Here is a 57,671-nt window from a genome sequence, read left to right on the forward strand (position 1 = left end):
ATCCGCCCGGACCTGATCGCGGAGCGGGTCCGTGAGCTGCGCGCCGGTGGCGGCACGGTGGCGGTGCGGGTCTCCCCGCAGCACACCCTGGCGCTGGCGCCGGTGATCCTGGACGCCGGTGTGGACATCCTGGTCATCCAGGGCACCATCGTCTCGGCCGAGCACGTGTCGACCACTGACGAGCCGCTGAACCTCAAGGAGTTCATCGCCGACCTCGACCTGCCGGTGATCGTCGGTGGCTGCACCGACTACAAGACGGCGCTGCACCTGATGCGCACCGGCGCGGCCGGGGTGATCGTGGGCATCGGTGGTGACGAGTGGTCGACCACCGAGTCGGTGCTGGGCATCCGGGTGCCGATGGCCACCGCGATCGCCGACGCCGCGGCGGCCCGCCGTGACTACCTGGACGAGACCGGCGGCCGGTACGTGCACCTGATCGCCGACGGTGACATCCAGACCTCGGGTGACATCGCCAAGGCGCTCGGCTGCGGCGCTGACGCGGTGATGCTCGGTGAGCCGCTGTCGCTGTGCGAGGAGGCCCCCGCCGGTGGTGCCTGGTGGCACTCGGCGGCGAGCCACCCGTCGCTGCCCCGGGGTGCCTTCGAGGTTTCCGGTGAGCCGCTCGGGTCGATGGAGCAGTTGCTCTTCGGGCCGGCCGACGAGGCCGACGGTCAGCTGAACCTGTTCGGCGGGCTGCGTCGGGCGATGGCCAAGTGTGGTTACCGCGACCTGAAGGAGTTCCAGAAGGTCGGTCTGGTCCTCGACCGCTGACCGCTCCTGACGTCCGAAGGCCGGCCCGCACGGGCCGGCCTTCGTCGCGTTCAGCGGAGAGTCACTTCTCCAGGTAGATGGTCAGGTCGGACATGTTGCGGTAGCTGGTCGCCGCGAAGTCGAGCGACTGGCCCTTGTTGTCAGCGCCGCCGGGGGCGGTGTCCATCTCCCAGTTGGCGTGGTGGAAGTTGCGCTCGCCGATGGTCTGGAAGAACTGCTGGAAGTTGAGGTCGCCGTCGCCCAGCGGGGTCATCTGGTACCCGTTGGGGACGCTGGTGTCCCGGTCGCCGTCCTTGGCGTGGAAGAGCGGGAACCGGGTGGTCCGGTCGGCCACGGTGAGGATCGGGTCGAACAGGTCGGTCACCTCCTGGCCGGCCGGGTTGATGTACTTCTGGTGCTTGTAGCGGGCCACGTAGGCCCAGTAGATGTCCAGCTCGAAGAAGACGTACCGCGGGTCGGTGATCTCGAAGAAGTACTCCAGGCGGCGGATGCCGGAGGACCGGGTCTGCCGGCCCTGCGCGTCGCGCGGGCCCCGGTCGATCAGGAAGCTGTACGCGGCGTCGTGGTTGTGCGTGTAGAGCCGCATGCCCCGGGCCCTGGCCTGCCGGCCCAGCTCGTTCCAGATGTCCGCGGCGGCGTCCCACTCGGCCTTGTACGCGCTGTTGGTCGGGTCGCTGCCGGTGCCGATGTTCTTCATGCCGAGTTCCTCGGCGATGTCCAGTTGTTGCTGGAAGGTGGCCGGCTGGATCGTGGCGTGGGTGCCGTTGGCCACCAGGCCGTTGTCGTCGAGGATCTTGCGGATCTCGGCGGGGGTGATCTGCCGGCCCAGGATCTCGGTGCTCTGGGTGTAGCCGGCGAACTCGATCTCCTTGTAACCGATTTCGGCGAGTCGGGCGAGGACGCGCTCGAAGCCGTACGGGACTCCGCTGTCGTCGGGCGCGGCGGTGATCCGGTCGCGGACGCTGTAGAGGATGATGCCGCGGTTCTTCGCCGGGATCAGCGGTTCGACCCGCAGCTTGCTCTTGGGGTTGGCGAGCGCGGGGGTGCCGGTGGCCAGGACGGGCAGGCCGGCCGCGCCGATCGCGGCGGCGGCGCCGGCGGACGCGGCGAGCAGGGACCGACGGCTGAGTCGGCCGGTGGGGGTGGCGTCGGGGGCGGTGTGGTCGGGCATGGTTCCACCTTTCGCGACGGTGGTCGGGAACAGACACTAACGTCGGTCTAAGTCGAAAGAAAGGTTCGATCGACGGCGTCTTTTGTTTGATTCAACGAAAGTTACTGATGATCGTCGATACCGGCCGCGCGGCCCGCGATGCTGACTAGGCTCGGCCTGAGCGGAGTGCCGCAGGAGGAGTGCGCATGGTCCTGACCGGACGGAGACTGCGGGTCGCCGCCGCGCTGACCTGCGTCCTCGGGCTGGTCGCGGCCGGCTGTACGGGCAATGAGCGCGACGGCTTCCGGCCCGGCGCGGCCGACGTCGGCGACCCGTACGTGCCGGGGCGCGGCAACGGCGGCTACGACGTCGCGCACTACGGCCTCGACGTCCGCTACGACCCGTCGACCGACCGGCTGACCGGGAAGGCCGTCATCACCGCCACCGCCACCCAGGACCTGTCCCGGTTCAACCTGGACCTGGCCGGCCTGGAGGTCGGCGCGGTCAGCGTGGGCGACGCGGCGGCCGAGTACCGGCGCGGCGACGGCGAACTGGTGGTGACGCCCCGCGACGGCGTACCGCGGGGGCGGCAGTTCACCGTGACCGTCGACTACGCGGGCGTACCGACTGCCGTCAACGACGGGGCATTGGGCAGCGGCGGTTTCCTGCACACCAGCGACGGCGCGGTGGCGCTCGGCCAACCCCACTCGGCCGCCACCTGGTTCCCGGTCAACGACCACCCTTCGGACAAGGCCACCTACGAGCTGGCGGTGACCGTCCCGGACGGCCTGGCCGCGCTGAGCAACGGCGTGCCGCTGCCGAGGAGCAGCGCCGACGGGTGGACCACCTGGCGGTGGTCGGAGCGCACCCCGATGGCCAGCTACCTGAGCACCCTCGTGATCGGTGACTACCGGGTGGTGACCGGCACGCACGCCGGCCGGCCGATGGTGACGGCGGTGGCCGCGAGCCTGCCGGCGACCGGTGGGGCGGCCACCTCGCTGGCCCGCACCGGCGCGATCGCCGACTTCCTGGCCAGCCGCTTCGGCCCGTACCCGTTCGACTCGTACGGGGGGATCGTGATCGCCGACGACCGGGTCGGGTACGCCCTGGAGACCCAGTCCCGACCGGTCTACGGGCCGGCCTTCTTCGCCGACGACCGGCCGAACCCGAGCGTCGTCGCACACGAGCTGGCGCACCAGTGGTTCGGCGACAGCGTGTCACTGACCAGGTGGGGTGACATCTGGCTCAACGAGGGTTTCGCCAGCTACGCCGAGTGGCTGTGGGAGGAGCACGACGGCGGCCGGACCGCCCAGCGCAACTTCGAAATGCAGTACGCGGCGACCGACTGGAGGCAGCCGTCGGTCGAGCCGGGCCGGGAGCAGATGTTCGGCACTGCCGTCTACAAGCGGGGTGCGCTCGCCGTGCACGCGTTGCGCCGCACCGTCGGTGACGACCTCTTCTTCCGCATCCTGCGCACCTGGACCGCCGAGCGGGCGGGAGGCAACGCGACCACCGCGGACCTCGTCTCGCTGGCCGAGCGGGTCGCGCAGCGGCAACTGCGCCCGCTCTTCGACGCCTGGCTGGTGGGTGGGTCGGCCCCCACACTGCCGTGACCCGGCCCGGCCGCCCGGTCGATATGCTGCCGCCGGTGAACGGCGGGTAGGCGCCCGTTCGTGCGGAGCGGCGGAGGCCGTGACCGGCCACCGTGCGGAGAGGGTGTGGGATGCGGGGGACGCGGCACAGACTGCGGACGGGTGCCGCTCTGGTGGTGACCGGTGCGCTGGCACTGTCCGGATGCGACTCGACGGGCCCGGAGACGGCACCGTCACCGAGCACGTCCTCCACCACGGCGCGGACGTTCACGGCGGGTGCCGACGGGGTCGGCGACCCCTACTTCCCGACCTACGGCAACGGCGGCTACGACGTCGGCCGGTACACCGTGAAGGTGCGCTACGACCCGGCCAAGGACCAGTTGACGGGTACGACCACGGTGCGGGCCACCGCGACCACCGACCTGTCGACGTTCAACCTCGACCTGGCCGGCCTGACCGTCAGCGCGGTCACCGTGGACGGCGCACCGGCGACGCACAGCCGCAAGCGCAACGAGCTGGTGATCAAGCCGGCGTCCGGCCTGATCAACGGCAACGGGTTCGTCGTCGAGATCACCTACGCCGGCAAGCCGAAGCCGTTGAAGAACGAGACGCTCGGTGACGGCGGCTTCCTGCACACCGCCGACGGTGCCATCGCGCTGGGTCAGCCCGAATCGGCCAGCACCTGGTTCCCGGTCAACGACCACCCGTCGGACAAGGCGGCCTACGACTTCGAGGTCACCGTTCCGGACGGGCTGACCGCGATCAGCAACGGCGTTCCCGGCGGGAAGGTCAGCTCGGGCGGTTGGACCACCTGGAAGTGGTCGGAGAAGTCGCCGATGGCCAGCTATCTGAGCACGCTGGTGATCGGCAAGTTCCGGATCACCACCGGTGAGCACAAGGGCCGCCCGGTCTACAACGCTGTCACCACCAACCTGGCCAAGGGGAGCGCCGACGCGTCGATCGCCCGGACCGTGGAAGTGGCCGACTACCTGGAGAGCGTGTTCGGGCCGTACCCGTTCGACGCGTACGGCGGTGTGGTGATCTCCGACAGCCGGATCTCCTACGCCCTGGAGACGCAGAGCCGACCGGTGTACGCGGCGAGCTTCTTCCGGCAGGGCGAGAACACCGAGGTCGTCGCCCACGAGTTGGCCCACCAGTGGTTCGGCGACAGCGTCGCGTTGGCCAAGTGGGAGGACATCTGGCTCAACGAGGGCTTCGCGACGTACGCGGAGTGGCTCTGGGCGGAGCACACCGACGAGTACACCGCCAAGGAGGCGTTCGACACCCGCTACGTCGAGATGTCCGCGCAGGTGTGGCAGACACCGCCGGGCAAGCCGGGTGCGGAGAAGCTGTTCAGCGAGTCGGTCTACCAGCGCGGCGGGATGACGGTGCACGCCCTGCGGGTGGCCGTTGGCGACGAGGCTTTCTTCGACATCATCAAGACCTGGGCGGCGGAGAAGCGCGACGGCACCGCCACCACCGCCGAGTTCGTGGCCCTCGCCGAACGGGTCTCCGGCAAGAAGCTCGACGCGCTCTTCGACGCCTGGCTCTACGGCACCAAGAAGCCCGCCCTGCCCAAGCGGCTCTGAACGGCTGTCAGTTCTTGACGACCAGCTTGGGGTGGGCGGCCAGGTACGCGTCGGCGCGACCGGCGCGCAGTTCGGTGAGGAACGTGCGGCCCTCGGTGGTCAGCTGCTCGCCCCGGTAGGCGCTGCCCTTGCCGACGCCGGAACCGGGCAGCCCGACCAGCGTGAACCGGTTCTCCGGCAGGCCACTGAGGGCGTACGCGATGTCGACGATCCGGCGTCCGCCGACGTAGACCAACGTGTCGCCCAGCGCGGAGACCACCTTGTCGACGCGCTCCGGTTGCTTGGCCAGGCCCTCGTCCAGGATCTTGCGGGTCATCGCCCGGATCAGCTGCTGCTGGTGACGCTGCCGGGCGTAGTCGCCGCCGGTGATGTAGCGCTGCCGCGCGTAGTCCAGCGCCTGCCAGCCGTTGAGGTGCCGCTCGCCCTTCTCGTAGACCTGCTGCGGCCCCTTGTACCCGCCCGGCGCGGGCTCGCGGTACTTGCCGTCCGGTCGACGGTGCAGCGACTCGACCCGCTGGTCGACGTAGATGTCCACCCCGCCCAGTTCGTCGACCAGCCGGTCGAACCCGTTGAACGTGAGCACCGCGCCAGCGTCGATGCGCAGCCCGGTGTAACCGCTGACCGTGCTGCGCAGCAGCTCGTACCCCTGGGCGGTGCTGGGTTGTTTGGGTTTGCCCGGCACCCGGCTGCCGAAGCTCATCGCGTGGGTGAGCTTGGTCTTGCCGCCCTTGTAGCCGGCCTTCGGGAACGCCGGGATGTCCACGAGCAGGTCGCGGGGGAGTGAGAAGAGGTACGCCCGGTTCAGTCCCTTGGGTACGTGCAGCACCAGCACGGCGTCCGAGTGCGGCTCCCATCCGGGCACGCTGACCCGGGTGTCCACACCGACCAGCAGCAGGTTGAGTGGGCCGGTGATGTCCGCGCCCGGCGGTGGACCGCTGGGGCTCGGGGTGGGCGTGCCGACCGGCGACGGGGTCGGTGAGCCGGCCACCGGAGCGCCGCCCGGCGTGTTGTCACCGGTCAGCCGGGTGGCCACCACGGCGCCGGCCGCGATCAGCGCGACCACGGCGAGGGCCGTGAGCCCCAGCAGCAGCCACCGTCGGCGTGGTGCCATCGACCCGAGAACCATGTGGATTCCTCCCACCCGTCTGGTGAACAACGCTCCGACGGGTGCTCCGGGTTGCGGCCGGGAGGCGCCGGGTCGGTCGGCCGGAGCATGATCGCGCGAAAAGTGCCGCTGGCGCGAGCGCTACTCACGAGTAATGATGCCTTCATGCGGTACGACGTGGTCGTCATCGGGTCCGGCTTCGGTGGCAGCGTCACCGCGCTCCGACTCGCCGAGAAGGGTTACTCGGTGGCGGTGCTGGAGGCCGGCCGCCGCTTCACCGACGAGGAGTTCCCGCAGACGTCCTGGCGGGTCCGCCGGTTCCTCTGGGCACCGAAGCTGGGCTGCTACGGCATCCAACGACTCACCCTGCTCCGCCCGGCCGACCGACGATCCGGCGGTGGGGTGCTGGTGCTCTCCGGCGCCGGGGTGGGCGGCGGTTCGCTGGTCTACGCGAACACCCTCTACGAACCGCTGCCGGCCTTCTACGACGACCCGCAGTGGCGGGACATCACCGACTGGCGCGACGAGTTGGCCCACCACTACGACCAGGCGAAACGGATGCTCGGCGTCACCACGTACCCCGTGCACACCGGTGCGGACCGGGCCATGCGGGCGGTGGCCGAGCGGATGGGGGTGGGGCACACCTTCCACGCCACCCCGGTGGGCGTGCACATCGGCCGGCCCGGCCAGCGGGTCGCGGACCCGTACTTCGGCGGCGCCGGCCCGGAGCGCACCGGCTGCACGCACTGCGGCTCGTGCATGACCGGTTGCCGGCACGGGGCGAAGAACACGCTTGTCAAGAACTACCTCTGGCTCGCCGAGCGGCTCGGGGTCACGGTCCGCCCGTTGACCACCGTGACCGCCGTTCGGCCCGCCGACGGCGGCGGCTACCAGGTGCACACCGAACGCACCGGCGCCTGGCTGCGCCGGGGCCGGCAGGTCATCCACGCCGACCAGGTGGTCTTCGCCGCCGGGGCGCTCGGCACCCAGCGGCTGCTGCACGCGATGCGCGCCGACGCGGCGCTACCCGGGCTCTCGCCCCGCCTCGGCGAGCTGACCCGAACCAACTCGGAGGCGATCCTCGGCGCCTCGGTGCCACGACAGCGGGCCCGCTCCGAGCGGTTGGACTACACCGAGGGGGTGGCCATCACCAGCTCGTTCCACCCCGACCCGCAGACGCACATCGAGCCGGTCCGCTACGGGCGCGGCTCCAACGCGATGGGGCTGCTCCAGTCGCTGCTGGTCGACGGCGGCCCGCACCGGGTACGCCGCTGGCTGGGCAGCATCGTGCGGCAGCCCAGGTTGGCTGCCCGGATGGTGTCGGTCCGGGGCTGGTCGGAACGGACGGTGATCGCCCTGGTCATGCAGTCGGTGGACAACTCGCTGACCACCCGGTGGCGGCGTGGCCCACTGGGCCGCAGGCTGGTCACCGGCCCGGGTCACGGCACCCCGAGCCCGACCTGGATCCCGGCCGGCAACACAGCGGCCCGGCTGCTCGCCGACGAGATCGGCGGCACCGCCGGCGGCTCGCTCACCGAGCCGTTCGACATCCCGGTGACCGCGCACATCCTGGGCGGGGCGGTCATCGGCGCGACAGCGGCCGACGGAGTGATCGATCCCTGGCACCGGGTGTACGGGCACGCCGGGCTGCACGTGGTCGACGGCGCGGCGGTCTCGGCCAACCTGGGCGTGAACCCCTCCCTGACGATCACCGCCCAGGCGGAACGGGCCATGTCCTTCTGGCCGAACAAGGGCGAAGAAGATCCCCGACCGCCGCTCGGCGGCCCGTACCGCCGGCTGGCCCCCGTACCCCCGAGGAACCCGGCGGTCCCCCCGGGCGCCCCAGGCGCGCTGCGACAGTGACCCGCCGCCACTTCCGCGATCTTGCACTTTCGGTCGTCGTTACGCGGCATTCGTGGCTTTTGTCGGGACAGAAAGTGCAAGATCGCGGGGAGAGTGGATTGCTGGCGAGCCGGTGCCGGGAGCGGGGGTGACACTCGGTAGGCTTTGTGCACATGAGCCTGCCTCGCCCTGTCCTCGTGGTGGACTTCGGAGCCCAGTACGCCCAGCTCATCGCCCGTCGGGTCCGTGAGGCGAAGGTCTACTCCGAGATCGTGCCGCACTCGATGCCGATCGCCGAAATGCTGGCGAAGAACCCCGCCGCGATCATCCTGTCCGGCGGCCCGGCCAGCGTCTACGCCCCGGACGCGCCGCAGATCGACGCGGGGGTGTTCAACGCCGACGTGCCGGTCTTCGGCATCTGCTACGGCTTCCAGGCAATGGCCCAGGCGCTCGGCGGCACGGTCACCAGGACCGGCAACCGTGAGTACGGCGGCACCCCGCTGCGCCCCCGCCTGCTCGACCCCGGTGTGCTGCTGCGGGACCTGCCGGCCGACCTGCCGGTGTGGATGAGCCACGGCGACTGCGTCACCGAGGCGCCCGAGGGCTTCACGGTGACCGCCGAGTCGGCGGGCGCCCCCGTCGCGGCATTCGAGGACCTGGCCGGCCGGCGGGCCGGCGTGCAGTTCCACCCGGAGGTCGGGCACACCGCGCACGGCCAGGAGATGCTGACCCGTTTCCTCTACGACATCGCCGGCATCGAGCCGACCTGGACGCCCGAGAACATCATCGACGAGCAGGTCGCCCGGATCCGCGCCCAGATCGGCGACAAGGAGGTCATCTGCGGCCTCTCCGGCGGGGTGGACTCGGCGGTCGCCGCGGCGCTGGTGCACAAGGCGGTCGGTGACCAGCTCACCTGCGTCTTCGTCGACCACGGCCTGCTGCGCGCCGGCGAGGCCGAGCAGGTGGAGAAGGACTACGTCGCCGCCACCGGCATCAAGCTGAAGGTGGTCGACGCCGCCGACCGGTTCCTCGGCGCGCTCGCCGGGGTGACCGACCCGGAGCAGAAGCGCAAGATCATTGGCCGGGAGTTCATCCGGGTCTTCGAGGCGGCGGCCCGCGAGATCGCCGCGCACGGCGACGTGGAGTTCCTCGTCCAGGGCACCCTCTACCCCGACGTGGTGGAGTCCGGCGGCGGCACCGGCACCGCCAACATCAAGAGCCACCACAACGTCGGCGGCCTCCCGGAGGACCTGAAGTTCGCGCTGGTCGAGCCGCTGCGCACCCTGTTCAAGGACGAGGTCCGAGCGCTCGGCCTCCAGCTGGGTCTGCCCGAGGCAATGGTCTGGCGGCACCCGTTCCCCGGCCCCGGCCTCGCCATCCGGATCATCGGCGCCGTCGACCAGGAGCGCCTCGACCTGCTTCGCCAGGCCGACCTGATCGCCCGCGAGGAGTTGACCGCCTCCGGCCTCGACCGGGGCGTGTGGCAGTTCCCGGTGGTGCTGCTCGCCGACGTGCGCAGCGTCGGTGTGCAGGGAGACGGGCGCAGCTACGGGCACCCCGTGGTGCTGCGCCCGGTCTCCAGCGAGGACGCGATGACCGCCGACTGGTCCCGGCTGCCCTACGACGTGGTGGCCCGGATCTCCACCCGGATCACCAACGAGGTCGCCGAGGTCAACCGGGTGGTCCTGGACGTCACCAGCAAGCCGCCGGGCACCATCGAGTGGGAGTGAGCGCCGCTCAGGCGGCCGGCGGCGGGCTGGACGGGGTCGTCGGCGGGTAGGGCGGCGTCGGGGCGTACCCCTGCGGTGGGCCGCCGGGCGCGGGCCCGGCGGTGGGCGGCGGGCCGTTCTGCGGCGCGACGCCCGCGGCGTGCGGCCAGGCCGGCGCGCCGGCGGGCTCCTCCGGCATCAGGAACCACATGATCGGGTACGCGAACAGCGCGAGCCCGCCGGTGAGCAGGCCGGTGACCGCGAAGATCACCCGGACCAGTGTGGGGTCGATGTCGAAGTAGCGGCCGATGCCGCTGGCGACCCCCGCGACCATGCGGTCGGTGGTGGGTCGCCGAAGCTGCTTGTACGGGGCGTGGGGTGCGGTGGTCGATGTCATACCCCCACGGTCCGCGCTGGCGTCCGCCCCGCCCTCGGTGACCGCCCGGATCATTACCCTGACCAATCCCTGATCGGGGCCGGACAGTCAGGAATCCGACTCTTTTCCGTTCCGGTAACCCGGCCCGGGGAGAATTTGCTTCCGTGACCACCTTGCTCAAGCCGCTCCGCAGGATCGCGGCATACGCAGTTTGTGCTGATTCAAGCGGCCGCGTCCTGCTGGTCCGCGCATCGGAGCACTCCGGGACCCCCGGGGCGTGGTCGCTGCCCGGCGGGGCCGTCGACCACGGCGAGGACCCGAACCACACCGTCGTCCGTGAGACCGCCGCCGAAACCGGCCTCTCGGTCGCCGTCTCCGGGCTGGCCGACGTGCTCGCCGACATGCGGGCACTCCCGGATCGCGGCATCACCATCCACACCGACCGGCTGATCTACCGGGTGGCCGTGCGCGGCGGCACCCTCGCGGACCGGGCCGGCGAACGCCCCACCGACCTCGCCCGGTGGTACACCCTCGACGAGGCGCGCGAGCTGCCGCTGCGCTCGTTCACCGCACGCGCCCTCGGGCTGCCCGCCTCCTCGGCCGACGTGGTGCCCGACGAGGCACCCGAGTTCCCCTCCTTCTACGCCGTGCCCGGCCCCGACGGGCTGCACCGGGCCCAGCGCTTCGCCGCGTACGCGGTCTGCACCGACCCGGCCGGTCGCGTCCTGCTCACCCGGGTCTCCGACGGCTACCCCGGTGCCGGCTGCTGGCACCTGCCCGGCGGCGGCACCGACTACGGTGAGCAGCCCGGCGCGGCCCTCATCCGGGAGTTGGTCGAGGAGACCGGGCAGACCGGCCGCCTCGTCGAACTGCTCGGCGTGGCCAGCCACCGCGACGCCGCCTCGCTCGGCCCGGAGGGCTACCCGATCGACTGGCACGGCGTACGCGCCTTCTACCGGGTCGTCGTCGACCAGCCCAATCCGCTGACCGTGGCTGACGTGGGCGGCTCCACCTGCGAGGCCCGCTGGTTCGGCCGCGAGGAGTTGGGCGCGCTCCCCACCGACCGCCTCACCGAGGTGACCGCCGAGGCGGTGCAGGCGGCCCAGCTAACCTGACCCCGGCCGGTCTACGAGGAGACGGCCCAACGGTCGCGCCCCCGTCCGGCACGACCTGCCGGCTTGCCGCCGGCTGCCCGTGGTCGCGCCCCGCCGCTGCGCAGTGGCCTCGCCCTGTGATCGACTGGCCTCACCCCCTTGATCAACTCGGGTTCCTTGAAGGCGCGGTATCCCGGCGCGCGGGACACCGCGCCTTCCGTGAACCCGAGTGGATCACGCTTCGTCCTGAGTGACGCCGGTTCGCCAGCTCCGTGGGTTCCCATGCGCCACCTCGCGTTGATCATGAAGTTATTGTCAGAGTGCGAGATGGATGGCGATAACTTCATGATCAACGGCATGGGGTGCGAAGCGGGGGCGAGCAAAGGTGCAATTGATGCGGCGGGTCGGGGTCTACGGGCTCATCAGGGATTCGGGCCGTGTCCTGGTGGTTCGGGACGGGGTTGAAGGCGAATTCCCGGGTCTCTGGCGGTTGCCGGGCGGTGCCGTCGGGCATGCCGAGGACCCGGAGCGTGCAGTGGTCCGCGAGGTCGCCGAACAGGTCGGGTTGACGGTGACGGTGTCTCGACTGCTCGCGGTGGTCGCCGATGTGGCCACTTCTTCGGAGGGCAGGATCTCGCTGCACACCGACCGGCTGTTGTTTGAACTCAGCACGCCCCACGGCGCTCTGTCCGATGCCCCGCGACCCCAGGCGGCTCAGCCGCAGGATGCGCAGCCCCAAGGCGCGCAGCCCGAGGCCGGGGCTGGTCTGGTTGATCAGTCTCGCTGGCTCTCCCCGGCGGAGGTGGCGCAGGTGCCGCTGACCCCGTTCACCGCCGAGGCGCTCGGTGTGCCGGTCACCCCACTGCCGCCCGGGACGCACCGGCTGCGGCATCCGACTGCGCCGCCACACCCCGATCGTCGGCTGCGCTTCGGGGCGTACGGGCTGGTCACCGACCCTGCTGGGCGGATTCTGCTGACGCAGATCGCGCAGGGCTATCCGGGGGCCGGTCTCTGGCATCTGCCCGGCGGTGGCACCGATCACGGTGAGCAGCCAGCCACCGGGTTGCTCCGGGAGCTCGTCGAGGAGGGTGGGCAGGTGGGCCGGGTGGTGGAGCTCCTCGGCGTCAACAACCTGCACAATCCGGCCGCGTACGGCCCGGAGGGTCGTCCGCTGGACTGGCATGGCGTACGGGTGATCTATCGGGTGTTGGTGGACGTACCTACTGACGCGACGGTCACCGAAGCCGCCGGAGGGTCGACGGCCCGGGCGGGGTGGTTCACCCGGGCCGAGGCGGTTGACCTGCCGTTGAGCGACATCGCTGCCGTGGCAATCGGACAGAGTGGCCGATAGCACTCGGCTCACTGAGCCGAGTTGGTGACCCTCCGGTACAGTCAAAGGCGGGAATGATGGAGGAAACGGGCGATGAGGCCCGGGATGGGAACAAGCGAGCGGTTCGAGCGGTTTAAGCCAGTTATAAGTACCGCCGGCAGCTATCGCCAAGCCATGTTCCCCTATGCGATGGTGTACTCCGCAAAACGGCTGCCGGGCCATGCAAGGTCCGGCACGAGACAGCCGGACACCGCCCCACGGCGGCCAGCAGATCCGGTGATGGAGGAAACGTGCCGAGAGCCCCATGGCGCCGGCGTCGTACTACTGACAGTCCGCGCCCCGCAGGGCGTCGCTGGGCGGGCCGGTTGCGCCGCAGCAGCACGTTCGCCCGCCAGGTGCTGTTGGTCCGGGTCGGTCGCCGCGACGGCGACCTGCACCCGACCGACCTGACCCCGACCGAGCACCGGTACGCCGACCGGCAGCGCCGTCGTTACGGCCTGGACCGGCTCAGCCGACCGACGCTGGGTGTGGACCCGACACTGGGCCTGGACCGGGCGGACATCGACGCGGTCGTACCGGTCAGCCCGGCGATGCCGCCGATGGCGCAGGTCGACGAGGCCCGCTCGATCCCGCTGCTTCCCGGCGAGCGCACCATCGCGCGCCGGATGAAGTTCGGCCTGGTCAACGCCTGCACGCTGGCCAGCCTGATGCTCGGCATGCTGGCCATCTTCCTGGCCATGCAGGGTGAGGTGCGCATGGCCGCGCTCTGCCTGATCGCCTGCGTCGGCTTCGACGGTCTGGACGGCGCGCTGGCCCGACGCCTCGGCGTGGCCAGCCCGTTCGGCGCTCAGATGGACTCACTGGCCGACATGTGCTCGTTCGGCCTGGCCGCGCCGGTCGTGGTCTACGCGTCGCTCGCCGGCTCGGTCTCCACGGCCGCGGCGGCGGTGGCCTGCGCCCTGGTCGCCGCGTGTGCCGCGATCCGCCTGGCCCGGTTCAACGTCTCGCCGAAGGACGGCCGCTTCTTCTGCGGTGTGCCCACCACCATGGCCGCCGCGGTGCTCGCCGTGACGGTGGCGATCGGCCTGCCGGTGCCCGGTGCCGTGCTGGTCGCCGGGGTGGCGTTGCTGGCGTTCGCGATGGTGTCGAGCTTCCCGTACGCCAAGCTCGCCCGCCTGGTGAAGCTGCCGCCGTGGCTCTGGTTGGCTCCGGTGATCGGCGCACTGGTCGACATCCGGCTGACGTTCGCCCTGATCGTGGTGGGTTACCTGGTCAGCGGGCCGGTTCTCTGGCTGCGGCAGCGTCGTACCGCCTGATTGAGCAGACAGAACGGGGCGCCGCGGACCGCGGCGCCCCGTTCGTCGTCAGCGGGTCAGCGCCAGCGGGCGATGACCGTGGACCCACCGACCACCTTGTCGCCCGGCCCGACCAGCGGGTCCGCGGTCTCGGCGGGCAGGTAGACGTCGGTCCGGGAGCCGAACCGGATCAGCCCGAAGCGCTCGCCCTTGGCCAGCAGTGCGCCGATCGGCGCGCGCTGCACGATCCGGCGAGCGATCAGCCCGGTCCGCTGCGCGACCACCACAGTGCCGCGCGCGGTGTCCAGCACGGTGTACGCGGCGACGTTGTGCTCGGCGTCCGGCTTCATCGCGTTGACGAAGCCGCCGTCGGCGACGAAGTAGTCCACCACCTTGCCGGCGACCGGTGCGCGGTTGACGTGCACGTCCAGCACCGACAGGAACACCGCGATTCGCAGCCACTCGCCGTCGCCGAAGCGCTCGTCGTGCAGCCGCTGAACCGACAGGACCTTTCCGTCCGCGCTGGCGACCACGGCGCTCGGGTCCTCCGGCACGTCCCGCTCGGGGTCCCGGAAGAACGCGGCGACCGGCCCGGCGGCCAGGGCCGGCAGCAGCCACAGCTTGGACGACGGACGCGCCACCCGGGTGAGCGCGGCGAGGCCCAGCGCGATGCCCGCCGCCGCCACACCGTTGGAGTCGATGTGCATGCTCCGGGTCACCGGCACACTCGATGGCCGGTACGCGGGGGCCAGGCTGTCGGCGGTGGCCGGGCTGGCCGGGGTGAACCGCAGTCGGTAGACCCGTACCGGTGGCGTGTTGCGCAGCACCAGGTCGGCGCCGACGCCATAGAGGGCGTCCTGTCGGGCCAGCTCGGCGGCGGCGCCCTCGGTCCGGCCGGGCGTGGCGACTGTCGCCACGCTCAGCACCGCCCCGTCGATCAGGTACTTGGCCAGCCCTTCGACGCCGCCGCGGGTCGCCTCGGCGGTGCCGGTGAACACCTCACCGGCGATGACGACCGCGGCGGGCTCGGCTTCGGCCAGCGAGTCGACGACGTTCACCCGGTCGGCGACCCAGCGGCCCTGGGCGGCGACGTGCTCGCGCAGCGCGGCGGCGCCGAACGGCTCGGTGGGCACCACGGTGAGCCGGTCACCGGGGAGCAGCGCCTCGATCGCCGCGGCCAGCACCGCGGAGGCCGGGTGCACCCCGACCAGCAGGGCGGCCTTGGCGTCGTTGATCCGGGCCAGCTCGGCGACGAGGGTACGGGCGGCTCGCTCGCCGATGCGGACCGGACCGGACCGGCCGGTGGTACGCACGGCGGGGGACTGGGTCATGTCGGGCGGGCTCCTGACGGGGGTAGAGACGGGAATCGCGGCGGGACCGCCATGGGCGGGACGGGCCGGCCGGCGGAGGCGAGATCTCCACCGGCCAGCATATGCGCCCGTCCGCGCCGGTCCCACCGCCGTGCGGCTGTGGTGGACCGACGCGGGTCAGGCGCCCGGGGTCAGACTTCCCGGCGCGGACCCTCCCGCTCGTCGCGGGTCTGGTCGCCGCCGCTGGCTGCCGCATCGTCGGCGGCGGCCGTGCCCGGGTGGTCACCGCCGGCCGCGACCGGTTGGTCGGACCGGGTCGGCTCGTCCCCGTCGGACGTCCCCGGGCGGGCGAGGACCCCGAGAGTCGGCTCCTCGTCCGCGCCGCCGGACCGGCCGGGGATCGGCTCGGTCGGCGGCTCCGACGGCGGATGTGCCAGCCAGGCCGGGTGGATCACATCGGTGATCGGCGCATCCTCCGCCCGCACCTCGGCGGTCGGCGTCTCCAGCGACCGGTCCGAGGCGAACGTCGGGTCCGAGATGCGCGTCGGGTCCGGGGAGGGGGTGTCCCAGGTGGAGCGTTCGGCCTCCCAGACCGGCAGGGCCGCACCGGATGTCGACGTGGCGGCACCGGAGACCGGCGCGGGCGTACCGGAGCTGGGCGCACCGGAGACCGACGTGCCGGAAACGGGCACGACGGCCTCGGCGACCCCGGCGGTCGGCTCCGGCTGGCTCGGTCGACCCGAGCGCAGCGCGCCGACCAGCCCGAAGACCCCGATCAGGATGAGTGCGCCGGCCAGGAACCAGCCGACCGGCGGCAGCGCCAGCCCGAGCAGTTGGGCGAGCAGCCACCAGGCGGACAGCGCCAGGAACACGAGCCCGAAGGCGAACGACACCAGATCCGTGCGGTGAGCCTTCACCGGGTCACCTCCAGGTTGCCCGCGTTGACGTGGATGTAGAGGCGCAGGGTCCCGCCACCGGGCCCGTCCGCGCCGAGGTCGGTGGATTCCCGCAGACGGCCGTCCAGGCCACCGGAGCGGTTGCCGAAGACGGTGGCGTCACCCGCGTTGACGTCGGCCACCGTCGTGACGTCGACGTTCGGAGGCACGACCACTGTCGCCTGGCCGAAGTTGACGGCCACCGTCACCTGGCTCTCCCGTTTCGCGAAGTCGATCCCGCGCAGGTCGAGCACGGCGTCACCGAAGCTGTTCTCGTACCGGTCCGCCAGGTCGCGGTAGTCGGTGGGCGCCCAGGTCACCGCGCCGTCGACCCCTCGGATCCGGTCGTAGGACTCGGCGACGGTAGCCGTGCCCAGCGCCGCGGCGGTCACCAGGCCGAGCGCGATGAGCCAGCGGGCCCGCCCGAACCAGGTGCCGACCAGCAGACCCAGCGCGATGGTGGCCAACGCGGCGGCGAAGTACGCCGAGGCGCTGATGGCGAAGACGTCCAGCAGGTCGAGCAGGGCGACCAGACCGAGCACCAGGAAGATCAGCGAGAAGGTCACCGCGCCGAGTGGTGACCGCTCCTTCGGGCGCTTCGGCGGCTTCGGTGGCTTGGGCGGAGGCGGCGCGGCCGGGGTCGGCGAAGCGTACGGGCCGTGCGGCGCGAACGGCGGGCGGTAACCGGAGGGCGGCGGGGCGGTCGGATAGCCGGCCGGGGCAGCGGGTGCGCTGCTCACCGGTGGCGACGGCCAACCGGAGCTGGGCATGGCGGTGCTCGGCCAGCCGGGCTGGGCAGCCGTCGTGCCGGCCGGTTGCCCGGACACCGGACCCATCCCGGACACCTGCTGGGTCGCGGTGGCCGGCTGCGGGCCGCTGGTCGGCGGCGTGTCGTACCCCGGGATGGTGGCGGTGGGGGCTGCCCCCGTGGTCGCGGTGGCGTACCCCGGACCGGTGCCGAACATCGGCGGCGTCATCGCCGGGCTGGTCGACGGCGCCGCGCCGTACGACGGTGCGGGCCAGGCCACCGGTGGGACGATCGGGCCGGCCGGGTTGCCGGCCGGTGGCGGACCGCCCGGGTTGCCGGGCCGTGGGTTGCGGCCGTCCCGGTTGAGCAGGAGCGCGCCGGCGACCAGGATGGCGGCGCCGAGCAGCACCGCGCGGAAGGCGTCGGTGACGATGTACGCGAAGCTGGCCGCGACCAGGATGCCCAGGACGATCACGGTCACCGGCGACATGCTGGAGCGACCGCGGCCGAGCATGGATTCGACAGGGGAGGCGGTGTCGCCCTCGTTCGGGATGATCAGCCAGGCGGCGACGTACACCAGAATGCCGATGCCCCCGAAGAAGCCGAGCACCGCGAGCAGCACCCGCCAGAGCACCGGATCGGTGTTGGTGGCGCGCCCGATGGCCGCGCAGACCCCGGCCAGATACCGCCCGTCGCGCGGTCGGACCAGCCCGTACCGTGAGGTGAAGCTGGTGCCGCCCAGCGGCGGTGGCGGTGCGGACGGTCCGGGACCACCGGGTGGCGTGCCGCCCGGACCGTAGCCGGTGCCCGCCGCGAACCCCGGGCCTGGACCGTAGCCCGCAGCGGGCGGCGCGTAGCCGTCGGCCGGATCGCCGGGTGCGGTGTCGGCGGGCGCGTCGGTGCCAGCGTGCGGACCGAAGGTGCGGGGCTCGGTCCATTCGGTGGGCGTGGTGGCGGGCGGGGGCGGTGCTGAACCGCCCGACTGTGCCGACCCCGGTCGGGGCGGCGGGGCAGCTTCCTCGGTCATGCTTCGATCCTGCTGCCCGGCGCACCCGAACGACCTCAGGACCCGACCCTGACCCCACCCTGAGATCCGGCGGCCGGAATGTCGGGGGCGTCCCCGTGGTCACCGACGCCGCAGCGTGTGACGATCGAGTCACCGACCTCGACCTGTCCGCCACCGTGACCAGGGAGCCTCCGATCAGCAGCACCGTGACCCCACCCCCGCGGCTCTACCGCGCCCCCGAGCACCGGATGGCCGCCGGCGTCGCCGCCGGTATCGCCGACCACCTCGGCATCTCGGTGCTGCGGGTGCGCGTCGCGTTCATGGTCCTGCTCGGGCTGAGCGGGCTCGGTCTGCTGCTCTACGCGGCCTTCTGGGCGGTGGTGCCGCTGCGTCCCGGTGACACTGCGGTGCCGCCCCGGCGGGATGTCGCCCAACTCCTGCCGTTCGTGGGGATCGGGCTCGGTGTCCTGCTGATCCAGGTGATGGTCTTCGACTCGGTGGGCGCGGCGGGCACCGCCGGCTGGTTGGTGGCGATCATCGCGGTCGGCGCCGGGGTCATCTGGCACCAGTCCGCGCCCGAGCGGCGGCGGCAGTGGGGCGACGCGATGCCGGTGCCCTGGCTCGGCGCAGTCGTCGAGGAGAGCGACCGCCGGGCCTTCGTGCTCCGGTTCATCGGCGGTGGAGTGCTGGTCGCGGTCGGCATCATCGGTGTCGCGGCCGTCTACTCGCCGGCACAGAACTTCGACGCGGTGATCAACGGCGTGATCTTCGCGCTGGTCGGGCTGGCGGGCGTCGGCGTGGTCGCCGCGCCGGTGCTCTGGCGGACGTACAGCCAGCTCCGCTCGGAGCGCGAGGGGCGCATCCGCGAGCAGGAGCGGGCCGAGTTGGCCGCCATGGTGCACGACCAGGTGCTGCACACGTTGGCCCTGATCCAGCGCAACGCCGGTGACGTGAAGACCGTGCAGCGGCTGGCCCGAGGGCAGGAGCGTTCGCTGCGCAACTGGCTCTACAAGCCCACCGCCTCGCCGAGCGAGCGCTTCGCCGCCGCCCTGGAGCAGGCCGCGGCCGAGGTCGAGGACACCTTCGCGATCAGCGTGGAGACGGTGGTGGTCGGCGATCGGGAGACCGACGAGAAGGTCGGGGCACTGGTGGCGGCCGCCCGCGAGGCTCTGGTGAACGCGGCCCGGCACGCCGGCGTGCAGACCGTGTCGCTCTACGCCGAGGTGGAGCCGGATCAGGTCAGCGTCTTCGTTCGGGACCGGGGGAAGGGCTTCGATCCGGATACCGTGGAGGACCACCGGCACGGCGTACGCGGCTCGATCATCGGGCGGATGAAGCGGCACGGCGGACGGGCCGAAATCCGGTCCGGCCCGGGGGAGGGGACCGAGGTCCGGTTGATCCTGCCGATCTCCCGGGACTCGTCCGCAGCGGAAAGGAACAGATGACCATGGCCGAGCAGTCGACCGAGCACCTCGACCCGGCGGATGCCCGCCCCGAGCGGCTGCGGGTGTTCCTGGTGGACGACCACGCCATGTTCCGGGCCGGGGTGCGCGCGGAGTTGGGCGCCCACGTCGAGGTGGTGGGCGAGGCGAGCACGGTGGCCGAGGCGGTCACCCGGATCGCCGCCGTCGGCCCGGACGTGGTCCTGCTCGACGTGCACATGCCCGACGGTGGCGGTCGCGCGGTGCTGGAGGCGATGCGGCGTACCCATCCGCAGGTCAAGTTCCTGGCGTTGAGCGTCTCCGACGCGGCGGAGGACGTGATCGGGCTGATCCGTGCCGGTGCCCGGGGGTACGTCACCAAGACCATCTCCCCGGACGAGTTGGCTGCCGCGATCCGTCGGGTGGCCGACGGCGACGCGGTGTTCAGCCCACGGCTGGCCGGGTTCGTGCTGGACGCCTTCGCGGCCCGGCCGGACGCCCCGGTGGCCGACCCGGAGCTGGACCAGCTCACCAACCGTGAGCGGGAGGTGCTGCGGCTGCTGGCCCGGGGGTACGCGTACAAGGAGATCGCCAAGGAGCTGTTCATCTCCATCAAGACGGTGGAGACGCACGTGTCCAACGTGCTGCGCAAGCTCCAGATGTCCAACCGTTACGAGCTCTCCCGGTGGGCGGCGGATCGCCGGCTCGTCTGACGTGGGTCGCCAGCGGCGAGGATCAGAGAAACGTCCGGCGCACCCTCGTCCACCCAGCCGGTGATCGTGGCCGGGTAGTCCTGGGCACCCTCATCCGGATGGCTCGAAACGTGAGTGGTGACGGACGTCCCACCGGGCCCGGGTGACCTCGGGGACGCGCACGGGCTGAGGCCTCGTGTTCGGGCGGCGCAACGTATTTCCTGCTCAACGCTGCCTGCGGCGACCGTTTTATGATCATTTTTCAAGTATCGGCAACGTGGCGGGCAACTAACGGCTTGATAACGGCACCTTCACGGAAGCGGCCAGTGGGTGTCACAGTGGCAGCACCTCACCATCGGTGTGTGGCACTCCGTACGCCCCACGACCACGAATCTGCCGATCACGGCGGCCCGTGGCTGTGTCGGTTGCGTCGTGTCGCGCCTCGTTGGTGAGGGAGCCCGGCGGATCGGAACATCAGGGGTGTCCCCAACTTCCCTGTGGTCCCGGCGACCCGCGCCCCGGGGTGGTCGGGCGGTGTCACCCCCAAACGTGCGTGAAACCCACGACGGAACCTGGTTAGAAAGAGGAGGCCCCTCGGAATGAGAGTCTCGAAGCGGGCGACGAGCGCCATCGCGCTCAGCGCGGCTGCCGCGCTTGTCGCGAGCGGTTGCTCGAGCGGCGGCGACGGCGATACTGCCGCCAGCGCGGACGGCTCGATCGTTGTGCACGGCGTCCAGCCGGAGAACCCGCTGGTCCCGTCGAACACCACGGAGACCGGCGGCGGGAAGATCGTCGACTGGCTGTGGACCGGCCTGGTCGAGTACCCGAACGACGGTGGGGCCCCGCGTAACGCGCTGGCGGAGTCCATCAACACCACGGACTCCAAGGTCTTCACGATCAAGATCAAGGCCGGTACCAAGTTCCACGACGGTACCGAGGTCAAGGCGAAGAACTTCGTCGACGCCTGGAACTGGGCCGCCTACTCGCCGAACGGCGCGCAGAACGGCACCTTCTTCGCCGACATCGCGGGCTTCGACCAGACCTACACCACGGACCCGGACGGCCCGGACGGCCCGAAGAAGGCCCCGACGCCGACGACCGACAAGATGTCCGGCCTGAAGGTCATCGACGAGCAGACCTTCGAGGTCACGCTGTCGGCGCCGACCGCGGTCTTCCCGACCAAGCTCGGCTACAGCGCCTTCATGCCGCTGCCGGACGTGTTCTTCACCATGAAGCCCGAGGAGTTCGGCCGCAAGCCGATCGCCAACGGCCCGGTGAAGTTCGTGTCGTGGGAGGACAACTCCCTCATCAAGCTGACGCGCTTCGACGACTACAATCTTCGCGACAAGATGAAGATCAAGGACGTCGACGTCAAGCTGTACCAGGACGACAACGCCGCCTACGCCGACCTGCTGGCGAACAACCTCGACTTCATGGAGGTTGTCCCCACCTCGGCGCTCGCCGGTGACAAGTGGAAGACCGACCTCGGTGACCGGGGCCGCTCGACCGTCACGCCGTCGACCGCGTTCATCGCGTTCCCGATCTACGACAAGCGCTTCCAGAACCCGAAGCTGCGTCGTGCCGTGTCGCTGGCGGTCAACCGGCAGGAGATCTCGGACAAGATCTTCTTCGGCACCCGCAAGCCGGCCGACAGCTGGGCGAACCCGCTGACCCCGGGCGCCAAGCCGGGCAACTGCACCGCCTGCAAGTTCGACCCGGAGACGGCCAAGACGCTGCTCGCCGAGGCCGGTGGCTTCACCGGTGAGATGGTCTTCTACTACAACGCGGACTCCGCCCACAAGGACTGGATGGACGCCGTCGCGCAGCAGATCAAGACCAACCTCAACATCAACGCTCGGGCTGAGGGCGTGCCGACCTTCGCGGTCTTCCGCCAGAACATCAACGCCCACACCATGAAGGGCCCGTACCGCGCCGCCTGGCAGCAGGACTACCCGGACGTGGAGAACTGGGTGAACCCCCTGTTCGTCACCAACGGCTCCTCCAACGACGGTCTGTACAGCAACCCCGAGGTCGACGCGCTGGCCAAGCAGGCCAGCGGCGCGCCGAGCCTGGAGGCCTCGCACGAGGCGTTCGCCAAGGCCGTCGAGAAGGTCGACCAGGACGTCCCGAGCATCCCGGTCTACTTCTACGGCCAGCAGTCCGGCCACTCGGAGAAGATCAAGAAGCTCGAGCTGAACAACGTCGGCGAGATCGACATCACCTCGGTCGAGCTCTGATCCGAACGGTCTGACCCCGGGTCGGGCTCGCCACATCCGGTGAGCCCGACCCGGGGCCGTTCCGCGAGTGGGTGTTACAACGCTCCACTCGCACGTTGTCACCACCGTGTCGGCCGTCCGACGCGCCCCCTGTCTGGAGGACCACCCCATGGGCCGTTATCTGTTGAGACGGCTGCTCCAACTCGTGCCGGTCTTCATCGGTACGACGTTCCTGATCTACTGGCTCGTCTGGGCCGTCCCCGGCGACCCGTTCGCCGGCAAGTGCGGTGAGCGCCGCTGCCCGGACCAGTACATCGCCTTCATGACCGAGAAGTACCACCTCGACCAGAACGTCTTCGTGCAGTACGGCAGCTACATGAAGAACCTGCTCCAGGGCGATTTCGGTCAGACCTTCTCGCAGCGCGAGATCAGCGACATCATCATGACCTCGTACCCGAACACGCTGAAGCTGGCGCTCGTGGCGCTCGCCATCGAGGCGATCATCGGCCTCGGTGCCGGCGTGCTGAGCGGCCTGCGGCGTAACGGCTTCCTGGACAACCTGGTCCTGGTCTCCACCCTCTTCCTGATCGCGCTGCCGGTCTTCGTGGTCGGCTTCGTGCTGCAGTGGCTGCTGGGTGTGCAGTGGGGCATCATCAAGCCGACCGTCTCCTCGGAGATGCGGTGGTCCGAGCTGATCGTGCCGGGCTTCGTGCTCGGTAGCGCGTCGGTGGCGTACATCGCCCGGGTGGCACGAACGAGCATCGCGGAGAACCGTCGCGCGGACTACGTGCGTACCGCGATCGCCAAGGGCCTGCCGATGCGCCGGGTGGTGGGCGTGCACCTGCTGCGCAACTCGCTCATCCCAGTGGTGACCCTGCTCGGCACCGACCTCGGCGCCCTGATGGGTGGCGCGATCGTCACCGAGGGAATCTTCGGCATCAACGGAATCGGCCGCCAGGTCTTCCGGGCGATCATCACCAAGGAAAGCGCCACGGTGGTAGGAATCGTGGTCGTCCTGGTGCTGGTCTATCTCGTGATGAACCTGCTGGTTGACCTGCTCTACGCCGCCCTGGACCCGAGGATCCGTTATGAGTGACCCGAGTACCGCATCGATCGTCAGCACCCCTGGCGCACACCCGACCGACTCCGCCGCCCCCGCCACCGCGGGTCAGCCGCAGAGCAACGAGAAGCCGCGCGGCCTGCTCGCCGACGCCTGGCGTGACCTGCGGCGCAAGCCGCTGTTCTGGATCTCGGCCACGCTGATCCTGATCTTCCTGCTGATGGCGGCCTTCCCGGCGCTCTTCGCCCCGGGCGACGCGGTCAACGGTTCGCTGTCCCGCAGCCTCGACAAGCCGTCGGCCAATGGCTGGTTCGGCTACGACGTGCAGGGCCGTGACGTCTACGCCCGGGTCATCTACGGCGCACGGGCTTCCGTCGTGGTCGCCGTGCTCTCCGTGCTGGGCACCCTGCTCATCGGCGGAACGATGGGCATCATCTCCGGCTACCGCGGTGGTTGGGTGGACGCGCTGCTGAGCCGGATCGCCGACGTCTTCTTCGGTCTGCCCTTCGTGCTCGGCGCGATCGTCATCCTGACCACGTTCAACGGGTCGGGCTCCGGCAACAGCAAGGCCCAGATCATGGGCCTGGTGATCGCGTCGCTGATCGTGCTGAGCTGGCCGGTCGTGATGCGGCTGATGCGCTCCTCGGTGCTCGCCACCAAGGAGGCCGACTACATCGTCGCGGCCCGCGCACTGGGTGCCGGCACCGGCCGGATCATCCTCAAGCACCTGCTGCCGAACTGCCTGGCCCCACTGCTGGTCTACGGCACGATCATGGTCGGCTCGTTCATCGGCGCCGAGGCCACGCTGTCGTTCCTGGGCGTCGGTCTGAAGTCGCCGGTGGTGTCCTGGGGCATCATGATCAGTGATGGGCAGCAGTTCGTCCGGGTCGCGCCGGGGCTGGTGTTCTTCCCCGCCGCGTTCCTCGTCACCGCAGTGCTGAGCTTCGTGATGCTCGGTGAGTCGGTCCGCGAGGCCCTCGATCCGAAACTCCGCTAGGGGAGATCCAGTTGTCCGACATTCTCGTGTCCGAGCAGTCAGCGCCGGGATCCGGCGGCTCCGGGCGTCCCTCCGGCCGGCTGCTCGAGGTCGACGACCTGCGGGTGGAGTTCCGTACCCGGGACGGCGTCGCAAAGGTCATCAACGGGGTCACGTACCACGTCGACGCGGGGGAGACCCTCGCCGTGCTCGGCGAGTCCGGCTCCGGTAAGAGCGTCACGGCGCAGACCATCATGGGCATCCTCGACACGCCGCCGGGCTTCGTGACCGGTGGGCAGGTCCGCTTCCACGGCAAGGACATGCTGCGCATGTCCGACGAGGAGCGCCGCCGCATCCGCGGCGAGGGCATCGCGATGATCTTCCAGGACGCGCTCTCCGCGCTGAACCCCGTCTTCACCGTCGGGTTCCAGATCGCCGAGCAGTTCCGGGTCCGGCGGGGCATGGGTCGCGCGGAGGCCAAGAAGCGCGCGATCGACATGCTCGACCAGGTCAAGATCCCGAACGCCAAGGGTCGGTTCAACAACTACCCGCACCAGTTCTCCGGCGGTATGCGGCAGCGCGCGATGATCGCGATGTCGCTGGCGCTCGACCCGGAGGTGCTGATCGCGGACGAGCCGACCACCGCTCTCGACGTGACCGTGCAGGCCCAGATCATGGACCTGCTGGCCGAGCTCCAGCGTGAGCGGCAGATGGGCATGATCCTGATCACCCACGACCTCGGCGTGGTCGCCGACGTCGCGGACCGGATCGCGGTCATGTACGCGGGCCGGATCGTCGAGGAAGCGGACGTGTACGACCTGTACGCAAAGCCGGCGCACCCGTACACGATGGGTCTGATCGACTCGATCCCGCGGATGGACGAGAAGGGGCAGCAGCTCCGGACGATCAAGGGCCTCCCGCCGAACCTGATGAACATCCCGCCGGGCTGCCCGTTCAACCCGCGCTGCCCCATGGCTCAGCCGGTGTGTCGGGAGAAGGTCCCGCCGCTGCTGCAGGTGGGCAATGCCCGGGCCAGCGCCTGCCACTTCGCCGAGGAGCTGGTGAACCGTGTCTGAGAACATCCTCGAGGTCCGTGACCTGGTCAAGCACTACCCCGTGACGCAGGGTGTGGTGTTCAAGAAGACCGTCGGTCAGGTCAAGGCGGTCGACGGGGTCTCCTTCGATCTGCGCGCCGGCGAGACGCTCGGCGTGGTCGGCGAGTCCGGCTGCGGCAAGTCGACGCTCGCCCGGGTGCTGATGAACCTGGAGAAGCCGACCGAAGGCAGCGTCCTCTACAAGGGTCAGGACATCTCCAAGCTGTCCGGTGGTGCGCTGCGGCGCCTGCGCCGGCAGATCCAGCTGGTCATGCAGGACCCGTACACCTCGCTGAACCCGCGGATGACCGTCGGTGACCTGCTCGGTGAGCCGTTCGAGATCCACCCGGAGGTGGCGCCGAAGGGCAGCCGCCGGGCCAAGGTCAGGGAGCTGCTCGACCTGGTCGGGCTCAACCCCGAGCACATCAACCGGTACCCGCACCAGTTCTCCGGCGGTCAGCGTCAGCGCATCGGCATCGCCCGTGCGCTCGCGTTGCGGCCCGAGATCATCGTCTGCGACGAGCCGGTGTCGGCGCTCGACGTCTCCATCCAGGCCCAGGTCATGAACCTGCTGGAGCAGCTGCAGGGCGAGTTCGGGCTGTCGTACGTCTTCATCGCGCACGACCTGTCGGTGGTCCGTCACCTCTCGGACCGGGTCGCGGTGATGTACCTCGGCAAGATCGTGGAGATCGGCACCGAGGACGAGATCTACGAGCGGCCGACCCACCCGTACACCCAGGCTCTGCTCTCCGCGGTGCCGGTGCCGGACCCGACGCAGCGGCACAACAAGACGATCATCCGGCTCACGGGTGACGTGCCGTCGCCGATCAGCCCGCCCTCGGGCTGCCGGTTCCGGACCCGCTGCTGGAAGGCGCAGGACGTCTGCGCCGAGCAGGTCCCGCTGCTGGAGATCCGGCCGGGCTCGGACCACCCGAGCGCCTGCCACTTCGCCGAGAAGCGTGAGATCGTCGCCACCCACGAGGTGTGAGTCACCGAAACCGCCTGCCGCCGTCATCGCGACGACGGCAGGCGGTTTCGTCTGTCAGAGACCCCTGGACGAGTGCTGCACGCGGCCATGGTTCAGCGCGTCGGGTGATCCGACCGCCGGCCGGTGTGGCTCACAGCGGGCCGCGGCCGGCGCGGAGCAGCAGCAGGGCCAGCTGGGTGCCGTCGGCGCCGAGCGCGACCCGGAACCGCTCCAGGATCTCCCGTTCCCGGGAGAGCACCAGGCGGGTCCCACCGGACGCCATCCGGGTCGCCCCGACCTCCTGGGACAACGCGGCCCGCTCCTGCCAGAGCGTGATCAACGCGTTGTCGATCTCGTCGATCCGTTCCCTGATCTGCACGATCCGCGCGGAGGCGGACGGCTCCTCGGTGCCGGTCTGCTGCTCGGCCGGTTCGGTGTGCCCACCCGTCGGCGGTGTGGCCGCCACCGGCCCAGCGCCCTGCGCTGCGGGCTGCCCCGGTCGGGTCGGGCCGCCGCTCTGCTCCATCACGTCTGTCATCATCGGGTACCTCTCGCAGTGTGGTGCCCGGTGCCCGGAACCTGGGACGGAAAAAGCCCCGGACTCCAGGAGCCCGGGGCTTTAGCAGGTCTGAATCGATCAGGCGCGACCTACGACAGCCGGACTCCCGGTGCCATAGTAAAAGTAGTAGCGCGCAGCGATCACGCCGTCGAGTATGCCCACGTCGTTGCCCGGCGCGCAAGCAGTCCGGGTCGAGAAGGGCAGCTTTCCCGACGGTGGGCGCACCCGGTGGTGGTGCGCGGTGTCGGGCATGAGCCGCTGAGCGCCGAAGGCGCAGTGTCGGGCCGGCGGCATAGACTTGTCGGGCGATGCATCCTCTCTTCGACATCCCCGCGTCCCCGCCTGCGCCGGAGTCCGCGCCGGTCCGCCCGCACCGACCCGGGGCGGTCGCCGCGCGTCTCGATCCGCAGCAGCTCCTCGACGGGCTGAACGGGCCGCAGCGCGACGCCGTCAGTCATGCCGGCTCGCCGCTGCTGATCGTGGCCGGCGCCGGGTCGGGCAAGACCCGGGTGCTCACGCACCGGATCGCCTACCTGCTCGCCGCTCGGGACGTGCACCCCGGTGAGATCATCGCGATCACCTTCACCAACAAGGCCGCCGGCGAGATGAAGGAGCGCGTCGCCGCGCTGGTGGGCCCCCGGGCCCGCCTGATGTGGGTGTCGACGTTCCACTCGGCCTGCGTGCGGATCCTGCGCGCCGAGCACGAGCACGCCGGCCTCAAGTCGACGTTCTCGATCTACGACGCGGACGACTCCCGCCGGCTGATGCAGTTGGTGACCCGCGAGCTGGATCTCGACCCGAAGCGCTACCCGGCGCGAGGGCTCGCCGCCCAGGTCTCCAACCTCAAGAACGAGCTGGTCGACCCGGAGCAGTTCGCGGCGCGGGCCACCGGCCCCAACGAGCGGGCACTGGCCGAGGCGTACACGCTCTACCAGCGCCGGTTGCGTGAGGCGCACGCCCTGGACTTCGACGACCTGATCATGACCACGGTGCACCTGCTCCAGTCCCACCCGCACGTCGCGGAGAGCTACCGGCGGCGGTTCCGGCACGTGCTGGTGGACGAATACCAGGACACCAACCACGCCCAGTACGTCCTGATCAAGGAGTTGGTCTCCGGCACCGACGGGTTGGCGCCCGCCGAGCTGTGCGTGGTCGGCGACGCCGACCAGTCGATCTACGCGTTCCGGGGTGCGACGATCCGCAACATCCTGGAGTTCGAACGGGACTTCACCGACGCCCGGACGATCCTGCTGGAGCAGAACTACCGCTCCACCCAGACGATTCTCAACGCGGCCAACGCGGTGATCGACCGCAACACCTCCCGCAAACCCAAACGGCTGTGGAGCGAGGCCGGCGCCGGCGAGCAGATCGTCGGCTACGTGGCCGACACCGAGCACGCCGAGGCCGACTGGGTGGCCCGCGAGATCGACCGGCTGGTCGACGCCGACGAGACCCGCCCCGGCGATGTGGCGGTCTTCTACCGCACCAACGCCCAGTCCCGCGTCTTCGAGGAGGTGTTCATCCGCGTCGGCCTGCCCTACAAGGTGGTCGGCGGGGTGCGCTTCTACGAGCGCAAGGAGGTCCGCGACGCCCTGGCGTACCTGCGTTCGGTGGTCAACGACGACGACACGGTGAGCCTGCGGCGGGTGCTCAACACCCCGCGCCGGGGGATCGGCGACCGGGCCGAGGCGTGTGTCGAGGCGCTCTCCAGCCGTGATCGGATCTCCTTCGGCGCGGCCCTGCGCCGGGCCCGGGAGGCGCCGGGCATCTCCAGCCGGGCGGCGAACGGCATCGCCGACTTCGTGGCGCTGCTCGACGGCGCCCGTGAGCTGGCCGAGACCGGCACCCCCGAGGAGGTGCTGGAGGCGCTGCTGACCCGCTCCGGCTACCTCACCGAGCTGGAGGAGAGCCTGGACCCGCAGGACGCCGGTCGGGTGGACAACCTCCAGGAACTGGTCAGCGTCGCCCGCGAGTACACCGAGCGGATCGAGGCGCTCGGCGCCGACGGGGAGCGGGCCACCCTGGCCGGCTTCCTGGAGCAGGTGGCGCTGGTCGCCGACGCCGACCAGATCCCCTCCGACGACCCCGACCACCAGGGCGTGGTCACCCTGATGACGTTGCACACCGCCAAGGGGCTCGAGTTCCCGGTGGTCTTCCTGACCGGGTTGGAGGACGGCGTCTTCCCGCACCTGCGCTCGCTCGGCGACACCCGCGAGCTGGAGGAGGAGCGCCGGCTGGCGTACGTCGGCATCACCCGCGCTCGGCAGCGGCTCTACCTCTCCCGGGCGGTGACCCGCTCGGCCTGGGGGCAGCCGTCCTACAACCCGCCGTCGCGCTTCCTGGAGGAGTTGCCGACCGAGTTGGTGCACTGGGAGCGCACCGAGGGGTCGTACACCTCGTGGGCCGGCGGGGGCGGCGGCGTCGGCGGCCGTGCGGACCGCGCGCCCGGCGGCCGTGGCACCTTCACCGGTGGCACGCCGAAGGCGGCGCAGCTGGCCCAGCGGCTCGGCGTGGACGCCAGCCGGCTGACCACGGCCAGCGAGCTGCCGCAGGGGCCGAAGGTGTCAGCGGGCGACCGGGTCAATCACCAGCGGTACGGGCTGGGCCGGGTGCTCGCCGTCGAGGGCCACGGCCCGGGTGCCCGCGCGCAGATCGACTTCGGCGACCAGACCATGTGGCTGGTGCTTCGGCACGCCCCGGTCGACAAGCTCTGACCCGGCACGCCGGAGATCGCACCAGATCAGGGAAAGAGTGGTCTCAGCGCTGTCTGAGGCCACTCTTTCCCTGATGTTGTTCCGGAGACGTGCAGGCGTCAGCAGCCCAGGTCGACGCCGCGCGCCCGCATGAACGGGGCCGGATCGATCTGGTTCCACATGCCCTGGTGCACCTCGAAGTGCAGGTGCGGGCCGGTGGCGTCGCCGGTGGCGCCCTCGTAGCCGATGACCTGGCCGGCCTTGACCGCCTGCCCGACCGTGACCGCGATGCGGCTCTGGTGGGCGTAGTGGGTCAGGTAGCCGTTGCCGTGGTCGACGAAGACGGAGTTGCCGTACCCGTCGGAGGCGTCGCCGGCCTGGGTCACGGTGCCCGCGGCGGCGGCGCGGATCGGCGTACCGGAGGGCAGCGCCAGGTCGATACCGGCGTGCAGGGTGCCCCAGCGCTGCCCGTAGCAGGAGGTGACGGCTGCTCCCGGCATCGGGTTGACCCAGGCAGGCGCGGGCTTGGTGGTCTTCTTCGGCTTCGGCTTGGCCTTCGCGACGGCCGTCCTGGTGGGGGTCGGGCTGGCGCTGACCGCGGACGGGCTCGGCGTCGGGCTGATCGAGGGGGTGGCCGGCGCGCTCGACTCGCGTACCGAGCGGTCGGCCCGGCCCGCGGCCTCGGCCCGGGACTGGGTGTCGAGGGAGACGGCGGCGGGTGCCGGGTGGTCGGTGCCGCTGGTGGCGACGGCGACCCCACCGAGGCCGAGGGCTACCAGGGCGGCGGCCCCGAGCACGATGAGGCGGTTCCGTCGGCCGGTGCGCCGCGGCTGCGCGGTCTGGCTGGTGTCGGGGGTGTTCTCGTTCTGGACGGGGCTGTCTTCCTGCACGGCGGACCTTCACAGTCGAGGGGCACTTGACCTCGAAATACTGGTGTCGGGCCGAGTTGCGGCAGGCGCGGGGACCGAACGGTCGGAGCACCAACGGACGGCCGGCTGCCCGGATATGACCCGCTCTGGTGCGCTACTTCCGGAAAAGTGATCATGTTTGCCCGTGGCGTCGGTCACAATCGCCGCTGTGACCCGGGATACATCAGCCAGAGCCGCCGCACGAAAAACCGCCCGGATCGACAGATCCGGGCGGTCAACGGTCGTGACGAAGCGTCAGGAGGCGGCTACCTCGCTGTAAATTGCCTCGACTTGCAGCTTGATGTCCACTCCGCGCTCCTGGAGGAACGGCACCGGGTCCTTCGGCTGCCCCTTGACATGGATCTCCAGGTGCAGGTGGGTGCCGTACGCGTGGCCGGTCTGACCCACCAGGCCGAGCTGGTCGCCCGCCTTGACCTGCTGGCCTTCCTTCACGCTGACCGCGGAGGAGTGGCCGTAGATGGCCTCGCTGCCGTCGGCGTGCTGGACGATCACCGCGTTGCCGTACCCGCCGAACCAGCCGGCCTTGGTGACCAGGCCATCGTGGATCGCCACATAGGGAGTGCCCTCGGCGGCGACCAGGTCGACGCCGGTGTGCAGCTTGCCCCAGCGCATCCCGTACGGGGAGTTGAAGTCGTAGCCCTGCAGCGGCAGCAGCCAGACCTCGGGCTCGGCGCTGTCCTCCTTGCGGCTGTCCCGGGAGGCGCGGTCGGCGTTCTCCGAACGGGCAGCGGCATCCTGGCTGGTGACCGACGCCTGCTTGAGCTCGTCGAGGACCGACGGGCTGACGTCCTTGGCGTCCGGCAGGGCGCTTGCGCCGAGGGCCACGATGCCGGCACCGACGAACGCGGTGGTGACGACAGCGGCGTAACGGCTGCGGGGTGGGGTGGGTACGCGGCGGCGACCGCGATATCGATCGGGCTCAGACGACAGGCGCTGGCGCACGCACACCCTCCGTTGTCGGGGTTCCGAAGCGGCCGGTGGGCGTCCTCTGAAGTTCCAGTGAACGTCCGCTGACCGCGTCGTCACCCGTCCATGGACCTGATGACAACCGTGGACACGTTAGCCATTCGCCAGGCGAGTCACAAGCTAGAGCGAGAAATTGGCGTGTCGATCTGTCCGTTTGCGTCCATGATTGTCATGCATCGCGACGCCGAACGGTGCCCCCGTCGCTGCCCGTTCGTCGCCGAGCGTGACCGTTCCGGCGGACTCGTCCGGCTTGACTCCGCACCGCGCCGGGATCGTGTCGACGGCACTGTCCAGGAGGTGGCGGGAGGGTTCGCGGCCTGAGCACCCGGGGTTGCCGGGCGGCTGCGCCGGGTAACGGCCGGTGACGGAGCCCGGATTTCCCGGGCCGGGCCCGCCGGGTTACCGTTCGTTAAGGTGAAGGCGGTCAAGCCGGTGAAAGGTGTGCGCTGATGAGCTCTCGTATCCGGGTCGTCGTCGCGAAGCCTGGCCTGGACGGCCACGACCGAGGCGCGAAGGTCGTCGCGCGCGCCCTGCGGGACGCCGGGATGGAGGTCGTCTACACCGGCCTGCACCAGACTCCCGAGCAGATCGTGGAAACCGCCATCCAGGAGGACGCCGACGCGGTCGGCCTGTCCGTGCTCTCCGGCGCGCACATGACGCTCTTCCGGCGGGTGCTGGAACTGCTCGCTGAGCGGGACGCCCGCGACATCGTCGTGTTCGGCGGCGGCATCATTCCGAACGGCGACATTCCCGAGTTGGAGAAGCTGGGCGTGGCGAAGATCTTCACGCCGGGCGCCACCACTCAGGCGATTGTCGACTGGGTCCGGCAGAACGTGGCCCAGCCGGTTTCCTGAGAAACACGCCAGGCGACCGGATCTGGGCACGGGGGAGGGGCCGGACGCACCCCTCACACGTCCGGCCCCTCTATGCACGATGCCCCGCCGCCACCCCTCGACCGACAGGGCATCGGCCGTCTCCCGTCATTGCGCTGTTCAGCGCTCCGACATCTGACTCAACGACGCCCCCACGGCAGGGTTACGCAAGCCGGACAACATCGCTCGGACGGTGGATGTCACCCGGGTGATGACCGGAAACCGGCCACACCTGATGTCCGGTTGTGCATTACCGCACACCGTGCACCCGCTCGGTTGCCGGCGGTGCCGACCTCGCTAGGCTGCGGCCAATGGCCTGTTTCAACTGATGACAGGCGTCAAACTGTTTTCTGAACGCTGGTGGCGGCGCGACGGCGCGCCGCGGAGACGGGACGGGACGCGCAATCGTGGACCTGTACGAGTACCAGGGGCGGGACCTGTTCGAGCGGCACGGCTTGCCCGTGCTGGCCGGCGGCGTCGCCACTACCCCGGAAGAGGCCCGCGCGATCGCCGAACGCCTCGGCGGCCGTGTGGTCGTCAAGGCGCAGGTAAAGGTCGGCGGCCGAGGTAAGGCCGGCGGCGTCAAGCTGGCCGAGGGCCCGGATGAGGCGGTGGCTCGGGCCACCGACATCCTCGGCATGGACATCAAGGGTCACACCGTCCACAAGGTCATGATCACCGTGACCGCGGACGTGGCCGAGGAGTACTACTTCTCGTACCTGCTCGACCGGGCGAACCGCACCTTCCTCTGCATCGCCAGCGTCGCCGGCGGCATGGACATCGAGCAGGTCGCCGCCGACACCCCCGACAAGGTCGTGAAGGCCCCGATCGACGCCGTGAAGGGCGTGGACGAGGCCAAGGCCCGCGAGATCGTGACCGCTGCCGGCTTCCCGACCGCTGTCGCCGACCAGGTGGTCGAGATCGCCGTCGGCCTGTGGCAGGCGTTCGTCGCCGAGGACGCCACCCTGGTCGAGGTCAACCCGCTCGCCAAGAACGGCGACGGTCGGATGCTGCTGCTCGACGCCAAGATCAGCCTGGACGAGAACGCGGCGTTCCGGCACCCGGACCACGAGGCCCTGGTCGACCAGGCCGCTGTGGACCCGCTGGAGCAGGCCGCCAAGGCCAAGGACCTCAACTACGTCAAGCTCGACGGCGAGGTCGGCATCATCGGCAACGGTGCGGGTCTGGTCATGTCGACCCTCGACGTGGTCGCGTACGCCGGTGAGCGGCACGGCAACGTCAAGCCGGCCAACTTCCTCGACATCGGCGGCGGCGCGAGCGCCGCGGTGATGGCGAACGGGCTGGAGATCGTGCTCTCCGACCCGGCCGTGAAGAGCGTCTTCGTCAACGTCTTCGGCGGCATCACCGCCTGCGACGAGGTCGCCAACGGCATCATCCAGGCGCTGGCCCTGCTGGAGCAGCGCGGCGAGCGGGTCACCAAGCCGCTCGTCGTCCGGCTCGACGGCAACAACGCCGAGGCTGGCCGGGCGATCCTGGACAGCGCGAACAACCCGCTCGTGCAGCGGGTGGACACCATGGACGGTGCGGCCGAGCGGGCCGCCGAGCTGGCAGCTGCGGGGGTCTGATCATGGCTATCTGGCTGACCAAGGACTCGAAGGTCATCGTCCAGGGGATGACCGGTTCCGAGGGTTCCAAGCACACCCGGCGGATGCTGGCCGCCGGCACCAACGTGGTGGGCGGCGTCAACCCGCGCAAGGCGGGCCAGACTGTCGACTTCGACGGCACCGAGCTGCCGGTCTTCGCGTCCGTGGCGGACGCGATGGCCGAGACCGGGGCCGACGTCACCGTCATCTTCGTGCCGCCGCAGTTCACCAAGGCCGCCGTGGTCGAGGCGATCGACGCCGCGATCCCGTTGGCGGTCGTGATCACCGAGGGCGTCCCGGTGCACGACACCGCGTCGTTCTGGGCGTACAACGTGGCGCAGGGCGAGCGGACCCGGATCATCGGGCCGAACTGCCCGGGCATCGCCTCGCCGGGCGCGTCCAACGCCGGCATCATCCCGGCCGACATCACCGGCTCCGGCCGGATCGGTCTGGTCAGCAAGAGCGGCACGCTGACCTACCAGATGATGTACGAGCTGCGCGACATCGGCTTCTCCACCTGCGTCGGCATCGGCGGCGACCCGATCATCGGGACCACCCACATCGACGCCCTCGCGGCGTTCGAGGCCGACCCGGAGACGGACGCCATCGTCATGATCGGTGAGATCGGTGGCGACGCCGAGGAGCGGGCCGCCGAGTTCATCAAGGCGAACGTCACCAAGCCGGTGGTCGGCTACATCGCCGGCTTCACCGCGCCTCCCGGCAAGACCATGGGTCACGCCGGGGCGATCATCTCCGGCTCGGCCGGCACCGCCGAGGCGAAGCAGGCGGCGCTGGAGGCGGTCGGCGTCAAGGTCGGCAAGACGCCGACCGAGACGGCGAAGCTGATGCGGGAGATCATGTCCGGCAGCTGAGCCGGTCAGGCAACACGAAGGGGGTCGACCGGTCGCGGTCGACCCCCTTCGGCGTACCTGTGCTCGCCGCCGGTCAGTCGTTGTTCCAGAACGGGTAGTTGCCGGTCGCCCGCAGGATCGCGCCGCCGATGATGTTGATCACGCCGAACGCGATGGCGAGGTAACCGAGCAACGGCGACTGCCCGTACCGCCGGGCGTCGCGGATGGACAGGTAGCCGAAGATGATGCCGAGGATGCCGCAGCAGATCAGCCCCAGCACGATGCCCAGCACGCCCCAGAGGGTGGTCCGGTCGCGTCCCTGCGCCGGTGGTGGCGGGGGAGGCGGGTATGGCGTCGTCACAACTTCCTCCGAACGCTCATGGGCGACGCGCCGGCCCGGACGCCGGCCGGCGGACCCGTCCCGGGTGGCGGCGACTCGCGCCCCCTCTGGGCCGAGGCTAGACCGGCCCGGGTGGGCAGGACGCCGGTTCGGTGAACTCGCGGTCCTTAGGAGGGGTTAACGGACTGCCACCGCCCGCGCGACGTGCCAGAGTAGAGCTGATGTCCCCCGTCACCCCTGATCGTCCCAGCCGTCCCGGCGGTGTGAGCGCCGACGACCGGCCGGTCGACCGTGCCGCGTCGGCCCGGCGGGTGCCCGCGCCCCGCGCGGGTGGGTCGCCGCGCGGGCGTGCGCCGTTGCCCGTCGCCGCCGGGGTGGCCGCCTGTTGGGCCGCGCTCACGTCCTACCTGCCGGTCGCCATCGTGCTCGGCCTGGTGCAGCTCGGCACGGACTCCACCACGCTGACCGGCACCCTGCGCACCGCGCTGGCCGGCTGGCTGCTCGGGCACGGTGTGCCCCTGCGCACCGAGTCCGGCCCGCTCGGGCTCGCCCCGCTCGCGCTGACGGTGCTCGCGCTCTGGCGGCTGACCCGTGCCGGCGTGCACGTCAGCCGGGCGATCGGCGCCCGCGACACCCGCTCGCCCCGTCGGGCACTGCTCGCCGCGGCTGCTGTCGGCATCGCGTACGCGCTGCTCGGCGCGCTCGCGGCGGTGCTGGTCGGCACCGGCGGACCGGAGGTGTCGCTGATCCGGGCGGGCGCCACGTTCGCGGTGGTCGGCACACTCGCCGCGCTGGTCGGCGCGGTCCGGATCACCGCCGTGACCCGGCTGCTCGTCGCAGGGCTGCCCGGCCCGGTGCGCGACGGTGTGCGCACCGGTCTGGTGGCCGGGCTGCTGCTGCTCGGCGCGGGCGCTGGCGCGGCCGGCCTGGCGGTGGCCACCGGCGGCGGCGACGCGGCCGACATGATCGGGGCGTACCGGACCGGGGTCGCCGGGCAGGCCGGCATCACACTGGTCAGCGTCGCCTACGCGCCCAACGCGGCGGTCTGGTCGACCAGTTACCTGCTGGGGCCGGGCTTCGCGGTCGGGACCGACACCGCGGTGCGCACCAGCGAGGTGTCGGTCGGCGCGCTGCCGGCCGTGCCGCTGCTCGCTGGCCTGCCGCGCGGCCCGGTGGACGGCTTCGGCGCGCTGCTGCTCGCGGTGCCGGTGCTGGCCGGAATGGTCGCCGGCTGGCTGCTCGCCCGTCGGGTGGCTCGACTCGCCGGGCCGGAGCGGGCCGCCGGACGCTGGGCCCAGTTGCTGGCACCGGCGGCGTTGGCCGGGCCGGTGGCCGGGGTGGTGCTCGGTGCGGCCGCCGCGGTCTCCGGTGGGCCGCTCGGCGCCGGTCGGCTGGCCCAGGTCGGGCCGGTGGGTTGGCAGGTCGGTGCGGTGGCGGCCGGTGTCATCGCGGCCGGCGCGCTCCTGGGCGCCGCCGCCACCCGCGTGCTGACCCGCAGGCCGGCACAGTAGACGAGCGCGGGGCGCCCCGGGTGAACCCGGAACGCCCCGTCGAATCCGAGCCCGTCAGGGCTGGGTGGGCAGGTTGACCTGCGCCACGACGCTCAGGATGAGCAGCAGGATGCCCAGCCCGACGCCGACCGCGCCGCAGATCAGACCGGCCTTGGCCTGGCCGGCGTTGTTGGCCTGGCCCTGCGCCACCTTCTGCTTGGCGAGATAACCGGTCACGATGCCCGCGATGCCGACCGGGATGCCCAGGTACAGGCAGCAGACCAGCGGGATCGACGCGATACCGAGGATCATCGACACCAGGCCGAGGGTGTTGTTCTGCCCCTGCGCCTGCGGGTACCCGGCGTTCGGGTACGTCGGGGCGCCGTACGGGGGCTGCTGCTGGGCGTACGGGTCCTGGTACGGCGGCTGCTGGCCGTACGGCTGCCCCGAGGTGGGCTGCTGACCGTACGGTGCCTGCGGTGCGGCGTACGGGTCCTGGTTGGGCTGCTGGCCGTACGGCTGTCCCGAGGTGGGCTGCTGGCCGTACGGGGCGGCCGGCGGCTGGGGAGCGGTCGGGTCCTGGTTGGGCTGCTGGCCGTACGGGTCCTGACCGGGGTTACCGGGCTGCATTCGAGAAGCTCCTTGAACTGGGTTCCGTCAGTTGGTGCTCTTTGTTTCCATCCATGATCGCGGTCAGTCCTCCCAATGCCCAGTGATGCGGCCGGAGGACATTCTTTCCCAAAGCACGTGAACAGCCCTTGTCGGCCGCTTCGTTGTGCCGGATCAGGGGCGGTGTGTGGGCCGGTGCGGCGTTCAGCCCGAGCGAGCGGCAGCGTACCGGGTCGAGGCACGTGGTCGCTGCTGATGACGGCGCGCCGCCCAGCCGATGGGCATCCCTGACCTGCCGATAGGGTGACCCGGTGACCGAGCCCGCGTCTGTCGCCCGCATCGTCGTCCTCATCTCCGGCTCCGGGAGCAACCTTCAGTCGCTGCTGGATGCCGCCGCCGACCCCGCGTACGGCGCGCAGGTCGTCGCGGTCGGCGCGGACCGCGACGGCATCGCGGGCCTGGACCGGGCCGAGGCGGCGGGGGTGCCGACGTTCGTGGAGCGGGTCCGCGACCACGACACCCGGGAGGCCTGGGACCGTGCGCTCACCGCGCACGTCGCGAAGCATCAACCCGACCTGGTCATCTCGGCCGGTTTCCTGAAGTTGGTCGGGCCGCACTTTCTCGCCGCCTTCGGCGACCGCTACCTGAACACCCACAACACGCTGCTGCCGGCGTTTCCCGGCATCCACGGCCCGCGTGACGCCCTCGCCTACGGCGTGAAGCTCACCGGGGCCACCCTCTTCTTCGTCGACGCCGGCATGGACACCGGGCCGATCGTCGCGCAGGTCGCGGTGCCGGTGCTGGACGACGACGACGTGGACACGCTCACCGAGCGCATCAAGGAAGCCGAGCGGCGCCAGCTCGTCGAGCAGGTCGGTCGCCTGGTCCGCGAAGGCTGGACCATCACCGGAAGGAAGGTCACGGTTCCGTGAGTCCCACTCAGGACGGGCGCCGCCCGATCAGGCGGGCGCTGGTCAGCGTCTACGACAAGACCGGGCTGGTCGAGCTGGCTCAGGCCCTGCACGCGGCCGGCGTGGAGATCGTCTCCACCGGCAGCACCGCGGGCACCATCGCCGCCGCCGGGGTGCCGGTGACGCCGGTGGAGACGGTGACCGGGTTTCCCGAGGTGCTCGACGGCCGGGTGAAGACCCTGCACCCGAAGGTGCACGCGGGTCTCCTCGCGGACCTGCGCAAGGACACGCACGTCACGCAGCTCGACGAGTTGGGCGTGGCGGCGTTCGACCTGCTGGTCTCCAACCTCTACCCGTTCCAGGCGACAGTCGCCTCCGGCGCCGGCGTCGAGGAGTGCGTGGAGCAGATCGATATCGGTGGCCCCGCGATGGTGCGGGCCGCCGCCAAGAACCACGCCTCGGTCGCCGTGCTCACCGACCCGGCCGGTTACCCGGCGCTGGTCGACGCGCTCAGCGAGGGTGGCTTCACACTGGCCCAGCGTCGTGCGCTGGCGGCGCGGGCGTTCGCCGACATCGCCGAGTACGACGTGGCCGTCGCGCAGTGGTGCGCCCGGGAGTTGGCGCCGGCCGACGACTCCTGGCCGACGTTCACCGGTTCGGCGCTGCGTAAGTCGGCGGTGCTGCGCTACGGCGAGAACCCGCACCAGCCGGCAGCGCTCTACGTCGACCCGGACGCCCCGGCGGGGCTGGCCCAGGCGGAGCAGCTGCACGGCAAGGAGATGTCGTACAACAACTACGTCGACGCGGACGCCGCCTGGCGGGCCGCGAACGACTTCGCCGACCAGCCGGCGGTGGCGATCATCAAGCACGCCAACCCGTGCGGCATCGCCATCGGCGCTGACATCGCCGAGGCGCACCGCCTGGCGCACGCCTGCGACCCGGTGTCGGCGTTCGGTGGCGTCATCGCTGTCAACCGGCCGGTCTCGGTCGAGCTGGCCCGGCAGGTCGCCGAGATCTTCACCGAGGTGGTGGTCGCCCCCGGTTTCGACGAGGGCGCGGTCGAGGTGTTGCAGGGCAAGAAGAACATCCGGCTGCTGCGGGCGCCGGCCTGGACGCCGGCCCGGGTGGAGGTGCGGCAGGTGACCGGTGGCGTGCTGGCCCAGGTCGCCGACCGGGTGGACGCCCCCGGTGACGATCCGGCCAACTGGCGGTTGGTGACCGGTGAGGCCGCCGACGAGGAGTTGCTGCGGGACCTCGCGTTCGCCTGGCGGGCGGTCCGCGCGGTGAAGAGCAACGCGATCCTGCTCGCCAAGGACGGCGCCACCGTCGGGGTCGGCATGGGTCAGGTCAACCGGGTCGACTCGGCGCAGCTGGCGGTCACCCGTGCCGGTGCCGACCGGGCCCGCGGCTCGGTCGCCGCCTCGGACGCGTTCTTCCCGTTCGCCGACGGGCCGCAGATCCTCATCGACGCCGGCGTCCGTGCCATCGTCCAGCCGGGCGGCTCGATCCGCGACGAAGAGGTCATCGAGGCGGCCAAGAAGGCCAACGTGACCATGTACCTAACGGGAACCCGCCACTTCTTCCACTAACCCCCCGCCCCCCGCCCCCCCGGGCCCACCGCCCAATGGGTTGATCATGAGGTTGACGGGCGACAAGCCGGATGAAACGGCCCGTCAACCTCATGATCGCCGTGGGTGGGCGGCGGGCCGGGGTCGGCCGGGTGGGTCAGGCCGGGGTGGGGCGTAGTTCGGCGAAGTGGCAGGCGGAGGGGTGCGGGTCGGCCGCCCGGGGGACCGTTTGCGGGTCTTCCACGGCGCAGATCTCCTGGGCCTTCCAGCAGCGGGTCCGGAAGTGGCATCCGCTCGGCGGGTCGGCCGGGCTGGGCACGTCGCCGACCAGCCGGATCATGGTGCGCTGGTCCCGGGCCTCCGGGTCCGGCACCGGCACGGCAGAGAGCAGAGCCTGGGTGTACGGGTGGGTGGCCCGCTCGTAGATCTCGTCCTCGGTGCCGATCTCGACGATCCGACCGAGGTACATCACGGCGACGCGGTCGGCGATGTGCCGCACCACTGACAGGTCGTGCGCGATGAAGATGTACGAGAGCCCGAGCTCACCCTGCAGCTGCTTGAGCAGGTTGATCACCTGCGCCTGGATGGAGACGTCCAGCGCCGACACCGGCTCGTCGCAGACGATCACCTCGGGCTTCAGCGCGAGCGCACGAGCGATGCCGATGCGCTGACGCTGACCGCCGGAGAACTGGTGCGGGTACCGGTTGATGTGCTCCGGGTTGAGCCCGACCAGGTCCAACAGCTCCTGGACCCGCTTGGCCTTGCTGCCCTTCGGCGCCGCATCCGGGTGGATCTCGAACGGCTCGCCGATGATGTCGCCGACCGTCATCCGCGGGTTCAGCGAGGTGTACGGGTCCTGCATGACCATCTGCATGTTGCGGCGCAACCGGCGCAGTTCGCCCCCGGAGGCCTTGAACAGGTCCCTGCCCTCCAGGGTGGCGCGCCCCGAGGTGGGCGTCTCCAGCCGCATCAGCAGTCGGGCGAGGGTGGACTTGCCGCAGCCGGACTCGCCGACCACGCCGAGCGTCTCGCCCCGACGCAGCTCGAAGCTCACCCCGTCGACGGCCTTCACCGCCCCGATCTGCCGCTGGAACAGCACGCCCTGAGTGATCGGGAAGTGCTTCACCAGGTTGTCGACGGAGAGGATGGTCTCGCCGCGGACCTTGGTGGGGTTAGCGGGCGACGCTGTCATCACGGACCTCCTGCGCGAAGTGGCAAGCGCTGGTCCGGCCGTCGCCGAGGACCAGGTCGTGCGGCACCTCGTCCACGCAGACCTGCTGCACGTACGGGCACCGGGGGTGGAACGGGCAGCCGGACGGGATGCGCATCAGGTTCGGCGGCAACCCCTTGATCGTCGACAGTTCCTGGCCGCGGACGTCCAGGCGCGGGATCGACTCCAACAACCCCTTGGTGTACGGGTGGGCGGGCGCCTTGTAGAGCGAGCGGACGTCGGCGTGCTCGACGATCCGGCCGGCGTACATGACCGCGATCCGGTCCGCGACACCGGCGACCACACCCAGGTCATGGGTAATCAGGATCATCGCCATGTTGAGTTCGCGGCGCAGGTCGGCGAGCAGGTCCATGATCTGGGCCTGCACCGTCACGTCGAGCGCCGTGGTGGGCTCGTCGGCGATCAGCACCTTCGGGTCCAGCGCCAACGCCATGGCGATCATGACGCGCTGCCGCATACCGCCCGAGAACTGGTGCGGGTAGTCCCCGATCCGCTTGGCGGCACCCGGAATCTTGACCAGATCCATCAGCTCGATGGCACGACGTCGAGCGTCGGCCCGGGACATGCCGGCGCGCTGACGAAGCGTCTCACCGATCTGCCAACCGACCGGGAAGACCGGGTTGAGGGCGGAGAGCGCGTCCTGGAAGATCATCGCGATCTCCTTGCCGCGTACCTGCCGGCGCTGCTCCTCGGAGCGGGTGAGCAGGTCCTCGCCCTGGTAGAGGATCTGGCCGGAGCGGACGAACGCGGGCGGGGTGTCCAGGATGCCCATGATCGCCTGGGCGGTGACCGACTTGCCCGAGCCGGACTCGCCGAGCACCGCGAGGGTCTCGCCGGCGTCCAGGTGGTACGACACGCCGTTGATCACCCGGGCGACACCCTCGTTGGTGCGGAACTCGACGTGCAGGTCCCGCAACTCCAACAGGTGGCCGCCCTCGGGCGTGGCGGAGGCGGGCGTGGGATTGATGGTCATGAGGGATCACCGCAGCTTCGGATCGAAGGCGTCACGGATCGCGTCGCCGAGCATGATGAACGCCAGCACTGTCAACGCCAGGAAGGTCGACGGGACGATCAACGGGGTGGCCGCCTCCCGCATGTGGATCCGGCCGGTGTCGATGTCCTGCCCCCACGAGATGGTGGGCGCCTTCAGGCCGATACCGAGGAAGGAGAGCGTCGCCTCGGCCGCGATGAACGAGCCGAGCGCGATGGTCAGTACCACGATCGCCGGGGCCAGCGAGTTCGGCAGGATGTGCCGCCACATGATCCGGCTGTTGCCGGCGCCGAGCATCCGGGCCGCCGCGACGTAGTCCTGCTCCTTCGCGGTGATCACCGACGACCGGACCACGCGGGCGGCGGTGGTCCAGCCGAGGAGGGCCAACACGAAGACGACAGCGCCGATGCGCGCCCACTGGCTGTCACTGGAGACCCGCTTGAGCAGCACGATCGCGGCCAGCAGCAGCGGGATGCCGAGCACCACGTCGATCACCCGGGAGAGCACCGCGTCGACCCAGCGGCCGAAGTAGCCGGCCAGCATGCCGACCACCAGCGCGATGATCCCGGTGCCGAGCGCGGCCAGGGCGCCGACCAGCAGCGACGCCCGGGTGCCGTAGACCGCCCGGGAGTACGTGTCGCAGCCCTGGAAGTCGTACCCGAAGATGGCCCCGCCGGACGGCCCGGCGTGCTGCCGGGAGAGCAGGCAGTCGTTCGGGCTGTTGGCGGTGAACACGCCGGGGAGCAGCGCCATCAGGGTGAAGATGACCACCAGCGCCAGCGAGATCCAGAAGATCGGGTTGCGGCGCAGGTCGCGCCAGGCGTCCCCGGCCAGGCTGCGGGGCTTGTTCGCGGCGCCGACCTGGTTGGGGGTTCCCGGCTCACCCGAGGGGCCCCGTCGCGCGGCCTGGTTCTCGGTGGCCGCCACGGTCTCAAAGTCGCTCATGCCGGCACCTCGCTGCGGTCACTCATAGCGGATCCTCGGGTCGAGTACGGCGTACAGGACGTCCACCACCAGGTTCGAGACCAGGTAGACCACGACGAGCACGCTGACGATGCCCACCACCAGGGGGCCGTCCTCGGTGCGGATGCCGCGGAAGAGGTTGAAGCCCACGCCGGGGATGTTGAAGACGCCCTCGGTGATGATCGCGCCGCTCATCAGGTTGCCCAGTTCCACACCGAGGAAGGTGACCACCGGGATCAGCGAGTTGCGCAGCACGTGGACGATGACGATGCGCCGCTTGACCAGGCCCTTGGACCGGGCGGTCCGGACGTAGTCGGCGCGCAGGTTCTCCGCCACCGAGGCCCGGGTGAGTCGCAGGGCGGTGGCCAGCGACAGCGAGCCGAGCACGATGCCCGGCAGCAGGAGCGCGTAGAACGTCGGGTCGGAGCCGGCGGTGGGTGGGAAGAGCTGCCACTTGACGCCCAGGAGGTACTGCGCCAGCGGGGCCAGCACGATGGTCGGGATGCCCAGCACCAGCAGGGTCAGCACGAGCGTCGAGTTGTCGAAGATGCTGGCCCGGCGGATGCCGGCGAGCACACCGGCGGTGACGCCGAAGATGATCGCCACTGCGAGCGCGATGAGCGCGAGCCGCACGGTGACCGGCCAGGCCTGCTGGAGGATGTCACCGATGTTCCGACCGGTGAGTGACTCGCCCAGATTGCCCTGGAGCAGGTTCTTCACGTAGTCGAAGTAGCGGTAGAAGAAGCCGCCGACGCCGGTGGCGTCCAGGTGGTACTTCTCGGTCAGGTACGCCCGTTGCGCCGGCGTCACCGGGCGTTCGCCGGCGAGCGCCTGGATCGGGTCGCCCTGCCCGGCGAATGTCAGCGCGTAGACGATCAGGGTGGTCCCGAAGAAGGCCAGGACCATCTGCAGTAGGCGCCGCAGGATGTAGCGGAACATGCTTAGCAGTCTCTCCGGAAATGTGCGAAAGGGTCGCAGGACGGCATCTCTGGTCGTACCCGAAATGTCGGAGACGTGCCGTCCGGCCCGGGGGAGCCGGCACCACCGACGCCGGGTCCGCTGCTGCGGCCCGGCCTCGGTGGCGCGGATTGGGCCACCCGGGCTTCGTCGCCCGGGTGGCCCGCACCATGCTCAGCTCAGCTGGCTGCTTCGATCTTGACGAGGTTGACCCGCTGGAACAGGTCCATCTCGACGTTCTTGACCTTGGACGAGTGGCCGAACACGTTCTCGCCGAAGCGGAGCGGGATCACCGGCATGTCCTTGGCCAGGATGTCCTCCGCCTGCTGGTACTTGGCGATCGCCTCGTCCTGCGTCTTGGCGGCGGCACCCTCCTTGACCAGCTTGTCGAACTCCGGGTTGCTGTAGCCGTAGTAGTTCGACGAGCCGTTCGTGCTGTACAGCGGGCCGAGGTAGTCCTCCATGGTCGGGTAGTCCATGACCCAACCCATCCGGAACGCACCCACCGGCGTCTTGTTCTCGACCTTGGTGAGCAGGTCGGCGAACTTCGGCTCGGCCGAACCCACCGCGTCCACGCCCAGGTTGGTCTTGAGCTGGTTGACGGTGGCGTCGACCCAGTCCTTGTGCCCGCCGTCGCCGTTGTACGAGATGACGATCTTCGACGGACCACCGGCGGCCTGGTAGAGCTTCTTGGCCTCGGTCGGGTTGAACTCGCCCGACTTACCCGTGGTGTCGTCCCGGTAGCCCGGCAGGACCGGCGAGACGAAGGAGCGCGCCGGCGTCTGCGAGCCCTTGAAGACCGACTTGGTGATCTCGTCACGGTCGATCGCCATCGAGATGGCCTTGCGGACGTCCGGGTTGCTGTAGTCCTTGTCGAACGTCGGGAACGCCAGGAACTGGAACGACGACATCGGGCTGGTCTTGTACCGGTCACCCAGGTCGCTCGGCGCGGTGCTCAGGCTCTCGGTCGGGATCGTGGGCAGCACGTCCAGGTTGTCCGCCAGGACGTCCGCGTAGGCCGCGGTGAGCTGCTGGTAGATCCGGAACTCGACGTTCTTCACCTTGGGCTTCTCACCCGGGAAGGCGTCGTAGCGCTCGACCTCGATCTTGCTGTCGTGCTGCCAGGTGCCCTTCATCTTGAAGGGGCCCTGCCCGATCGGCGCCTGCTCGTAGGAGTCCTTGAGCACGCCCGGAGCCGAGAACGCGGCGTCCGGCATCGGGAAGAACGCGTTGTAGCCCAGCGTGGTCTTGAAGTCGATGTACGGCTCGTTGAGCGTCACGGTGAAGGTGAGGTCGTCGACCTTCTTCAGCCCGGACATCTCCTTGGCCTTCGGCTCCTTGCCCTGCAGGTCCGCGTAACCAGCGATCTTCTCGAAGAACGGGTTGGTGTCCTGACCGTTGGGGCCGTACGCGCCGTAGTTCCAGGCGTTGATGTAGCTCTGGGCGGTGACCTTCTCGCCGTTGTGGAAGGTGTAGCCGTCCTTGAGCTTGATCGTCCAGACCTTGTTGTCGGTCGAGGTGACCGAGTCGGCCGCGACCTCGTACGGCTTGTTCTGGGCGTCGTAGTCGACGAGCGGGCTGAACAGGCCGGCGATGACCTGCGAACCCGACGTCTCGGTGGTGTTGGTGGGAACCAGGTGCTTCGGCTCGGCGATCTGGATGCTGACCACCGAACTGTCGCTGCCACCGGATCCACCGTCTCCGCCGCTGCCGCAGGCCGCGAGGCCCAGCGTCACCGCGAGCGGGAGGGCGGTCCAGGCGGCGAGTCTACGAACTCGCATTGAGCCTCCTCATCTCCTCACGCTGCGCAGTCAAGCCCGACGCTGGGTTACGCTGCGCAACAAGCGGTAACGGTAGGTCGGCGGCGAGCCTTCGGCAACGGCGCGGTTGCGGGTGGGTAACGGTCCGGGCTCTCCCTCCTTGTCGAAGGCGGGTGAATCTGCTAGCCGAAACCGGGTTTACTGGCAATATCCTGCGGATATTCGGGCGGCTGGCGAGCTGATTGGGCTCGGTTGGGTTGGCTTGACACCTGCTGGGACGAAGGTCCGGTCTCCGTTTCGCCGACCCGGTCTGTCTGGTTCGACAGTGATCGAACCCACAAACTGTAACCGAGAGTGACTAGCGACACGTCACACACCGTCACGCAGGCGGTAGTCAGTTCGGCTCGGCCCGAACGTTGGGCAACCAGCACCTGGCACTGGCGGCGGACCGCCCCGAGCTGAGGTCGTCTGAACCGCGGGTGCCGGTCGTGAGACGATCTGGTCGTGACGGCGACGCTTCTGGACGGCAAGGCAACCGCAGCGGAGATCAAGGACGAGCTGCGCATTCGGGTGAAGGCCCTCGCGGAACGCGGCATCACCCCGGGGCTCGGCACGGTCCTGGTCGGGGCGGATCCGGGCAGCCAGGCGTACGTCAACGGCAAGCACCGCGACTGCGCCGAGGTGGGCATCGCCTCGATCCGCCGCGAACTGCCGGCCGACGCCACCCAGCAGCAGGTCGACGACGTGCTGGCCGAGCTGAACGCCGACCCGGCGTGCCACGGCTACATCGTCCAGTTGCCGCTGCCGGCCCACCTCGACACCCAGCGGGTGCTGGAGTTGATCGACCCGGACAAGGACGCCGACGGCCTGCACCCGGTCAACCTGGGTCGGCTCGTGCTCGGCTACGACGGGCCGCTGCCGTGCACCCCGCGCGGCATCGTCGAGCTGCTCCGCCGGCACGACGTGGCGCTGCGCGGTGCCACCGTCGCCGTGGTCGGCCGGGGCAACACCGTCGGGCGCCCACTCGGCCTGCTGCTCACCCGGCGCAGTGAGAACGCCACAGTCACCCTGTGCCACACCGGCACCCTCGACCTCGCCTCGCACACCCGCGCCGCCGACATCGTCATCGTCGCGGCCGGCGTACCCGGTCTGCTCACCGCCGACATGATCAACCCTGGCGCGGTGGTGGTGGATGTCGGCATCACCCGCGTGATCGGCGCGGACGGCAAGGGCCGCTACACCGGCGACGTGGACCCGGAGGTGGTCCAGACGGCCGGCGCGCTCGTCCCCATGCCCGGCGGCGTGGGCCCGATGACCCGGGCCATGCTGCTCACCAATGTCGTGGAGCGCGCCGAGCGCGGCTGACCCGCACGTCGGCGCACCGAACCAGGACGGCGGTGACGTTCGCCCCATCCCGGCGATGCCCGCCGCCCCTGGCCGGATCGGTGCCAGGATGACTGATACGGTCCGGAAAACCGACTGGTATCAGGGAGTGGGACGACCATGGGTAAGAAGGTCACTGTCGTCGGGGCTGGCTTCTACGGCTCCACCACCGCACAGCGCCTGGCCGAGTACGACGTCTTCGACACCGTAGTGATCACCGACATCGTGGAGGGCAAGCCCGCGGGCCTGGCACTCGACCTCAACCAGTCGCGGGCCATCGAGGGCTTCGAGACCAAGGTCGTCGGCGTGACGACCGGCCCCAACGGTGAGGGCTACGAGCAGATCGAGGGCTCCGACGTCGTCGTGATCACCGCTGGTCTGCCGCGCAAGCCCGGCATGAGCCGGATGGACCTGCTGGAGACCAACGCCAAGATCGTCCGCCAGGTCGCCGAGAACGTCGCCAAGTATGCCCCGAACGCCGTCGTCATCGTGGTCTCCAACCCGCTGGACGAGATGACCGCGCTGGCCCAGCTCGCCACCCAGTTCCCGAAGAACCGGGTGCTCGGCCAGGCCGGCATGCTGGACACCGCCCGGTTCAGCAACTTCGTCGCCGAGGCGCTGAACGTGCCGGTGGCGTCGGTACGCACGCTGACCCTGGGCTCGCACGGCGACACGATGGTCCCGGTGCCCTCGAAGAGCACCGTCAACGGCAAGCCGTTGCGTGACGTGATGCCGGCCGAGCAGATCGAGGAGCTGGTCGTCAAGACCCGCAACGGTGGCGCCGAGGTGGTCGCCCTGCTCAAGACCGGTTCGGCGTACTACGCCCCGTCCGCCGCCGCGGCCCGGATGGCGAAGGCCGTCGCCGAGGACTCCGGCGACGTCATGCCGGTCTGCGCCTGGGTCGACGGCGAGTACGGCATCTCCGGTGTCTACCTGGGTGTCGAGGCCGAGATCGGCGCTCAGGGCGTCAAGCGGGTCGTCGAGACCGACCTGGACGCCGACGAGCTGGCCAGCCTCAAGGAGGCCGCCGAGGCCGTCCGTGCCAAGCAGGCTGACATCTCCAGCATGTAGTTCCCCGAACCACCGAAAGGGCGCGCCGGCAGAGCCGACGCGCCCTTTCCCCGTCCCACCCCGTCCCACCCCACCCCACCCCACCCCACCCCACCCCCTCCGGTCGATCATGGGGTTAGCGGCAGGCGTGGAGATCGAAAACCCCGCCAACCTCATGATCAACCGATCAGAGGGTGGGGTCGGCGGTGGGCAGGGGGTGAAGGGTGAAGGGGGTGGCCAGGTGGGGGGTGGCCAGGAGGGTGGGGTTCGCCGTGGCCAGGGCGGTCTGGCGGGAGCGGCGGGCTTGTTCCTGGTCCACCTCGTGGGCGTACGCCAGGTCGGGATCGACCAGCTGCACCATGTGCACCAGCAGGTCGCCGGTGAACAGCATCCGCTCGTCGGCTGCGGTCAGCAGCACCGACTGGTGGCCAGGGGTGTGGCCGGGGGTGGGCAGCAGACGTACCGCCGGGGTGAGGGTGGTCTCGCCGTCGACCACCCGGAGCTGGCCGGCGGCGCGCAACGGCCCGATCACGCCGGCCGGCAGCCCCGGGTTCAGCGTCTCCGCCGCGTCGACTTCGGCCCGTTGCACCAGGTAGCTCGCGTTCGGGAAGTACGGCCGCCCCGGCGTGCCGGTGACCGCCCAGCCGATGTGGTCGCTGTGCAGATGGGTCAGCACTACCGTGTCGACGTCGGCCGGGTCGATGCCGGCGGCGGCCAGCTCGGCGGGCATCCGGCCGGGCACCGGCGCCCAGCTCGCGGCGAGGGAGTCCGACGGCCCGATGCCGGCGTCGACGAGCGTCACCGGCCCGTCGTCGACCCGGATCGCGAAGCTGCGGAACGGCAGCCACCACTGCCCGTCGGCGGTCACCGAGCCGGGGTCGCGTCGGTCGGCCTCCGCCCAGTGAGCGGCCGTGGCCTGCGGAAACGCGTCCGCGCGAGGCTGGAAGAACTGACCCTCACCGTCGGTGAGCGCAGTGACCGTGATAGACCCGAGGGTGCGGTTCAGTGGCATCGGACGATGATTCCAGGGCATTCCTGTTCCGCGCAGTCCGGTTCCGCCGGCCGGTCGAGGCCGGCTGGGGGCTGCCGGTCCAATTGCAGTACGCTCGTACTGCTTGAGCACGTGTCCCCCGAGAGGAGCGCCGGCCGATGGCGAAGATCAAGGTAAACAACCCGGTCGTAGAACTCGACGGCGACGAGATGACCCGGATCATCTGGAAGCAGATCCGGGAGCAGCTGATCCTGCCCTACCTCGACGTCGACCTGCACTACTACGACCTGTCGATCCAGCACCGCGACGAGACCGACGACCAGGTCACGATCGACGCCGCCAACGCCATCAAGGAGCACGGCGTCGGCGTCAAGTGCGCGACCATCACCCCGGACGAGGCCCGGGTCGAGGAGTTCGGCCTGAAGAAGATGTGGCGGTCGCCCAACGGCACCATCCGCAACATCCTCGGCGGCGTCGTCTTCCGTGAGCCGATCATCATGTCCAACGTGCCGCGGCTGGTCCCCGGCTGGACCAAGCCGATCATCATCGGCCGGCACGCCCACGGTGACCAGTACAAGGCCACCGACTTCGTCGTCCCCGGCCCGGGCACGGTGACCATCACCTACACCCCGGCCGACGGCGGCACGCCGATGGAGATGGAGGTCGCCAACTTCCCCGGCGGCGGCATCGCCATGGGCATGTACAACTACGACGAGTCGATCCGGGACTTCGCCCGCGCCTCGTTCCGGTACGGCCTGGACCGCAACTACCCGGTCTACATGTCGACCAAGAACACCATCCTCAAGGCGTACGACGGCCGCTTCAAGGACATCTTCGCCGAGGTGTTCGAGGCGGAGTTCAAGGCCGAGTTCGACGCCGCCGGCCTCACCTACGAGCACCGGCTCATCGACGACATGGTCGCCGCCGCGCTCAAGTGGGAGGGCGGCTATGTCTGGGCCTGCAAGAACTACGACGGTGACGTGCAGTCCGACACCGTGGCGCAGGGCTTCGGCTCGCTGGGTCTGATGACCTCCGTCCTGCTCTCCCCGGACGGCCGTACCGTCGAGGCCGAGGCCGCGCACGGCACTGTCACCCGGCACTACCGGCAGTACCAGAAGGGCGAGAAGACCTCGACCAACCCGATCGCGTCGATCTACGCCTGGACCCGGGGCCTGGCCCACCGGGGCAAGCTGGACGGCACGCCGGCGGTCACCGAGTTCGCCAACACGCTGGAGCAGGTCATCGTCGACACCGTCGAGGGTGGCCAGATGACCAAGGACCTCGCGCTGCTCATCTCGCGCGACGCCCCGTGGCTGACCACCGACGAGTTCATGAACGCTCTCGACGAGAACCTGGCCCGCAAGCTCGCCGCCTGATCCGGGCGTACCGCGTCATCGGAGCCCGCCGGCACCCTGCCGGCGGGCTCCGGTGTGTCCGGGGCCGCCACGCCGGCCGGCGTCACTGCTGCCGGCGCGCCTCGTTGACCAGGATGGACGAGATGCCAGTCGCGTCCAGGAAGGTTGACCACGGTCGACCCGCGGCACCGTGCGCCGATCAGCCAGCCTTCCCGGCTGTGCCGTGCACAGCCAGCCGTCCCTTCCCTGCGGGGGGCCCTGTCCCGGGCCCCCCGCGCCCTGTTTCCCGCAACGTCGGCCCGGCCGTGCTCAGCCAACGGCCACAGCGGGCCCGCTCAGGCGGCACGCAGCAGGTCGGCGGCGCGTTCCGGGGCGATGTCGTTGATGAAGACGCCCATCCCGGACTCGGAGCCCGCCAGGAACTTCAGCTTGTCGGTGGCCCGCCGGATGCTGAACAGCTGCAGGTGCAGGTAACCCAGCTCGCGATCGATCCGTACCGGGGCCTGGTGCCAGGCCGAGATGTACGGCATCGGCATGTCGAACAGGCCGTCGAAGCGGCGCAGCAGATCCAGGTAGAGCGGACCGAACGACTCCCGCTCGCTGTCGCTGAGCGCCGGGATGTCCGGCAGCACCCGGTGCGGCGCGACGTGCACCTCGAACGGCCAGCGGGCGGCCGCCGGGACGTACGCCGTCCAGTGTTCGTTCTCGGCGACCACCCGGTCACCGGTGGCCCGCTCGGCGGCCAGCACGTCCGCGTACAGGTTGCCCCCGCCGGTCCGCTCGGCGTGCCGGCGGGCCGCGGCCAGCATCGCGCGGGTGCGCGGCGTCACGAAGGGGTACGCGTAGATCTGCCCGTGCGGGTGGTGCAGCGTGACACCGATCTCGACGCCCCGGTTCTCGAAGCAGAAGACCTGCTCGACGCCGGGCAGCGCGCCGAGCGCCTCGGTGCGGTCGGCGAGCGCGTCCAACACGGTGCGGACCCGGCGCGGCGGCAGGCTGGCGAAGGACGCGTTGTGGTCGGAGGTGAAGCAGACCACCTCGCACCGGCCGACGCCCGGCCGGACCGGTGTGAACGGGGTGATCTCCCCGGGCTCCTCGGCCACCCGACCGCTCAGCGACGGAAACCGGTTCTCGAAGACCACCACGTCGTAGTCGGGTGCGGGGATCTCGGTCAGCCGGTCGCCCACCGACGGGTCGAGCGGGCACTCGTTCGCCGGTGGGAGGAAGGTGCGGGTCTGCCGGTGCACGGCGACCGCCACCCACTCGTCGGTCAGCGGGTCGTAGCGCAGTTGCGACGCGGGGGGAGGCGGTGGCAGGTCCCGGCGGTCCGGCTGGTCGCGGACCGCGTCGTCGCGCTCGTCGAAGTAGATCAGCTCCCGGCCGTCGGCCAGGTCGATCGCGGTGCGCTTCACGGCGCCGTCCCCTCAGTTGTCGGCGTGCGCGTCACGCGGCCCGCCCCCTGTCGCCTTCACCATGATCAGTTCGCCCACCCGTTCGTCGAGTACCCGCCGTGCGGCTGGGGGCAACCGGTCGTCGCTGACCAGTACGTGGGCCGCCGCCAACTCGACGATCGAGGAGATGCCCACGGTGCCCCACTTGGTGTGGTCGGCGAGCACCACCAGTTGGTCCGCCGCGGCCACCAGCGCCCGGTCGGTCTCCGCCTCCATCAGGTTCGGGGTGGTGAAGCCGGCCCGCTCGGTGATGCCGTGCACGCCCAGGAAGAGCAGATCCAGGTGCAGTGACCGGACGGCCCCCACCGCGAGTGGGCCGACCAGCGCGTCCGACGGTGTGCGTACCCCGCCGGTGAGCACCACCGTCTGGTCCGGACGGCCGCCCGCGTGCATGATCTCGGCCACCGGCAGCGAGTTCGTCACGACGGTCAGCTCGGGGACGTCCACCAGCCGGCGGGCCAGCTCGGCGGTGGTGGTGCCGGCGGAGAGCGCGACCGCCGCGCCGGGCCGGACCAGTTGGGCGGCCCGATCGGCGATGGCCGCCTTCTCCGGCAGTTGGCGGACCGACTTGGCGCGGAAGCCCGGCTCGTCGGTCGCGCTCGGCCCGGTCGTGGTGGCACCGCCGTGCACCTTGGCCAGCAGGCCGCGCTCGTGCAGCGCGTCCAGGTCACGCCGGATGGTCATGTCGGACACGCCGAACTCGCCGGCCAGCTCGCTGACCCGGACGCCGCCGGTCGAGCGGACCCGCTCCAGGATGGCCGCCTGCCGCTGCTGAGCGAGCATCCGCCGTGCCTCCCCGGGGTCCACGTACCCTCACGCGGTCAAACGTGTTCCAACAAAGATGAACACTAGCGCGTGCCGGTCAGCGGCGGAAGAAACGGGGTACGGCGACGCCTCAGGTGGACGGGATGGTCAGCTCCACCCAACCGGTCTCGGTCAGATGGTGCAGCACCGCCTGCACCGCGTCCGCCACGCTCACGTCACTGGTGTCGAGAACCAGATCCGCGTCGGTCGGCTCCTCGTACGGGTCGTCGATGCCGGTCATCCCGGTGAGCAGGCCGGCCCGCGCCCGCGCGTACAGGCCCTTGCGGTCCCTGCGCTCGCACACCTCCAGCGGAGTGGCCACGTGCACCAGCACGAAACCCGCCCCGGCGGCGAGAGCCATCTCCCGGGCGGTGGCGCGGGCCGCCGCGTACGGGGCGATCGGGCAGCAGATGCTCACCCCACGGTGCCGGGCGATCTCGGCGGCCACCCAGCCGATCCGCCGGACGTTGAGATCCCGGTCGGCCTTGCTGAAACTCAACCCGGCGGAGAGCTCCCGGCGCACCACGTCCCCGTCGAGCAGGGTCACCGTCCGGTCGCCGCTCTCCCGCAACGCGTCCGCCAGCCCCCGGGCGACAGTCGACTTGCCGGAGCCGGAGAGGCCGGTCAGGAAGACCACCAGCCCTCGCTGCCGGCGCGGCGGCCGGGCCCGGGCCAACTCCCGCGCCACAGCGGGCGGCGTGTGCCACTCCGGCAGCGGGAAACCCCTGTCGAGCAGGTCGTCGATCTCCGCCTGGGTCAGCGCGAGCCGGCGGTTGCGCGGTGGGATGTCCTCCCGCCACCGCCACTGCCCGTCCCGGTTGTCGTAGGCGAGTTCGCGGGGCACCAGCACCCGCAGCCCGGCGCCGGAGAGCATCTCCCCGGTGGAGAGCAGGTGGGTGACCCCGTACGCGGCGGAGACCCGGGCGCGCAGCAACGCGTCGCTGATCTCCTCGTTGCGGTGCGACAGCGGCACCGCGACCAGCGTGGCGGGCGGCATCCGGTCGCGGGCGGCGAAGATCGTACGGACCAGCGCCTCCGGCGGGAGCCCACCGACGCCGCCCTCACCGACCGGGATCATCACGAGCAGATGAGCGGCCAGGGTGCGGGCGGCATGGGCGATCTGGGCGAGCTGCGGACGATGCAACGGCCGATCGGCGATCACCCCGAGCACCCGGCCCGGGGGCAGCAGCGCGCGGACCTCCTCCGGGTCACGACGCAGCCGCTGGAACGGGCCGTGCCCACCGTCGCCCAGTCGTCGGACCTGGCCGCCCACCCCCGCCACACCCTCGCGGATCGGCCAGACGTCGGCCACGTCCAGGGCCGCAGCCGGGGCACCCTCCCCGTCGGTCAGCACGAGCGCCCGGCGGGCCGGGTCGCGCGGATCGAAGCTCTGCGCCAGCGCGGTCGGCACCTGGAGAACCACCGCCACCTGCCACGGGGTTCCGTCGGCCAGCCGGCCGCGCCGGCTCACCGAGACCAGGTCGGCGCGGGTCATGAAGCCGGTCAGCGGGGCGTACGCGCCGGTCAGCAGCAGCTCCAGATCCGCGAGCTCACCGGGACGTGGCGTGTACGCCGGCGCGTCCCGTAGCACCTCGTCGGGCAGCACCCAGCCGTTGCTCATTCACGCTCCCCACTCGCTGACCGGCACACAGTTTCGCAGCCGACCGCCGATCGGTCGAGGGTGCCACTCCAAGACCCCCGCCGACGGGTCAGCGTTTGATCCGCCGGCCCACCGCCGACCGCAGCCGGTTCCACACCTTCCGCTCGTCGCGGATGCGCGGTCGCGAGCCGTCGGCACGGCAGATGAACACCAGCGGCAGTCGCGCGTCCTCGGTCCAGCCCACGTTGGTGATCCGGGCCTTGAGCAGCCAGCTACCCCGCGTCCGGCCGCCGTTGAGGGCGGCGAAGTCGATGGTGGCGGTGGCCCGGTGCACCAGGTGGACCGTGTCCGCCGCTGTCGTACCGGTGATCCGTTCGGTCTCGAAGGTGTTCGGCAGGAAGATCTCGGCGCCGGTCTCCCGGTGGCGGGCCACCAGGTCCAGGCGGGCCTTGCGCACCTGCGCGGTCGCGTCGAGCACCTCGGGCTCGATCTCCTCCATCGGCAGCATCAGCACGTCGCGGTCACCGTCGGCGCGAAAGCTGACCGGCTGGTCCGCGGAGCGCAGCTCGGCGGCGACGGTCACCGTGACGGCGTGATCGGCGCGCCGAAGCTCACCGACGGTGCCGTGGGCGCCGATGCCCGCCTCCCAGTGGGCAAGCCTGCGCAGGTCCGCGACCCGGCCCCGCTCCGCCAGGTACGCCATCGCCCGGAGCATCGGCGGCAGTCCACCGGCGACGCCAGGGGCGAAGCGGTCCTGCATGATCTTCTGGACCTCCAGCGCGACCTGCTCCACCCATGCCTCAGGGGCGTTCAGCAGCCGCTTGCCGCGCAGCCGGCTGAGCATCTCGTTGCGCAGCCAGCGCCGGTGCAGCCGGTCCCGCAGCGCACCCGGCTCGGTGTGGGCGTCCACCACGTCCAGCGCCTCCCGCACGCTGGCGTAGTAGCTCGACGGGTCCAGCGGGGCCGCGGTGACGTTGCGTGCGTCGCCCCGTTGAACGTGGTGGTAGCAGATGTAGTCGGACAACACGGAGGTCCGCCGGGACAGGAAGTAGGCCCGGACCACCAGCGAATGATCCTCCAGCCGACGCTTGCCGCCCTCCGGGAACCGCAGACCGTGCTCGTTGAGGAACGACCGCCGGAACAGCTTGTGGCAGGTCAGACTGTCGATCAGAGGTGAGTTGCTGAGCGTCGCGTCGAAGCGGTTCTTCCGGAACAGCTCCCGCGGCACGGGCCGGCCGTACCCGGCCATCTTCCCGATCACGATGTCGGCGTCGTTCGCCTTCGCGCAGGCGTACAGCCGCTCCAACGCCTCGTCGGCGAACCAGTCGTCGTCGTCGGCGAAGAAGACGTACTCGCCGCGGGCCTGCTCGATGCCGAGGTTGCGCGGACGCGACGGCCAGCCGGAGTTCTCGATGTGCAGCACAGTGACGTGTCGGTGCTCAGCGGCCAGCCGATCCAGCCGCTCGGCCGTCTCGTCGGTCGAGCCGTCGTCGACGAAGATCATCTCGAACTCGTCGGCGGGCAGTGACTGGCGCAGCAGTGAGGCGACGAGCTTCTCGATGTGCGGGCCGCAGTTGTACGCCGGCACCACGACGCTCACCTTCGGGACGCCCACCTCGGCCATCAGGATCCCTCCCGCGTCGTCGGTCGATCGCCAGGCGGATCGATGCCCGGTGAACGAGAGGTGAATGGTGTCACCTCGGATGGGTCTTTCCGGAAGCGGGGTCCGACCGAACGCGGGACCGGCGAAAACGCCGCGAGAGCCCGCCGCGGACCTTAGGGGGCCGGCCGGGAAAGGATCAGGGGAGCGCCGGGGGCGTGCCGGTGTCCATGCTGGGCATCGACTCCCTACGCTGGGCGCGTGACACTGATCGCGACCCAGTCGCTCACCAAGACGTACGGAGGTCGGGTCACCGCGTTGGCCGACCTCACCGTCGCCGTCGAGCCCGGGATCATCGGCCTGGTGGGCGCGAACGGCGCCGGCAAATCCACCTTGATCAAGATCCTGCTCGGCCTGATCGCACCAACCAGCGGCCAGGTCTCGGTGCTGGGCATCGACCCGACCGCGGACCCGGCGGCCGTCCGCAACCGGGTCGGTTACATGCCGGAGCACGACTGCCTCCCACCGGACCTGTCCGCCGCCGAGCTGGTCACCCACCTCGGCCGGATGAGCGGCCTGCCCCGCACCGCGGCCCGCGAGCGGGCCTCGGAGGCGCTGCGGCACGTGGGGCTCTACGAGGAGCGCTACCGGCCGGTCGGTGGCTACTCGACCGGCATGAAGCAGCGCGTCAAGCTGGCCCAGGCGCTCGTGCACGACCCCGACCTGCTGTTGCTCGACGAGCCGACGAACGGTCTGGACCCGGCCGGCCGCGACGCCATGCTGGCCCTGGTGCACCGGATCGGCACCGAGTTCGGCATCTCCGTCCTGGTCTGCTCACACCTCCTCGGCGAGGTCGAGCGGATCTGCGACACGCTGATCGCCATCGACGGTGGCCGGTTGCTGCGCGCCGACAACATCTCCGCGATGACCACGGCCACCGACGTGCTCGCCGTTGAGGTCAGTGAGGGCACCGAGGAGCTCGCCGCCCGACTCGCCGAGCTGAAGCTGCCGGTCGCCCGGGACGGGCGGCTGCTCCTCGTGCCGCTCGCCGACGACGGCACCTACGACCTGATCCTCGGCGCGGTCGCCGACCTCGACCTGCCACTGCACCGACTCGACCAGCGCCGGCACCGGGTGGCCGAACTCTTCGCCACGAGGGAGCTCACTCATGCCTGAGCCGTCCACCACCACCGCCCGGCAGACGCCGACCGGAGTCATCCACGACATCGGCTACCAGCGCTACGAGGGCCCGAGGCTGGGCCGTCGGCAGGTCTTCGGCGCGCTCTACCTGCACGGTCTGCGCACCGCGTTCGGGTTCGGGCGCAGCGCCAAGGCCAAGATCTTCCCGTGGCTGGTGGTCGGCATCGTCACCCTGGTCGCGGTGGCCCTGGCCGCCATCCGTAGCCAGATCGGCGAGCCGGTCGCCACGTACGCCCAGTTCGCCGACTCGATGAGCTGGCTGGTCATCTTCTTCGTCGCGGTCGTCGCCCCGGAGCTGGTCTCCCGCGATCTGCGCAGCGGTGTACTGCCGCTGTACTTCTCCCGGCCGCTGCCGCGCAGCGACTACGCGTTGGCCAAGCTGCTGGCGCTGGCCACCGCGCTCTGGCTGCTGCTCGGCGGGCCGCAGCTGCTGATGTTCCTGGGCGCCGCGTTCACCACCAAGCAGGGCATGCGCGGGGTGTGGAACGAGTTGCTCGACCTGCTGCCCGGGCTGCTCTACGCCGGCCTGTGGGCGGTGGTCTTCGCCTCGGTCGGCCTGCTCGTCGCGTCGCTGACCGGCAAGCGTGCCTTCGCCGCCGGCGGTGTGGTCGCGGTCTTTCTGATGACCACCCCGATCGTGGGCGTGCTGAGCATCCTGCCGTCGC

At 70.6% G+C, this 57,671-nt stretch carries 47 protein-coding genes and 1 pseudogene (2 of these 48 only partly in view); 27 read left to right on the forward strand and 21 right to left on the reverse strand.

The window, feature by feature from the left end; translation table 11 throughout:
* On the forward strand, positions 1–771 hold the 3' portion of the coding sequence (locus ACX27O_RS16930; protein ID WP_030337858.1) for a GuaB3 family IMP dehydrogenase-related protein. Its footprint begins 348 nt before the window's first position; only the last 771 of its 1,119 coding nucleotides appear in the window; the start codon falls outside the window, past its left edge; it ends in the stop codon at positions 769–771.
* Positions 772–832: 61 nt separating this feature from the next.
* Here the strand turns inward: ACX27O_RS16930 and ACX27O_RS16935 are convergent, their stop codons facing one another.
* Positions 833–1,942, reverse strand: coding sequence for a sugar phosphate isomerase/epimerase family protein (locus ACX27O_RS16935; RefSeq protein WP_030337857.1), 1,110 nt, complete (start codon positions 1,940–1,942; stop codon positions 833–835).
* Between the two features lie 185 nt (positions 1,943–2,127).
* On the opposite strand from ACX27O_RS16935, the gene ACX27O_RS16940 reads away from it, so the two are divergent.
* Both ACX27O_RS16940 and ACX27O_RS16945 read left to right on the forward strand, forming a co-directional pair.
* Positions 2,128–3,534, forward strand: coding sequence for a M1 family metallopeptidase (locus ACX27O_RS16940; RefSeq protein WP_458939724.1), 1,407 nt, complete (start codon positions 2,128–2,130; stop codon positions 3,532–3,534).
* Between the two features lie 110 nt (positions 3,535–3,644).
* Positions 3,645–5,102, forward strand: coding sequence for a M1 family metallopeptidase (locus ACX27O_RS16945; protein WP_458939725.1), 1,458 nt, complete (start codon positions 3,645–3,647; stop codon positions 5,100–5,102).
* A 7-nt stretch (positions 5,103–5,109) separates the two neighbouring features.
* Here ACX27O_RS16945 and ACX27O_RS16950 read toward each other — a convergent pair whose 3' ends face one another.
* Positions 5,110–6,228, reverse strand: coding sequence for an LCP family protein (locus tag ACX27O_RS16950; protein ID WP_458939726.1), 1,119 nt, complete (start codon positions 6,226–6,228; stop codon positions 5,110–5,112).
* Between the two features lie 144 nt (positions 6,229–6,372).
* On the opposite strand from ACX27O_RS16950, the gene ACX27O_RS16955 reads away from it, so the two are divergent.
* Together ACX27O_RS16955 and guaA are read left to right on the forward strand one after the other, a co-directional pair.
* Positions 6,373–8,070 carry an FAD-dependent oxidoreductase gene (locus ACX27O_RS16955; protein ID WP_458939727.1) on the forward strand — a complete coding sequence of 566 codons (1,698 nt, stop codon included), beginning with the start codon at positions 6,373–6,375 and terminating at the stop codon, positions 8,068–8,070.
* A gap of 152 nt (positions 8,071–8,222) precedes the next feature.
* Positions 8,223–9,779 carry a glutamine-hydrolyzing GMP synthase gene (gene guaA, locus ACX27O_RS16960; RefSeq protein WP_458939728.1) on the forward strand — a complete coding sequence of 519 codons (1,557 nt, stop codon included), beginning with the start codon at positions 8,223–8,225 and terminating at the stop codon, positions 9,777–9,779.
* Between the two features lie 7 nt (positions 9,780–9,786).
* Here the strand turns inward: guaA and ACX27O_RS16965 are convergent, their stop codons facing one another.
* On the reverse strand, positions 9,787–10,155 hold the full coding sequence (locus ACX27O_RS16965; protein ID WP_030337851.1) for a PspC domain-containing protein: 369 nt from the start codon (positions 10,153–10,155) through the stop codon (positions 9,787–9,789).
* A 143-nt stretch (positions 10,156–10,298) separates the two neighbouring features.
* Between ACX27O_RS16965 and ACX27O_RS16970 the strand changes: the two genes are divergently transcribed.
* The 3 genes from ACX27O_RS16970 to ACX27O_RS16980 all read left to right on the forward strand — a co-directional run bounded on the left by ACX27O_RS16970 (position 10,299) and on the right by ACX27O_RS16980 (position 13,874).
* Positions 10,299–11,249 (forward strand): NUDIX hydrolase, encoded by a 951-nt coding sequence (locus ACX27O_RS16970; protein ID WP_030337850.1) that lies wholly within the window; start codon positions 10,299–10,301, stop codon positions 11,247–11,249.
* A gap of 364 nt (positions 11,250–11,613) precedes the next feature.
* Positions 11,614–12,579, forward strand: a complete 966-nt coding sequence (locus ACX27O_RS16975) for an NUDIX hydrolase (protein ID WP_156058008.1) — start codon at positions 11,614–11,616, stop codon at positions 12,577–12,579.
* A 344-nt stretch (positions 12,580–12,923) separates the two neighbouring features.
* Entirely contained in the window at positions 12,924–13,874 is a 951-nt protein-coding gene (locus tag ACX27O_RS16980) for a CDP-alcohol phosphatidyltransferase family protein (RefSeq protein ID WP_030337848.1), read from the forward strand.
* 56 nt (positions 13,875–13,930) lie between these two features.
* Here the strand turns inward: ACX27O_RS16980 and ACX27O_RS16985 are convergent, their stop codons facing one another.
* The 3 genes and pseudogenes from ACX27O_RS16985 to ACX27O_RS16995 all read right to left on the reverse strand — a co-directional run bounded on the left by ACX27O_RS16985 (position 13,931) and on the right by ACX27O_RS16995 (position 17,873).
* Positions 13,931–15,184, reverse strand: coding sequence for a phosphatidylserine decarboxylase (locus ACX27O_RS16985; RefSeq protein ID WP_387222676.1), 1,254 nt, complete (start codon positions 15,182–15,184; stop codon positions 13,931–13,933).
* Positions 15,185–15,896: 712 nt separating this feature from the next.
* Positions 15,897–16,080, reverse strand: a pseudogene (locus ACX27O_RS16990) (hypothetical protein); the annotation flags it as partial.
* On the reverse strand, positions 16,077–17,873 hold the full coding sequence (locus ACX27O_RS16995; RefSeq protein WP_210864714.1) for a PspC domain-containing protein: 1,797 nt from the start codon (positions 17,871–17,873) through the stop codon (positions 16,077–16,079). The gene ACX27O_RS16995 and the pseudogene ACX27O_RS16990, both read right to left, overlap by 4 nt.
* Before the next feature lie 155 nt (positions 17,874–18,028).
* On the opposite strand from ACX27O_RS16995, the gene ACX27O_RS17000 reads away from it, so the two are divergent.
* The 7 genes from ACX27O_RS17000 (at position 18,029) to ACX27O_RS17030 (ending at position 26,299) form a co-directional block, all read left to right on the forward strand.
* The gene (locus tag ACX27O_RS17000; protein WP_030337844.1) at positions 18,029–19,297 is read left to right on the forward strand and encodes an ATP-binding protein; all 1,269 of its coding nucleotides are present in this window, start codon (positions 18,029–18,031) and stop codon (positions 19,295–19,297) included.
* A 2-nt stretch (positions 19,298–19,299) separates the two neighbouring features.
* Positions 19,300–19,986, forward strand: a complete 687-nt coding sequence (locus ACX27O_RS17005) for a response regulator (RefSeq protein WP_030337843.1) — start codon at positions 19,300–19,302, stop codon at positions 19,984–19,986.
* A 578-nt stretch (positions 19,987–20,564) separates the two neighbouring features.
* Complete coding sequence (locus ACX27O_RS17010; RefSeq protein WP_210857759.1) at positions 20,565–22,202, forward strand: peptide ABC transporter substrate-binding protein; 1,638 nt, start codon at positions 20,565–20,567, stop codon at positions 22,200–22,202.
* Between the two features lie 148 nt (positions 22,203–22,350).
* A complete protein-coding gene (locus ACX27O_RS17015; protein ID WP_030337841.1) occupies positions 22,351–23,277 on the forward strand; it encodes an ABC transporter permease in 927 nt (308 codons plus the stop codon).
* Positions 23,270–24,238, forward strand: a complete 969-nt coding sequence (locus ACX27O_RS17020; protein ID WP_030337840.1) for an ABC transporter permease — start codon at positions 23,270–23,272, stop codon at positions 24,236–24,238. The genes ACX27O_RS17015 and ACX27O_RS17020 overlap by 8 nt, the downstream gene beginning before the upstream one ends.
* 26 nt (positions 24,239–24,264) lie before the next feature.
* On the forward strand, positions 24,265–25,293 hold the full coding sequence (locus ACX27O_RS17025) for an ABC transporter ATP-binding protein (RefSeq protein WP_030337839.1): 1,029 nt from the start codon (positions 24,265–24,267) through the stop codon (positions 25,291–25,293).
* Positions 25,286–26,299 (forward strand): ABC transporter ATP-binding protein, encoded by a 1,014-nt coding sequence (locus ACX27O_RS17030; protein WP_357639996.1) that lies wholly within the window; start codon positions 25,286–25,288, stop codon positions 26,297–26,299. The genes ACX27O_RS17025 and ACX27O_RS17030 overlap by 8 nt, the downstream gene beginning before the upstream one ends.
* Before the next feature lie 130 nt (positions 26,300–26,429).
* Here ACX27O_RS17030 and ACX27O_RS17035 read toward each other — a convergent pair whose 3' ends face one another.
* Positions 26,430–26,819, reverse strand: a complete 390-nt coding sequence (locus tag ACX27O_RS17035; RefSeq protein ID WP_030337837.1) for a chorismate mutase — start codon at positions 26,817–26,819, stop codon at positions 26,430–26,432.
* Positions 26,820–27,145: 326 nt separating this feature from the next.
* Between ACX27O_RS17035 and pcrA the strand changes: the two genes are divergently transcribed.
* Positions 27,146–29,551 (forward strand): DNA helicase PcrA, encoded by a 2,406-nt coding sequence (gene pcrA / locus ACX27O_RS17040; RefSeq protein ID WP_458939729.1) that lies wholly within the window; start codon positions 27,146–27,148, stop codon positions 29,549–29,551.
* Positions 29,552–29,649: 98 nt separating this feature from the next.
* Here pcrA and ACX27O_RS17045 read toward each other — a convergent pair whose 3' ends face one another.
* Together ACX27O_RS17045 and ACX27O_RS17050 are read right to left on the reverse strand one after the other, a co-directional pair.
* On the reverse strand, positions 29,650–30,420 hold the full coding sequence (locus ACX27O_RS17045) for a M23 family metallopeptidase (protein WP_030337835.1): 771 nt from the start codon (positions 30,418–30,420) through the stop codon (positions 29,650–29,652).
* Positions 30,421–30,693: 273 nt separating this feature from the next.
* The gene (locus ACX27O_RS17050; RefSeq protein WP_030337834.1) at positions 30,694–31,401 is read right to left on the reverse strand and encodes a M23 family metallopeptidase; all 708 of its coding nucleotides are present in this window, start codon (positions 31,399–31,401) and stop codon (positions 30,694–30,696) included.
* Positions 31,402–31,874: 473 nt separating this feature from the next.
* Here ACX27O_RS17050 and ACX27O_RS17055 point away from each other — a divergent pair, with 473 nt between their 5' ends.
* From ACX27O_RS17055 to sucD, 3 genes are all read left to right on the forward strand, one after another.
* On the forward strand, positions 31,875–32,279 hold the full coding sequence (locus tag ACX27O_RS17055; protein WP_030337833.1) for a cobalamin B12-binding domain-containing protein: 405 nt from the start codon (positions 31,875–31,877) through the stop codon (positions 32,277–32,279).
* A gap of 425 nt (positions 32,280–32,704) precedes the next feature.
* Complete coding sequence (gene sucC / locus ACX27O_RS17060) at positions 32,705–33,883, forward strand: ADP-forming succinate--CoA ligase subunit beta (protein WP_030337832.1); 1,179 nt, start codon at positions 32,705–32,707, stop codon at positions 33,881–33,883.
* A gap of 2 nt (positions 33,884–33,885) precedes the next feature.
* A complete protein-coding gene (gene sucD, locus ACX27O_RS17065; RefSeq protein ID WP_030337831.1) occupies positions 33,886–34,773 on the forward strand; it encodes a succinate--CoA ligase subunit alpha in 888 nt (295 codons plus the stop codon).
* A gap of 73 nt (positions 34,774–34,846) precedes the next feature.
* Here sucD and ACX27O_RS17070 read toward each other — a convergent pair whose 3' ends face one another.
* Positions 34,847–35,113 (reverse strand): hypothetical protein, encoded by a 267-nt coding sequence (locus ACX27O_RS17070; protein ID WP_030337830.1) that lies wholly within the window; start codon positions 35,111–35,113, stop codon positions 34,847–34,849.
* A 200-nt stretch (positions 35,114–35,313) separates the two neighbouring features.
* Between ACX27O_RS17070 and ACX27O_RS17075 the strand changes: the two genes are divergently transcribed.
* Positions 35,314–36,603, forward strand: a complete 1,290-nt coding sequence (locus ACX27O_RS17075; protein ID WP_030337829.1) for a cell division protein PerM — start codon at positions 35,314–35,316, stop codon at positions 36,601–36,603.
* A gap of 54 nt (positions 36,604–36,657) precedes the next feature.
* Here ACX27O_RS17075 and ACX27O_RS17080 read toward each other — a convergent pair whose 3' ends face one another.
* The gene (locus tag ACX27O_RS17080) at positions 36,658–37,212 is read right to left on the reverse strand and encodes a DUF4190 domain-containing protein (RefSeq protein ID WP_030337828.1); all 555 of its coding nucleotides are present in this window, start codon (positions 37,210–37,212) and stop codon (positions 36,658–36,660) included.
* Positions 37,213–37,502: 290 nt separating this feature from the next.
* On the opposite strand from ACX27O_RS17080, the gene purN reads away from it, so the two are divergent.
* On the forward strand, positions 37,503–38,123 hold the full coding sequence (gene purN, locus ACX27O_RS17085; protein ID WP_030337827.1) for a phosphoribosylglycinamide formyltransferase: 621 nt from the start codon (positions 37,503–37,505) through the stop codon (positions 38,121–38,123).
* A complete protein-coding gene (gene purH, locus ACX27O_RS17090) occupies positions 38,120–39,691 on the forward strand; it encodes a bifunctional phosphoribosylaminoimidazolecarboxamide formyltransferase/IMP cyclohydrolase (protein WP_210858646.1) in 1,572 nt (523 codons plus the stop codon). The genes purN and purH overlap by 4 nt, the downstream gene beginning before the upstream one ends.
* A 136-nt stretch (positions 39,692–39,827) precedes the next feature.
* Here purH and ACX27O_RS17095 read toward each other — a convergent pair whose 3' ends face one another.
* The 5 genes from ACX27O_RS17095 to ACX27O_RS17115 all read right to left on the reverse strand — a co-directional run bounded on the left by ACX27O_RS17095 (position 39,828) and on the right by ACX27O_RS17115 (position 45,593).
* Entirely contained in the window at positions 39,828–40,862 is a 1,035-nt protein-coding gene (locus ACX27O_RS17095; protein ID WP_210858648.1) for an ABC transporter ATP-binding protein, read from the reverse strand.
* Complete coding sequence (locus ACX27O_RS17100) at positions 40,843–41,874, reverse strand: ABC transporter ATP-binding protein (protein WP_030338351.1); 1,032 nt, start codon at positions 41,872–41,874, stop codon at positions 40,843–40,845. The genes ACX27O_RS17095 and ACX27O_RS17100 overlap by 20 nt, the downstream gene beginning before the upstream one ends.
* A gap of 6 nt (positions 41,875–41,880) precedes the next feature.
* Positions 41,881–42,837: an ABC transporter permease gene (locus ACX27O_RS17105; protein WP_030338353.1), complete on the reverse strand. Its 957-nt coding sequence runs from the start codon at positions 42,835–42,837 to the stop codon at positions 41,881–41,883.
* 18 nt (positions 42,838–42,855) lie between these two features.
* Complete coding sequence (locus ACX27O_RS17110; RefSeq protein ID WP_030338354.1) at positions 42,856–43,794, reverse strand: ABC transporter permease; 939 nt, start codon at positions 43,792–43,794, stop codon at positions 42,856–42,858.
* A gap of 197 nt (positions 43,795–43,991) precedes the next feature.
* Positions 43,992–45,593 carry a peptide ABC transporter substrate-binding protein gene (locus tag ACX27O_RS17115; RefSeq protein WP_030338356.1) on the reverse strand — a complete coding sequence of 534 codons (1,602 nt, stop codon included), beginning with the start codon at positions 45,591–45,593 and terminating at the stop codon, positions 43,992–43,994.
* A 483-nt stretch (positions 45,594–46,076) separates the two neighbouring features.
* Here ACX27O_RS17115 and ACX27O_RS17120 point away from each other — a divergent pair, with 483 nt between their 5' ends.
* Both ACX27O_RS17120 and mdh read left to right on the forward strand, forming a co-directional pair.
* On the forward strand, positions 46,077–46,937 hold the full coding sequence (locus ACX27O_RS17120; protein ID WP_030338359.1) for a bifunctional methylenetetrahydrofolate dehydrogenase/methenyltetrahydrofolate cyclohydrolase: 861 nt from the start codon (positions 46,077–46,079) through the stop codon (positions 46,935–46,937).
* A gap of 138 nt (positions 46,938–47,075) precedes the next feature.
* Entirely contained in the window at positions 47,076–48,026 is a 951-nt protein-coding gene (mdh, locus tag ACX27O_RS17125) for a malate dehydrogenase (RefSeq protein ID WP_030338361.1), read from the forward strand.
* A gap of 166 nt (positions 48,027–48,192) precedes the next feature.
* Here mdh and ACX27O_RS17130 read toward each other — a convergent pair whose 3' ends face one another.
* Positions 48,193–49,017 (reverse strand): MBL fold metallo-hydrolase, encoded by an 825-nt coding sequence (locus ACX27O_RS17130; protein WP_210858953.1) that lies wholly within the window; start codon positions 49,015–49,017, stop codon positions 48,193–48,195.
* A 137-nt stretch (positions 49,018–49,154) separates the two neighbouring features.
* Here ACX27O_RS17130 and ACX27O_RS17135 point away from each other — a divergent pair, with 137 nt between their 5' ends.
* A complete protein-coding gene (locus tag ACX27O_RS17135) occupies positions 49,155–50,372 on the forward strand; it encodes an NADP-dependent isocitrate dehydrogenase (RefSeq protein WP_030337461.1) in 1,218 nt (405 codons plus the stop codon).
* Between the two features lie 314 nt (positions 50,373–50,686).
* On the opposite strand, the gene galT is transcribed toward ACX27O_RS17135, so the two are convergent.
* The 4 genes from galT to ACX27O_RS17155 all read right to left on the reverse strand — a co-directional run bounded on the left by galT (position 50,687) and on the right by ACX27O_RS17155 (position 55,830).
* On the reverse strand, positions 50,687–51,763 hold the full coding sequence (gene galT / locus ACX27O_RS17140) for a galactose-1-phosphate uridylyltransferase (RefSeq protein ID WP_210858955.1): 1,077 nt from the start codon (positions 51,761–51,763) through the stop codon (positions 50,687–50,689).
* A gap of 12 nt (positions 51,764–51,775) precedes the next feature.
* On the reverse strand, positions 51,776–52,585 hold the full coding sequence (locus ACX27O_RS17145; protein WP_358128485.1) for a DeoR/GlpR family DNA-binding transcription regulator: 810 nt from the start codon (positions 52,583–52,585) through the stop codon (positions 51,776–51,778).
* A 112-nt stretch (positions 52,586–52,697) separates the two neighbouring features.
* The gene (gene cysC, locus ACX27O_RS17150) at positions 52,698–54,227 is read right to left on the reverse strand and encodes an adenylyl-sulfate kinase (RefSeq protein WP_358133159.1); all 1,530 of its coding nucleotides are present in this window, start codon (positions 54,225–54,227) and stop codon (positions 52,698–52,700) included.
* 88 nt (positions 54,228–54,315) lie between these two features.
* The gene (locus ACX27O_RS17155; RefSeq protein WP_030337467.1) at positions 54,316–55,830 is read right to left on the reverse strand and encodes a glycosyltransferase family 2 protein; all 1,515 of its coding nucleotides are present in this window, start codon (positions 55,828–55,830) and stop codon (positions 54,316–54,318) included.
* Positions 55,831–56,067: 237 nt separating this feature from the next.
* On the opposite strand from ACX27O_RS17155, the gene ACX27O_RS17160 reads away from it, so the two are divergent.
* The gene (locus ACX27O_RS17160) at positions 56,068–56,982 is read left to right on the forward strand and encodes an ABC transporter ATP-binding protein (protein ID WP_030337468.1); all 915 of its coding nucleotides are present in this window, start codon (positions 56,068–56,070) and stop codon (positions 56,980–56,982) included.
* Positions 56,975–57,671, forward strand: the 5' portion of a protein-coding gene (locus ACX27O_RS17165; RefSeq protein WP_051708851.1) for an ABC transporter permease. It continues 209 nt past the right edge of the window; only the first 697 of its 906 coding nucleotides appear in the window; it begins with the start codon at positions 56,975–56,977; the stop codon falls past the right edge of the window. The genes ACX27O_RS17160 and ACX27O_RS17165 overlap by 8 nt, the downstream gene beginning before the upstream one ends.

The sequence above is a fragment of the Micromonospora sp. SD19 genome (assembly GCF_054462275.1).

What these genes read in the sequence shown, in the direction of transcription:
- ACX27O_RS17110 (WP_030338354.1), bottom strand. Translation starts at nt 43,794, where the DNA reads ATGTTCCGCTACATCCTGCGGCGCCTACTGCAGATGGTCCTGGCCTTC.
- ACX27O_RS17155 (WP_030337467.1), bottom strand. Translation starts at nt 55,830, where the DNA reads ATGGCCGAGGTGGGCGTCCCGAAGGTGAGCGTCGTGGTGCCGGCGTAC.
- ACX27O_RS16950 (WP_458939726.1), bottom strand. Translation starts at nt 6,228, where the DNA reads ATGGTTCTCGGGTCGATGGCACCACGCCGACGGTGGCTGCTGCTGGGG.
- ACX27O_RS17130 (WP_210858953.1), bottom strand. Translation starts at nt 49,017, where the DNA reads ATGCCACTGAACCGCACCCTCGGGTCTATCACGGTCACTGCGCTCACC.
- mdh (WP_030338361.1), top strand. Translation starts at nt 47,076, where the DNA reads ATGGGTAAGAAGGTCACTGTCGTCGGGGCTGGCTTCTACGGCTCCACC.
- guaA (WP_458939728.1), top strand. Translation starts at nt 8,223, where the DNA reads ATGAGCCTGCCTCGCCCTGTCCTCGTGGTGGACTTCGGAGCCCAGTAC.
- ACX27O_RS16965 (WP_030337851.1), bottom strand. Translation starts at nt 10,155, where the DNA reads ATGACATCGACCACCGCACCCCACGCCCCGTACAAGCAGCTTCGGCGA.
- ACX27O_RS17135 (WP_030337461.1), top strand. Translation starts at nt 49,155, where the DNA reads ATGGCGAAGATCAAGGTAAACAACCCGGTCGTAGAACTCGACGGCGAC.
- ACX27O_RS16995 (WP_210864714.1), bottom strand. Translation starts at nt 17,873, where the DNA reads ATGACCGAGGAAGCTGCCCCGCCGCCCCGACCGGGGTCGGCACAGTCG.
- ACX27O_RS17005 (WP_030337843.1), top strand. Translation starts at nt 19,300, where the DNA reads ATGGCCGAGCAGTCGACCGAGCACCTCGACCCGGCGGATGCCCGCCCC.
- ACX27O_RS17010 (WP_210857759.1), top strand. Translation starts at nt 20,565, where the DNA reads ATGAGAGTCTCGAAGCGGGCGACGAGCGCCATCGCGCTCAGCGCGGCT.
- ACX27O_RS17100 (WP_030338351.1), bottom strand. Translation starts at nt 41,874, where the DNA reads ATGACCATCAATCCCACGCCCGCCTCCGCCACGCCCGAGGGCGGCCAC.
- ACX27O_RS17145 (WP_358128485.1), bottom strand. Translation starts at nt 52,585, where the DNA reads ATGCTCGCTCAGCAGCGGCAGGCGGCCATCCTGGAGCGGGTCCGCTCG.
- ACX27O_RS17080 (WP_030337828.1), bottom strand. Translation starts at nt 37,212, where the DNA reads ATGCAGCCCGGTAACCCCGGTCAGGACCCGTACGGCCAGCAGCCCAAC.
- cysC (WP_358133159.1), bottom strand. Translation starts at nt 54,227, where the DNA reads ATGAGCAACGGCTGGGTGCTGCCCGACGAGGTGCTACGGGACGCGCCG.
- ACX27O_RS17105 (WP_030338353.1), bottom strand. Translation starts at nt 42,837, where the DNA reads ATGAGCGACTTTGAGACCGTGGCGGCCACCGAGAACCAGGCCGCGCGA.
- ACX27O_RS16935 (WP_030337857.1), bottom strand. Translation starts at nt 1,942, where the DNA reads ATGCCCGACCACACCGCCCCCGACGCCACCCCCACCGGCCGACTCAGC.
- ACX27O_RS17055 (WP_030337833.1), top strand. Translation starts at nt 31,875, where the DNA reads ATGAGCTCTCGTATCCGGGTCGTCGTCGCGAAGCCTGGCCTGGACGGC.
- ACX27O_RS17020 (WP_030337840.1), top strand. Translation starts at nt 23,270, where the DNA reads ATGAGTGACCCGAGTACCGCATCGATCGTCAGCACCCCTGGCGCACAC.
- ACX27O_RS17075 (WP_030337829.1), top strand. Translation starts at nt 35,314, where the DNA reads ATGTCCCCCGTCACCCCTGATCGTCCCAGCCGTCCCGGCGGTGTGAGC.
- sucD (WP_030337831.1), top strand. Translation starts at nt 33,886, where the DNA reads ATGGCTATCTGGCTGACCAAGGACTCGAAGGTCATCGTCCAGGGGATG.
- ACX27O_RS16940 (WP_458939724.1), top strand. Translation starts at nt 2,128, where the DNA reads ATGGTCCTGACCGGACGGAGACTGCGGGTCGCCGCCGCGCTGACCTGC.
- ACX27O_RS17095 (WP_210858648.1), bottom strand. Translation starts at nt 40,862, where the DNA reads ATGACAGCGTCGCCCGCTAACCCCACCAAGGTCCGCGGCGAGACCATC.
- ACX27O_RS17035 (WP_030337837.1), bottom strand. Translation starts at nt 26,819, where the DNA reads ATGATGACAGACGTGATGGAGCAGAGCGGCGGCCCGACCCGACCGGGG.
- pcrA (WP_458939729.1), top strand. Translation starts at nt 27,146, where the DNA reads ATGCATCCTCTCTTCGACATCCCCGCGTCCCCGCCTGCGCCGGAGTCC.
- ACX27O_RS17115 (WP_030338356.1), bottom strand. Translation starts at nt 45,593, where the DNA reads ATGCGAGTTCGTAGACTCGCCGCCTGGACCGCCCTCCCGCTCGCGGTG.
- ACX27O_RS16945 (WP_458939725.1), top strand. Translation starts at nt 3,645, where the DNA reads ATGCGGGGGACGCGGCACAGACTGCGGACGGGTGCCGCTCTGGTGGTG.
- ACX27O_RS16955 (WP_458939727.1), top strand. Translation starts at nt 6,373, where the DNA reads ATGCGGTACGACGTGGTCGTCATCGGGTCCGGCTTCGGTGGCAGCGTC.
- ACX27O_RS16985 (WP_387222676.1), bottom strand. Translation starts at nt 15,184, where the DNA reads ATGACCCAGTCCCCCGCCGTGCGTACCACCGGCCGGTCCGGTCCGGTC.
- ACX27O_RS17015 (WP_030337841.1), top strand. Translation starts at nt 22,351, where the DNA reads ATGGGCCGTTATCTGTTGAGACGGCTGCTCCAACTCGTGCCGGTCTTC.